Annotated in this window: 56 protein-coding genes and 1 pseudogene (2 of these 57 cut by a window edge); 22 read left to right on the plus strand and 35 right to left on the minus strand. The window is 65.8% G+C overall.

The window, feature by feature from the left end; all coding sequences use genetic code 11:
- The 6 genes in view from BN940_RS10350 to rfbF are tightly spaced (each overlapping or abutting the next) and all read right to left on the minus strand, a layout consistent with a single transcriptional unit that may run on beyond the window.
- A protein-coding gene (locus BN940_RS10350) for an NAD-dependent epimerase/dehydratase family protein (protein WP_043682755.1) crosses the window boundary here: on the minus strand, nucleotides 1-785 show its 5' portion. Its footprint begins 31 nt before the window's first position; only the first 785 of its 816 coding nucleotides appear in the window; it begins with the start codon at nucleotides 783-785; its stop codon lies off the left edge, out of view.
- Nucleotides 782-1270 (minus strand): acyltransferase, encoded by a 489-nt coding sequence (locus BN940_RS10355; RefSeq protein WP_043682756.1) that lies wholly within the window; start codon nucleotides 1268-1270, stop codon nucleotides 782-784. The genes BN940_RS10350 and BN940_RS10355 overlap by 4 nt, the downstream gene beginning before the upstream one ends.
- Nucleotides 1267-2490, minus strand: coding sequence for a class I SAM-dependent methyltransferase (locus BN940_RS10360; protein ID WP_043682757.1), 1224 nt, complete (start codon nucleotides 2488-2490; stop codon nucleotides 1267-1269). The genes BN940_RS10355 and BN940_RS10360 overlap by 4 nt, the downstream gene beginning before the upstream one ends.
- Complete coding sequence (locus tag BN940_RS10365) at nucleotides 2487-3053, minus strand: dTDP-4-dehydrorhamnose 3,5-epimerase family protein (RefSeq protein WP_043682758.1); 567 nt, start codon at nucleotides 3051-3053, stop codon at nucleotides 2487-2489. The genes BN940_RS10360 and BN940_RS10365 overlap by 4 nt, the downstream gene beginning before the upstream one ends.
- Nucleotides 3050-4144 (minus strand): CDP-glucose 4,6-dehydratase, encoded by a 1095-nt coding sequence (rfbG, locus tag BN940_RS10370; RefSeq protein ID WP_242404175.1) that lies wholly within the window; start codon nucleotides 4142-4144, stop codon nucleotides 3050-3052. Before rfbG ends, BN940_RS10365 begins: the two co-directional genes overlap by 4 nt.
- Nucleotides 4141-4914 carry a glucose-1-phosphate cytidylyltransferase gene (rfbF, locus tag BN940_RS10375; RefSeq protein WP_043682760.1) on the minus strand — a complete coding sequence of 258 codons (774 nt, stop codon included), beginning with the start codon at nucleotides 4912-4914 and terminating at the stop codon, nucleotides 4141-4143. The genes rfbG and rfbF overlap by 4 nt, the downstream gene beginning before the upstream one ends.
- Before the next feature lie 226 nt (nucleotides 4915-5140).
- Between rfbF and BN940_RS10380 the strand changes: the two genes are divergently transcribed.
- From BN940_RS10380 to BN940_RS10445, 14 genes are all read left to right on the plus strand, one after another.
- Complete coding sequence (locus BN940_RS10380) at nucleotides 5141-7087, plus strand: hypothetical protein (protein WP_043682762.1); 1947 nt, start codon at nucleotides 5141-5143, stop codon at nucleotides 7085-7087.
- A gap of 52 nt (nucleotides 7088-7139) precedes the next feature.
- A complete protein-coding gene (locus BN940_RS10385; protein ID WP_043682764.1) occupies nucleotides 7140-7673 on the plus strand; it encodes an adenylyl-sulfate kinase in 534 nt (177 codons plus the stop codon).
- Nucleotides 7670-9016, plus strand: a complete 1347-nt coding sequence (locus BN940_RS10390) for a formyltransferase family protein (protein ID WP_043682765.1) — start codon at nucleotides 7670-7672, stop codon at nucleotides 9014-9016. Before BN940_RS10385 ends, BN940_RS10390 begins: the two co-directional genes overlap by 4 nt.
- A complete protein-coding gene (locus BN940_RS10395; RefSeq protein WP_043682769.1) occupies nucleotides 9009-11408 on the plus strand; it encodes a PEP-utilizing enzyme in 2400 nt (799 codons plus the stop codon). Before BN940_RS10390 ends, BN940_RS10395 begins: the two co-directional genes overlap by 8 nt.
- Nucleotides 11409-11430: 22 nt before the next feature.
- Nucleotides 11431-12003: a gamma-glutamyl-gamma-aminobutyrate hydrolase family protein gene (locus BN940_RS10400; protein ID WP_084330637.1), complete on the plus strand. Its 573-nt coding sequence runs from the start codon at nucleotides 11431-11433 to the stop codon at nucleotides 12001-12003.
- Nucleotides 12000-12716 carry a phosphocholine cytidylyltransferase family protein gene (locus tag BN940_RS10405; protein WP_043682772.1) on the plus strand — a complete coding sequence of 239 codons (717 nt, stop codon included), beginning with the start codon at nucleotides 12000-12002 and terminating at the stop codon, nucleotides 12714-12716. Before BN940_RS10400 ends, BN940_RS10405 begins: the two co-directional genes overlap by 4 nt.
- Nucleotides 12717-13026: 310 nt before the next feature.
- The gene (locus tag BN940_RS10410; protein ID WP_043682776.1) at nucleotides 13027-14034 is read left to right on the plus strand and encodes a DUF4351 domain-containing protein; all 1008 of its coding nucleotides are present in this window, start codon (nucleotides 13027-13029) and stop codon (nucleotides 14032-14034) included.
- A gap of 186 nt (nucleotides 14035-14220) precedes the next feature.
- Complete coding sequence (locus BN940_RS10415; RefSeq protein WP_043682779.1) at nucleotides 14221-15765, plus strand: TIGR02677 family protein; 1545 nt, start codon at nucleotides 14221-14223, stop codon at nucleotides 15763-15765.
- On the plus strand, nucleotides 15762-17012 hold the full coding sequence (locus BN940_RS10420) for a TIGR02678 family protein (RefSeq protein ID WP_043682782.1): 1251 nt from the start codon (nucleotides 15762-15764) through the stop codon (nucleotides 17010-17012). Before BN940_RS10415 ends, BN940_RS10420 begins: the two co-directional genes overlap by 4 nt.
- Entirely contained in the window at nucleotides 17009-21136 is a 4128-nt protein-coding gene (locus BN940_RS10425; RefSeq protein WP_043682784.1) for a TIGR02680 family protein, read from the plus strand. The genes BN940_RS10420 and BN940_RS10425 overlap by 4 nt, the downstream gene beginning before the upstream one ends.
- Before the next feature lie 28 nt (nucleotides 21137-21164).
- Nucleotides 21165-22484 carry a TIGR02679 family protein gene (locus BN940_RS10430; RefSeq protein ID WP_084330638.1) on the plus strand — a complete coding sequence of 440 codons (1320 nt, stop codon included), beginning with the start codon at nucleotides 21165-21167 and terminating at the stop codon, nucleotides 22482-22484.
- A 178-nt stretch (nucleotides 22485-22662) separates the two neighbouring features.
- Nucleotides 22663-23616: an LOG family protein gene (locus BN940_RS10435; protein WP_084330639.1), complete on the plus strand. Its 954-nt coding sequence runs from the start codon at nucleotides 22663-22665 to the stop codon at nucleotides 23614-23616.
- Nucleotides 23617-23862: 246 nt separating this feature from the next.
- Complete coding sequence (locus BN940_RS10440) at nucleotides 23863-24177, plus strand: MatE family transporter (RefSeq protein ID WP_242404176.1); 315 nt, start codon at nucleotides 23863-23865, stop codon at nucleotides 24175-24177.
- 198 nt (nucleotides 24178-24375) lie between these two features.
- Complete coding sequence (locus BN940_RS10445) at nucleotides 24376-25647, plus strand: winged helix-turn-helix domain-containing protein (RefSeq protein ID WP_242404177.1); 1272 nt, start codon at nucleotides 24376-24378, stop codon at nucleotides 25645-25647.
- 21 nt (nucleotides 25648-25668) lie between these two features.
- On the opposite strand, the gene BN940_RS10450 is transcribed toward BN940_RS10445, so the two are convergent.
- The 7 genes and pseudogenes from BN940_RS10450 to BN940_RS10480 all read right to left on the minus strand — a co-directional run.
- A complete protein-coding gene (locus BN940_RS10450; protein ID WP_242404178.1) occupies nucleotides 25669-26607 on the minus strand; it encodes an ornithine cyclodeaminase family protein in 939 nt (312 codons plus the stop codon).
- 83 nt (nucleotides 26608-26690) lie between these two features.
- Complete coding sequence (locus BN940_RS10455) at nucleotides 26691-27815, minus strand: cis-3-hydroxy-L-proline dehydratase (RefSeq protein WP_043682794.1); 1125 nt, start codon at nucleotides 27813-27815, stop codon at nucleotides 26691-26693.
- A 193-nt stretch (nucleotides 27816-28008) separates the two neighbouring features.
- A complete protein-coding gene (locus tag BN940_RS10460) occupies nucleotides 28009-28311 on the minus strand; it encodes an amidohydrolase family protein (RefSeq protein ID WP_043682797.1) in 303 nt (100 codons plus the stop codon).
- A 124-nt stretch (nucleotides 28312-28435) separates the two neighbouring features.
- Nucleotides 28436-29551 (minus strand): ABC transporter permease, encoded by a 1116-nt coding sequence (locus BN940_RS10465; RefSeq protein ID WP_043682800.1) that lies wholly within the window; start codon nucleotides 29549-29551, stop codon nucleotides 28436-28438.
- Between the two features lie 5 nt (nucleotides 29552-29556).
- On the minus strand, nucleotides 29557-30687 hold the full coding sequence (locus BN940_RS10470) for an ABC transporter permease (RefSeq protein ID WP_043682801.1): 1131 nt from the start codon (nucleotides 30685-30687) through the stop codon (nucleotides 29557-29559).
- On the minus strand, nucleotides 30684-32477 hold the full coding sequence (locus tag BN940_RS10475) for an ATP-binding cassette domain-containing protein (RefSeq protein ID WP_043682802.1): 1794 nt from the start codon (nucleotides 32475-32477) through the stop codon (nucleotides 30684-30686). The genes BN940_RS10470 and BN940_RS10475 overlap by 4 nt, the downstream gene beginning before the upstream one ends.
- A pseudogene (locus BN940_RS10480) lies at nucleotides 32474-32878 on the minus strand (HlyD family efflux transporter periplasmic adaptor subunit); the annotation flags it as partial. The gene BN940_RS10475 and the pseudogene BN940_RS10480, both read right to left, overlap by 4 nt.
- On the opposite strand from BN940_RS10480, the gene BN940_RS10485 reads away from it, so the two are divergent.
- Nucleotides 32796-33182, plus strand: coding sequence for a hypothetical protein (locus BN940_RS10485; RefSeq protein WP_043682805.1), 387 nt, complete (start codon nucleotides 32796-32798; stop codon nucleotides 33180-33182). The pseudogene BN940_RS10480 and the gene BN940_RS10485 sit on opposite strands and share 83 nt — an antisense overlap.
- A 28-nt stretch (nucleotides 33183-33210) precedes the next feature.
- Complete coding sequence (locus BN940_RS20245; protein ID WP_158386281.1) at nucleotides 33211-33723, plus strand: hypothetical protein; 513 nt, start codon at nucleotides 33211-33213, stop codon at nucleotides 33721-33723.
- 97 nt (nucleotides 33724-33820) lie between these two features.
- Here BN940_RS20245 and BN940_RS10490 read toward each other — a convergent pair whose 3' ends face one another.
- From BN940_RS10490 to BN940_RS19810, 3 genes are all read right to left on the minus strand, one after another.
- Nucleotides 33821-35134, minus strand: a complete 1314-nt coding sequence (locus BN940_RS10490; RefSeq protein WP_043686831.1) for an IS1380 family transposase — start codon at nucleotides 35132-35134, stop codon at nucleotides 33821-33823.
- A 109-nt stretch (nucleotides 35135-35243) separates the two neighbouring features.
- The gene (locus tag BN940_RS19805) at nucleotides 35244-35504 is read right to left on the minus strand and encodes a hypothetical protein (protein ID WP_242404179.1); all 261 of its coding nucleotides are present in this window, start codon (nucleotides 35502-35504) and stop codon (nucleotides 35244-35246) included.
- Nucleotides 35505-35531: 27 nt separating this feature from the next.
- A complete protein-coding gene (locus BN940_RS19810; RefSeq protein ID WP_242404180.1) occupies nucleotides 35532-35735 on the minus strand; it encodes a helix-turn-helix domain-containing protein in 204 nt (67 codons plus the stop codon).
- 206 nt (nucleotides 35736-35941) lie between these two features.
- Between BN940_RS19810 and BN940_RS20390 the strand changes: the two genes are divergently transcribed.
- On the plus strand, nucleotides 35942-36433 hold the full coding sequence (locus tag BN940_RS20390; RefSeq protein WP_198408267.1) for a hypothetical protein: 492 nt from the start codon (nucleotides 35942-35944) through the stop codon (nucleotides 36431-36433).
- Nucleotides 36434-36765: 332 nt separating this feature from the next.
- Nucleotides 36766-37848 (plus strand): IS630 family transposase, encoded by a 1083-nt coding sequence (locus BN940_RS10505; RefSeq protein ID WP_043681547.1) that lies wholly within the window; start codon nucleotides 36766-36768, stop codon nucleotides 37846-37848.
- A 107-nt stretch (nucleotides 37849-37955) separates the two neighbouring features.
- Here BN940_RS10505 and BN940_RS10510 read toward each other — a convergent pair whose 3' ends face one another.
- The 10 genes from BN940_RS10510 to BN940_RS10555 all read right to left on the minus strand — a co-directional run bounded on the left by BN940_RS10510 (nucleotide 37956) and on the right by BN940_RS10555 (nucleotide 44973).
- Nucleotides 37956-38192 carry a type I toxin-antitoxin system ptaRNA1 family toxin gene (locus tag BN940_RS10510; protein WP_043682811.1) on the minus strand — a complete coding sequence of 79 codons (237 nt, stop codon included), beginning with the start codon at nucleotides 38190-38192 and terminating at the stop codon, nucleotides 37956-37958.
- A gap of 62 nt (nucleotides 38193-38254) precedes the next feature.
- Nucleotides 38255-38533: a hypothetical protein gene (locus BN940_RS10515; RefSeq protein ID WP_043682814.1), complete on the minus strand. Its 279-nt coding sequence runs from the start codon at nucleotides 38531-38533 to the stop codon at nucleotides 38255-38257.
- A complete protein-coding gene (gene trbL, locus BN940_RS10520) occupies nucleotides 38530-40113 on the minus strand; it encodes a P-type conjugative transfer protein TrbL (protein ID WP_043682817.1) in 1584 nt (527 codons plus the stop codon). Before trbL ends, BN940_RS10515 begins: the two co-directional genes overlap by 4 nt.
- On the minus strand, nucleotides 40110-40379 hold the full coding sequence (trbK, locus tag BN940_RS10525) for an entry exclusion lipoprotein TrbK (RefSeq protein ID WP_043682820.1): 270 nt from the start codon (nucleotides 40377-40379) through the stop codon (nucleotides 40110-40112). The genes trbL and trbK overlap by 4 nt, the downstream gene beginning before the upstream one ends.
- A gap of 15 nt (nucleotides 40380-40394) precedes the next feature.
- Complete coding sequence (trbJ, locus tag BN940_RS10530; RefSeq protein WP_043686834.1) at nucleotides 40395-41177, minus strand: P-type conjugative transfer protein TrbJ; 783 nt, start codon at nucleotides 41175-41177, stop codon at nucleotides 40395-40397.
- A gap of 168 nt (nucleotides 41178-41345) precedes the next feature.
- Entirely contained in the window at nucleotides 41346-41768 is a 423-nt protein-coding gene (locus BN940_RS10535; protein WP_043682823.1) for a type II toxin-antitoxin system VapC family toxin, read from the minus strand.
- Nucleotides 41765-42019, minus strand: a complete 255-nt coding sequence (locus BN940_RS10540; protein WP_043682826.1) for a FitA-like ribbon-helix-helix domain-containing protein — start codon at nucleotides 42017-42019, stop codon at nucleotides 41765-41767. The genes BN940_RS10535 and BN940_RS10540 overlap by 4 nt, the downstream gene beginning before the upstream one ends.
- 62 nt (nucleotides 42020-42081) lie before the next feature.
- Nucleotides 42082-43908, minus strand: coding sequence for a TraI/MobA(P) family conjugative relaxase (gene traI, locus BN940_RS10545; protein ID WP_043682829.1), 1827 nt, complete (start codon nucleotides 43906-43908; stop codon nucleotides 42082-42084).
- 34 nt (nucleotides 43909-43942) lie between these two features.
- Nucleotides 43943-44314, minus strand: coding sequence for a conjugal transfer transcriptional regulator TraJ (gene traJ, locus BN940_RS10550; protein ID WP_043682837.1), 372 nt, complete (start codon nucleotides 44312-44314; stop codon nucleotides 43943-43945).
- Between the two features lie 407 nt (nucleotides 44315-44721).
- Complete coding sequence (locus BN940_RS10555; protein WP_043682839.1) at nucleotides 44722-44973, minus strand: hypothetical protein; 252 nt, start codon at nucleotides 44971-44973, stop codon at nucleotides 44722-44724.
- 199 nt (nucleotides 44974-45172) lie between these two features.
- Between BN940_RS10555 and istA the strand changes: the two genes are divergently transcribed.
- Nucleotides 45173-46492 carry an IS21 family transposase gene (gene istA / locus BN940_RS10560; protein ID WP_084330434.1) on the plus strand — a complete coding sequence of 440 codons (1320 nt, stop codon included), beginning with the start codon at nucleotides 45173-45175 and terminating at the stop codon, nucleotides 46490-46492.
- Nucleotides 46489-47286: an IS21-like element helper ATPase IstB gene (gene istB, locus BN940_RS10565; RefSeq protein ID WP_173424572.1), complete on the plus strand. Its 798-nt coding sequence runs from the start codon at nucleotides 46489-46491 to the stop codon at nucleotides 47284-47286. The genes istA and istB overlap by 4 nt, the downstream gene beginning before the upstream one ends.
- Before the next feature lie 369 nt (nucleotides 47287-47655).
- Here the strand turns inward: istB and BN940_RS10570 are convergent, their stop codons facing one another.
- The 3 genes from BN940_RS10570 to BN940_RS18570 are packed head-to-tail and all read right to left on the minus strand — an operon-like array spanning nucleotide 47656 to nucleotide 49487.
- A complete protein-coding gene (locus BN940_RS10570) occupies nucleotides 47656-48420 on the minus strand; it encodes a hypothetical protein (RefSeq protein WP_043682843.1) in 765 nt (254 codons plus the stop codon).
- Nucleotides 48407-49258, minus strand: a complete 852-nt coding sequence (locus BN940_RS10575) for a helicase RepA family protein (RefSeq protein ID WP_084330641.1) — start codon at nucleotides 49256-49258, stop codon at nucleotides 48407-48409. Before BN940_RS10575 ends, BN940_RS10570 begins: the two co-directional genes overlap by 14 nt.
- A gap of 1 nt (nucleotide 49259) precedes the next feature.
- Entirely contained in the window at nucleotides 49260-49487 is a 228-nt protein-coding gene (locus tag BN940_RS18570; protein ID WP_084330642.1) for a helix-turn-helix transcriptional regulator, read from the minus strand.
- An 89-nt stretch (nucleotides 49488-49576) separates the two neighbouring features.
- Here BN940_RS18570 and BN940_RS10580 point away from each other — a divergent pair, with 89 nt between their 5' ends.
- Entirely contained in the window at nucleotides 49577-50554 is a 978-nt protein-coding gene (locus BN940_RS10580) for a LuxR family transcriptional regulator (RefSeq protein WP_043682845.1), read from the plus strand.
- 151 nt (nucleotides 50555-50705) lie between these two features.
- On the opposite strand, the gene sugE is transcribed toward BN940_RS10580, so the two are convergent.
- The 4 genes from sugE to BN940_RS10600 form a co-directional block, all read right to left on the minus strand.
- A complete protein-coding gene (gene sugE / locus BN940_RS10585; protein WP_043682847.1) occupies nucleotides 50706-51026 on the minus strand; it encodes a quaternary ammonium compound efflux SMR transporter SugE in 321 nt (106 codons plus the stop codon).
- Nucleotides 51027-51170: 144 nt separating this feature from the next.
- On the minus strand, nucleotides 51171-51788 hold the full coding sequence (locus BN940_RS10590) for a LysE family translocator (RefSeq protein WP_043686840.1): 618 nt from the start codon (nucleotides 51786-51788) through the stop codon (nucleotides 51171-51173).
- Nucleotides 51789-51801: 13 nt separating this feature from the next.
- Complete coding sequence (locus tag BN940_RS10595) at nucleotides 51802-52170, minus strand: antibiotic biosynthesis monooxygenase family protein (protein WP_052356077.1); 369 nt, start codon at nucleotides 52168-52170, stop codon at nucleotides 51802-51804.
- Nucleotides 52171-52187: 17 nt separating this feature from the next.
- Nucleotides 52188-52823: an FMN-binding negative transcriptional regulator gene (locus BN940_RS10600; protein ID WP_043682849.1), complete on the minus strand. Its 636-nt coding sequence runs from the start codon at nucleotides 52821-52823 to the stop codon at nucleotides 52188-52190.
- 123 nt (nucleotides 52824-52946) lie between these two features.
- Between BN940_RS10600 and pdxR the strand changes: the two genes are divergently transcribed.
- On the plus strand, nucleotides 52947-54437 hold the full coding sequence (pdxR, locus tag BN940_RS10605) for a MocR-like pyridoxine biosynthesis transcription factor PdxR (RefSeq protein WP_242404181.1): 1491 nt from the start codon (nucleotides 52947-52949) through the stop codon (nucleotides 54435-54437).
- 186 nt (nucleotides 54438-54623) lie between these two features.
- On the opposite strand, the gene BN940_RS10610 is transcribed toward pdxR, so the two are convergent.
- Nucleotides 54624-55820, minus strand: coding sequence for a tyrosine-type recombinase/integrase (locus BN940_RS10610; RefSeq protein WP_043682855.1), 1197 nt, complete (start codon nucleotides 55818-55820; stop codon nucleotides 54624-54626).
- A 309-nt stretch (nucleotides 55821-56129) separates the two neighbouring features.
- Nucleotides 56130-56346, minus strand: partial view of a glutamine-hydrolyzing GMP synthase gene (gene guaA / locus BN940_RS10615; protein ID WP_043682856.1) — the end only. The gene runs 1379 nt beyond the window's last position; the window shows 217 of its 1596 coding nt (coding positions 1380-1596); its start codon lies off the right edge, out of view; the stop codon is at nucleotides 56130-56132.

Consider the following 56346-nt stretch of genomic DNA (forward strand, 5'->3'; position numbering starts at 1 on the left):
ACCAGACCAGGCACCGTGGCGAGCACCGGAGCCGGCGCAAAACCGAACTCCTCCCGGATCCGGACGATGTCGATCGGCGCGAACCGGTATTCGCGCGCATCCGGCGCGCGCCCTACCTCGCAGCCCGTCACCCGCGCCAGCGTGTCGCACCAGTGCTCATGCGTGAGATTGATGCCGCTGGCGACGTTGTAGACTGGCGCCTCCCCGTGCAAGCCGATCCGCAGGATCAGTCCGACGGCGTCGCGCAACAGGATGTAGTCCTTCTCGGAACTCGGCGCGCTTCTGAGCGTGATGCGCCCCGAGAGCGCCTCTCGGATCAGTTCCGCATGGAAATTATGGCTATGCGGGTCAACACCCACGACGTTCGAAAGGCGCGCGACGCGGCAACGCGGCTTGCCCGAATGCAGACAGATCGCCTCTCCCGCCAGTTTCGACAGGTTGTAAAGATCGGAAGGATCGCCGGGATTGACGGCCAGGGGCGCATCCTCATGCGTACGGCCCGAGCCTGCGTACACGCGCGTCGAGGAAAGATAAAGCATCGACTGGAAGCGCTGGCGCTCCAGCAAATCCGCAAGCAGCGACACATGCGTCCGCACGGTATCGAATGGCCGGCTGCGGAAGTCGGCCGTCATGCCGATGCAGTAGAACACATGCCCCAGGTCCATGGCCGGGTCGGGACGCTCGTCTCTGCCGGGTGCATGAACCTCGTGGCCCGCATCAACCAGCGCCCGCGTCAGCGCCCGACCGATGAACCCGCTCGCACCGAACACCGTGCAGCGGCTCATGACCGGCTACCCAGCTGCCGCAAGGGATTGCCGCCATACACGCCATAGGCCTGCAGCTCCCCGCGCACGACACTGCCCGCAGCGATGACCGCGCCCCGACGCACGCACGCGCCATCGAGCAGCACGCAATTGGCCCCGATCCAGACATCGTCTTCGATCACGATGCCGCCCTTGCCGGGCCGGAATCCCTGGCTGCGGATCAGCCGATCGCGCGACCGGTATTCATGATTCACAGGCGCGAACGTGCAATTGGCCGCGATCGCCACGCTATCGCCGATGACGATCCCGTTGCCGGTGTAGAAGACGCATCCCGAGTTGATCACCACATCGGCGCCGACGACCATGTCGCCTGTGCCCCCCGCGGGCTTGACCTTCACGAAGGCATCGACCACCGAGCGCTCGCCGATGACGATCCGCGAGCCCCTGACGGAGTCCTCAATGTCGGCCAGGGCAGACACGACCGCGGATGGGGCCACATCGATCATGCGACCTCCAGCCGCGGCACCGCGGTCACGAACTTCGTCCCCAGCTCGGCCAGATGCCTGTTCTGCTCCCTGACTTCGGCCGCAATGTTCCACGGCAGGATCAGCACGTAGTCCGTCCGCCGCTCGGCCAGCGCCTGCGGCGCCAGGATCGGAATATGGCTGCCCGGCAGGTACTTGCCCTGCTTGGCGGGCGCCGCATCGCACACGAACGGCAACAGATCGGGTTTCACGCCCGCGTAATTCAGCAAGGTATTGCCCTTGGCCGCAGCGCCATAGGCCGCCACGGTCTTGCCCAGGCGCTTTTGCTCCAGCAGGAAACCCAGCAGTGCATCTTTGACCTGGTCGGCGCGCGCCTGAAAGGCCTGGTAGGTGCTCAGATCCAGCAAGCCGCCTTCGACTTCCAGGCGCAATATACGTTCGACTTCGGGCTGTGCCGCAAACGCCGCAGCCGCATGGCAGCCGTAGACCCGCACGCTGCCGCCGTGCGTGGGCAGTTCCTCGACATCGTAGATTCGCAAGCCGGCCGCCTCGAAGATCCGTTGCGCCGCGTGGATGGACAGGTACGAGAAATGCTCGTGATACACCGTATCGAACTGCGCATGCTCGATCAAACGCAGCAAGTGCGGGAACTCAAGCGTGATCGTGCCCCCGGGCTTGAGCGCCGCCGCCAGACCGCGCGTGAAATCATTGATGTCGGGCACGTGCGCGTAGACGTTGTTGCCCGCGATCAAGTCGGCCTGGCGGTCTTCGCCGGCCAGCCGGTGGCCCAGCGCCTCGCCAAAGAACTCGCGCAGCACCGGTACGCCGATGGCCTCGGCCGCCGCCGCCGTGCCAGCCGTGGGTTCGATGCCCAGGCACGGAATGCCGGCGGCGACGAAATTCCTCAGGAGGTAGCCATCATTGGAGGCGACCTCGATCACGAAGCTCTGATTGTCCAGGCCCAGACGTCGGGTGATCGCCTGCGCGTACCGCTGCGCATGGGCGAGCCATCCTCTGGAAGTGCTGGAAAAATAGGCATAGTCCGGACTGAACAATTCGTCCGCGCGCGCGTAGTCTTCAGTCTGCACCAGCCAGCACTGATCGCAGACGCGGATCTTCAGCGGAAACCAGATTTCGGGCCGGTTCAGATCCTCGGCCTTCAGGTAGGCGTTGGAAGGCGGCGCAAAGCCCAGATCCAGGAAGGTATGGCGCAGGAGCGCGCCGCAATGGCGGCAATTCATGAATTCAAGTCCAATCCGGTGAACTCCGGTGCTATCCCGGGATGATGGCGGTCGCGCTCGGATTGCAGCGCGATCGGCAGAGGCCATTCGATCCCCAGCGCCGGGTCGGTGGCCGACAGTCCGTCCTCGGCCTGAGCGGCGTAGGGCTCGGTGTGCAGGTACAGCAGTTCGCAATCGTCGGTGAGCGCCTGAAAGCCGTGCGCCAGGCCCTCGGGAATCAACAGCGCATTGCCATTGTCGGCGGACAATTCCACGGCGCGCCATTGCAGGAAGGTGGACGATCCGGCTCGCAGATCCAGGCCCACGTCCCACACCGCGCCGCGCAGGCACGTCACGAGCTTCATCTCGGCGTGCGGCGGATGCTGGAAGTGCATGCCTCGCACCGTGCCCCGCGCTTGAGTCCAGGTGTGGTTGATCTGGGCCACGGGCTTGCGCCAGCCGGCGGGCGCCAGTTCTTCGGCGCAAAAGAGCCGCGACAGGAATCCCCGCTCATCGCCCAGGCGCTGGCGCCGCACGACGCGCAGACCCTCGATGCCGGTTTCCGTGATGGTGAAGCGGCTCATGATGCCGTGCCTGCCGCCTCGAAGGCCTGGATATCGGCCTCGCACAGGGCTCTGGCATCCGCGCCCTCGCATTGGCGGCGATACCAGGTCATCGTGCGGCTTACCGATTCCTGCAGGCCCCAACGCGGCCGCACCCCCAGCTCCGTGCGGGCACGGGCGACTTCCAGCGCCAGCCAGCCGGCCTCGTGCGGTCCCTCGGCCCCATCGCCCCATTGGACGTCGCCACCGCCATAGGCCAGCCGCGCCTGGCCGATCACCTGTCGCACCGTGGCAGCCTCGTGGGTATGCGGACCGAAGTTGTAGGCACCGGCCAATGCCGGCTGCCCATGCAGGATCTCGGCCAGCCGCAGGTAGGCTGCCACTGGCTCCAGCACGTGCTGCCAGGGCCGGGTCGCCTGCGGACGGCGGACCGGCAGCGCCTGGCCGGCCCGCCAGCAGCGCACCGCATCGGGAATCAGGCGGTCGGCCGCCCAGTCGCCTCCGCCGATCACATTGCCCGCCCGCGCCGAGGCCACCGCCACGCCCTGGGAGGACAGCCAGGCATCGCGGTAACTGGCGATCACCATCTCGCTGGCCGCCTTGCTGGCGCTGTAGGGATCATGCCCGCCCAGCGCATCGTTCTCGCGGTAGGGATACGGCTGCTCCAGATTGCGGTAGACCTTGTCGGTGGTCACCATCACGGCGGCCCGCACGCTCTCCAGGCCGCGCAGCGCATCGAGCACGTGGACGGTGCCCATGACGTTGGTGGCATAGGTCGCCGGCGGATCCTCGTAGCCGGCGCGCACCAGCGCCTGCGCGGCCAGGTGAAAGACGATTTCGGGTTCGGATCGACGCACCCGATCCTTCACGGCCCGCCCATCGCGGATGTCGATGAAATGGCTGTCGCACAGCTCGCCCACGCGCGCCAACGTGTACAGATTCGGCGCGCCGGCCGGCGGCAGCGCGATACCCGTCACCCGCGCGCCCAGCCGGTGCAGCCACAGCGCCAGCCAACCGCCCTTGAACCCCGTGTGGCCGGTCAGCAGCACCCGCCGGCCCCGCCAGAAGGCAGGATCAGGATTGACCGGGGTGGAGCCGTCCGTGCGCATCATGCCCAGGTCTTCCACGGCGCCTGGCCCGACACCCACAGGTCCTCCAGCAGGTTCTTTTCCCGCAAGGTATCCATGGGTTGCCAGAAGCCGCTGTGCTCGAAGGCCATCAGCTGGCCGTCGCGCGCCAGCGAGGTCAGCGGTTCGCCCTCCCAACTGGTCTGGTCGCCCGCGATCCGATCCAGGCATGCGGGCGAGAGCACGAAAAAGCCGCCATTGATCAGTCCGCCGTCGCCCCGCGGCTTCTCGGTGAAGCCCGCCACCCGGTCGCCATCGCGTTCGAGTGCCCCGTAGCGCCCCGGCGGCTGCACCGCCGTCACCGTCGCCAGGCGGCCATGCTGCCGGTGAAACCGGACCGAAGCACCGATATCCACGTCGCTGACGCCGTCCCCATAGGTGAAGCAGAAGGCATCCTCGTCTTTCAGGTAGTCGCCCACCCGCTTCAGGCGCCCGCCCGTCAGAGTCGTCTCGCCCGTATCGACCAGTGTCACCCGCCAGGGCTCGGCATGCCGCTGGTGCACTTCCATGCGGTTGGTGCTCATGTCGAAAGTCACGTCCGACATGTGCAGGAAGTAGTTGGCGAAGTACTCCTTGATCACGTAGCCCTTGTAGCCGCAGCAGATCACGAAGTCCTGGATGCCATGATGCGAGTACATCTTCAGGATGTGCCACAGGATGGGCTTGCCCCCGATCTCCACCATCGGCTTGGGCTTGAGGTGCGTTTCCTCGGAGATGCGGGTGCCCAGCCCACCGGCCAGGATGACTGCTTTCACGGTAAGATCCTTTGAGTCGGCGCCATCATCACGGACATGGATGCCATCCAGCGAAGGGGAAACAGGGGCGAAACCGGCCCGGCGCCTGCATGCAGAGAGTATAAGGAGCCAAGCCGCGCCGCAATCCCATGAACAGGCACTCGAACCTTCCACTTTCCTGCCCACGCATTCGCTCCGGCGAAGCACGGGCGTTCTTGGAACGACACGGCACGGAACACATCAGACAATGGAAGCGATTTCTCTGGCGCATCAGGCAAACGCATGGCGGGCCGAACCCGGCGGCCGCCCCAGAGCCAGGATAGGCATCCGCCTCCCGCACAACGCCGTCAGCAACCAGTTCACGCTGCTGCTGCGCGGGCTGGCGGACCACCACGAAAAAATCGAGGCATTCGCAATCACGAAACTTCGGGAGTTTGAAGAAAACCGGGCATGGTACGAGCAGGCGCTGGACGGGCAACGGCTGATCCACTATTCCGATCTGGAACATGATCTGCTGAGCTGTCTCGATGCGGTGATCCTCCCGGAGTCCAATCATGACATATACGGCGAATTCCCCGAAGATGTGATCAAGATCGGCCTGCCTCACGGCGTGGACATCCCTCTCCGGAATACCGTGATCGGTTATGGGGGCGGCTACTGCTTCGACTACATCCTCGGGATTAGGCAGGAGACCCGGCCGGACCGGACCCGCTTCGAGGGCCTTTTCCCCCGGGCACTCCGCAACCATGCCCTGGACTCCATCTGCGAAATACCCTTCGGCTTTCCGAAGCTGGACGAGTTCATCCGCGAAGTCACTGCCCAAGAGCAGCGGCAACCGCGTGCCATCGTCTACCATCTTTCCAGCCTGGCCCTTGAAAATCCGGGGTCCTTGAAGCTGATCGAACCGACCCTGAAGAGACTGCTGGACAACTTCCCGGCGCACCGGATCGTCTTCCGGCCCATCATGTCCGACCGCGATCATGCCATCGTGGTGGCCTGCCGCGAACTGGGGTCTTCCTACGGCAACTTCCACTTCAGCGACGCCGATTCCTACATCCCCGATTATGCGGCGGCGACGGCCATGGTCTGCCATCGCGCCTACAGGCTGCATCTGTTCGGCCTGGCCACGGGCCGTCCGACATTCCTGTGTCACCCGGAGGGCGAGCCCGCAGTGTCAGACGACCCGACCGTCGTCGTCTGCCCGGAAAGCCGGCTGATCGATGAGCTCAGGGCCTATGTCGATCGAACTCCGTCCGTCGTGCCCGTGTCCGAACGCATGGACCACTGCCGCAAGGCCGGGATCCACAATCCAGGCGCGTCCATCGCATACCTCGCCAGTGCCATCGACGACATCCTCCGGGGAAAGGCGCGCCCGGACTGGCGGCGCCATCGCCTCGATCCGGAAGTCCATCCGGATCCCGCCCTGAAAACGCACCTGGCCGTGCAGCTGGCTTCCGCCCGGCCTGCGAACATGGCGTTTCTGGCGCTCGCCGCCAAACAGCCGGAAAATCCTGAAGCCCTGCTATTCATCGCGGACAGCTATGCAAGGGCGGATTTCATGCCGTCGTATTACTATCCGATGGCCTTGCACCATTTCCGCACACTCGCGGACCGGAAAGACCTGTCTTCGTTCTTGAAAAACCGGATGGCCCGCTGGTGGGAATATCGAGGCCGGCACATTCTCGACGACATGCTGCAGGCCTCGAAATCCAGCGGTATCGCGCTCCCAGGCGAGATTCTCTCCCTTCAAAAGGACTGGTCGCATACGAATCATCCGGATGATGGCGAAGCCCGGGATGAAACGGCATTCATCAAATTCGAGACCTTGGTCGACCTGCGGACGCCGAAGCTCGTTCATCATGCTGGCCCGCTCGTCCTCTATGGCGCCAGGAACCTGGCACGCGACTTTCTGACGCACAGACATGCGGGCAACAGAAACATCCTCGCAATCGCAGACCCCGACCCCAGGATGCAAGGCCAGAATCTGGCGGGCCATGCCATCCAGGCACCCGATACGCTGCCCGAAAACGACGTCCCCATCCTGATCTGCTCCTATGACTACCTCCCGGACGCTTTCAGGGACATCCGCCAGTCGCTGGGGCCTGATCGCACCATGTACGCCATTTGCAAAGACCGCATGATCGCCGACCTCCTGCCACTGTTGGACACCCTGCAGCTTCCTTTCAACGATTGACGCGCTTCCTGGATATCCATATGATCTGCCGCTGTTCTGGAGGGGTTGGCACATGGTGATCTGGCTGATCGGGCTGTCCGGCTCGGGCAAGACGACGCTGGGCAGCGAAATGGCCCGCCAGCTCCGGGCGCGGCACCCCAATACCGTGCTGCTGGACGGCGACACGCTGCGGCAGGTCTTCGCCTTCGACCGGGGCAGCGACCCCTATACCGTGGAGGGCCGGCGGCTCAATGCCGAGCGCATCGCAGCCTTGTGCGAGATGCTCGACCGCCAGGGCATTCACGTGATCAGCTGCATCCTGTCGATCTTTGCCGACATGCGGAAGGCCAACCGAACCCGGTTCAGCCGCTACTTCGAGATCTTCATGGATGCGCCCCTGGAAGCGCTGCGCCAGCGGGATGTCAAGGGCCTGTATGCAGCCGCCGACTCCGGCAAGATTCCCAACGTGGTCGGCGTGCACATCCCGTTCGAGCGCCCCTCGGGATCGGACCTGGTGATCGACTCGTCCGGAGATGCGCCGGACGTTCCCGCCCTGGCAGCACGGGCACTGAAACAGGCCGGCCTGGACATGGGTGCCCCGGCATGACAGGCGCGCCCTACCTCTACGCCTCGGGCGATCTGCTGGAAAACAGGAATACCTATTTCTATACCCCGTTTGGCGGACAGGACTTCCTGCGCGCCTGGCGCGACCAAAGAATGGCCATCCTGGCGGCATGCGACCCCAGCCCAGGCGGCACTGCCCAGACGCCGGAACGTCCGGCGCCCGTCATCCAGATCCTCCAACGCCTGAAAACGGCACTGGCTGCAGCCTCGCTCCCGGCCGCCGACCGCCTTACGCTGGATCGAATCCTGCAGCGCTTCGAGGTGTCCAAGCGACTGCACGACGACTACACGGCGGCCTGGAAGCCGCAGGATCCGGCCCGCTACCACGGCCCGGAACGCTATCTCCTGCTGGCCGAAGTGCTGGTGCGGGCAGCGGCATCGGCCGCCGACCTGCGTTATCTCAACGGCCTGCTGAAATGCGTCGATACGCTGACGTCGGACGGCATGGCGGCGACAGCCATCCGATCCGGCGCGGCTCGGCTGAGAGCCATCCTCGACCAGGAACGGCAGCTGGTCGATCGCATCGCCACGCGTTCGCAGGCTCCGCATGGACAGGCCGCAGCCGCAATCGAGCCTCTGCGGCCACGCACCGCGTCGATCACGCTGCACGGCATCGGCCTGGCCGCCGCCCCTACCGCCCGATCCCAGGCCTACGTCCAGACCCTGGCGGCTTGCGGCCTGCACCCGGAATTCGTCCTGCTGCTGGGCGATCACTCGCCAAAGCCCGCCATTGCCGCTCCCCGACCCACGCGCCACTGGCATGGCATCCCGCTCGTGGACCTGGACGAACCCGTCATCGCCACCTGCCGACGGGCCGGCATCCCGACCCATGCGATCCAGGCATCCAGCATCAACGAAGCGCCCGCGCTGGATGCCCTACGGCGGCTGCGGCCGCACACGCTGATCTATTCCGGCGCGGGCGGCCAGATCGTGTCACCCGAGGCGCTGGGCATGGAAACCCGGTTTCTTCACATGCACGCGGGCCACATTCCCGAATACCGGGGCAGCACCACGATCTACTACGCCCTGCTGAACGGCGAACGACCCGCCGTGACGGCGATCTTCCTGGACGCCCGCATCGACACCGGCGGCATCCTGGTCCGCCGCAGCTACCCCATGCCGGAGCGGAACATCGACATCGACCGCGTCTACGATGCCTCGGTCCGGGCCGATACGCTGGTCCGGCTGCTGCACGACTACGCCGCCACCGGGTCGTTTCCCGTGCCTCGTCCCCAGGCGCAGGATGAAGGGGCGACCTATTTCGTCATCCACCCCGTCCTCAAACACCTGGCCATCCTGAGCCTGCCGGACCACGAACATGGCTGATGATCCGATGGACTGCGCATTCACGTTCGGCACCAAGGCCGAAACCCTGAGCAACTTGATGGGCCGCATCCGGTCGGGCGCCATCGGCGAATCGGCGCACTTTTCCTGCGAGCAGTGGCTGGCGGACCCCGAGCGGGTACTGGCCGGCCTCCAGGCGAAATTCGGCAGCCGGACCGTTGCCGTGCGCTCGAGCGCCCTGTCGGAAGACGCGGCGAACTCGTCCATGGCTGGCGCGTTCCTCAGCGTCCTGGACGTGCCCGCCTCGGACCTGAACGCCCTGGACGCGGCGATCCGGCAGGTTGTGCGGTCCATGACGGGGAATCCCAAGGACCAGGTGCTCGTCCAGGCGATGGCCCAGGACATCGTGGTCAGCGGCGTGGTCATGACCTACGACATGGTGCACGGCGCACCGTACTTCTGCATCGACTACGACGACGAGACCGGACGCACCGACGCGGTGACCAGCGGGAACGGCGTCCACAAAAGCCTGTACGTGCATCGGGAGTGTCCCGAACACCTGATCCGGTCGGAGCGCATCGCAGCCATCCTGCGGCTCGCGCGCGAACTGGAACGGATCTGCCATTGCGCCGCGCTGGACATCGAGTTCGGCCTGGATGGCCGAGGCGGGATGCATCTGTTCCAGGTCCGCCGCATCGCTCTGGCCCGTAACTGGCATCCCGTCACGGAACGCCGCGTCCACCGCCAGCTGACCCAGGCCGAGCGGTTCATCGAACAAGCCTCCCGGCCCCGGCCGGGAATTCTGGGCGCCCGCACCATCCTGGCCGTCATGCCGGACTGGAATCCGGCCGAGATCATCGGTACCACCCCGCGCCCGCTGGCCGCGTCGCTGTACCGGCATCTGATCACGGAGCGGATCTGGAGTCGGGCACGCGCCCGGATGGGCTACCGGGACACCGGATCCGCCGAATTGATGGTCACGATCAACCATCACCCTTACATCGATGTGCGCCACAGCTTCAATTCGTTCCTGCCCGCCACCCTGCCGGACGAGATCGGAAACCGGCTGGTGGATGCCTGGCTGCAGCGCCTGGAAGAGCATCCCGAATTCCACGACAAGATCGAATTCGAGATCGTGCCGACCTGCCTGGATTTCCGCTTCGACGCGGCATTCCCGGAACGCTATCCCGGCCTGCTGCAGGCCGGCGACCTGGTCCGATACCGCGAATCGTTGCGCCGCCTCACGCTCGACAGCCTTCGGCCCGTTCCGGACAATACCCTGGATCTCGCCCTGCAAAACGCCGGCCGCCTGGACGAGGAGCTCTCGCGCACCCCCCCAGCGGGCCCCGATCTGGACCAGGCGGCGCATCTGCTGGATCGCTGCAAGGCATCCGGCACGCTGCCTTTCGCCGTGGCGGCCCGCCATGCCTTCATCGCGGAAACCCTGCTGCGGTCCGCCGTCCAGCGCCAGGCCCTGACGCAGGACCGGCTGGCCCATTTCAAGCGCGGCATCACCACCGTGACCCGCGACCTGCTGACGGACTACCAGGCCGCCGGCGCGGCCGGTGCAGGCTCCCGGGCCCGCTCGGACTTCTTCCGCCGCTATGGCCACTTGCGGCCGGGGACGTATGAAATCACGTCCTTGCGCTACGACGAGCGCGACGACCTGTTCGCGGACATGGATCCCGGCACGCCGGTGCCCGCGGCGGAGGCCTTCGCCCCCACAGCCCCGGAAATCCGCGCCCTCGACACCCTGCTGTCGGAAGCAGGATTGGGAGAAATCGACGCCCGGACCCTGTTCGCCCATGCCGCCAAGGCCATCGCCGCCCGCGAGCGGATCAAGTTCGTCTTCACCCGATGCCTGTCGGATGCGCTTTCCGCCATCGTCCGATGGGGCGCCTCTCACGGCCTGTCCCGGGACGATCTGTCCTTCCTGGACTGGGACTCGATCCGCGCGTCGCGCCACCAGGCCATCATGGACGACATGGATCGCCACTACCTCGGCCTGGCGGACCAGGCGCGGCGTTCGATGGACGCCGCCCACGCCCTGCGCCTGAGCCATATCCTCTTGAGCGGCCGCGACATCCACGTGGCCACGCTGAACCGCAGCGTGCCCAATTTCATCGGCCTGGGACACGCGACGGGCGCCGTGGTGCGGCTGAGCGCCAACACGTCCTCCACCATTCAGGTCCAGGGCCGGATCGTCTGCATCGAAAACGCGGATCCCGGATTCGACTGGATCTTCACCAAATCTCCCGGCGCCCTGGTCACCCAATATGGCGGCGCGAACTCCCACATGGCCGTGCGCTGCGCGGAACTGGGCCTGCCGGCGGCCATCGGTGTCGGGGAGCAGATCTATCGCCGCGTATCCCATGCCCATCACGTGGAGCTGAACTGTGCGGAAAAAATCCTCCGCCCCATCGAAGCGGCCTGACGGGATCCGCATCGGCCTGACCATGCGCATCACCTCGGCGCCGAACTACGCAGAACCGAGGGATGCCATCGCCCAGGACTGGGCCACGTTTCTTGCCGCAGCGCTGCCCGAGGCAAGCTGGCTGCCGCTGCCCAATCTGGGTCGGGAACGCATCCGCGCCTACTGCGAATCCTGGGGCGTGAACCGCCTCATCCTGACGGGCGGAGACGACATCGGTGCCACACCCCTGCGCGACGAGACCGAACAGGCCCTGCTGGAATGGGCCAGCGAGGCGTGCCTGCCCGTGCTGGGCGTCTGCCGCGGCCTGCAGCTCATGGCCGTGCGGGCGGGATGTCCGCTGATACCCGTGCGGGGCCACGCCGGCACACGGCATCCGGTCACCGGCCTCATCGCCAAGGACGTGAACAGCTTCCACACGTATGCGCCGCAGGCCTGCCCCGCGGGCTTCGAGGTGCTGGCATCGGCACCGGACGGCGCGATCGAAGCCATGCGCTGCACCGGCAAGCCCTGGGAGGCCTGGATGTGGCACCCGGAACGCGAACCCGCCCCCTTTGACCCGACCGACCGACTGAGACTCCGGAAGCTGTTTCTATGAAAGCCATCATCCTGGCCGCCGGGCGCGGCAGCCGCATGCGTCACATGACCGATGACCGCCCCAAATGCCTGGTCGAATTCCAGGGACGCGCGCTGCTGGACCGCCAGATCGGCGCCCTGCACGCCGCCGGCATCCAGGACATCGGCATCGTCACGGGCTACCGCCGCGAGATGCTCGCCGACCGCGCGACTCGCGAATTCCACAACCCGCGCTGGGCGCAGACCAATATGGTCGCATCGCTTGCCTGCGCCCACGAATGGCTGTCCCGGGAACCCTGCGTCATCAGCTACTCGGACATCTTCTACGAGCCCCATGCCGTATCCCTGCTGATGGACTCGCAGGCGGCCCTGGCCATCACCTACGATCCCGACTGGCTGGACATCTGGCAGCGGCGCTTCGCCGATCCGCTATCGGACGCGGAAACGTTCCGGCTGCGCCCGGATGGCACGCTGGCCGAAATCGGCCGCAAGCCCGGCACCGTGCAGGAAGTCCAGGGGCAATACATGGGGCTGCTGCGCATCGGTCCCGCCGGATGGTCAGAAATCCAGCGAATCCGCGAGGGCCTGCCGGATGCCGATCGGGATGGAATGCACATGACGGGGACGTTGCAGGCCGTCGTCCAGGCGGGCCGGGTGCCTGTCGAGGCGATTCCTTATCGCGGAGCCTGGGGGGAGATCGACAGCGAGACGGATCTGGCCGCTTATGTCGGATAGCCTTGGCGAACAGGGCCACGCCTCACAGCTCTTTGAAGCGCGCGTCGCAGATGAGCAGTCCGGCGCCCTGGTCCTCGCGGTCGCGGTAGTCGTCGCCGCGCGCACCCCTGGGATGGCCGACCCTGGATGAACTGATGGCGCAGAACCGGCAGGAACACGAGCGGAGCCATGCCAGGAAACCACAATTCCACCCCTGAAGACCTGCTTCATACCCCCAGGCGGCGGACACTTTTATCCGTCCGTACACCCCAGTCTGGCGGGACGGTGGGGGCATGCTCAGAATGAGGCTTCCCGCATCCGGAAGCTCGCCATGCCAGCCCGCAACACCGCGTCGCCCGCCACCGCTGCCAGCGACGATCACGACAGCCCTTGGAAAGAAGCACTGGAGATATTCTTTCCGCACGCGATCGAATTGCTGGCCCCGGCGCTGCACACGGAAATCGACCCCGCCGCTGCCCCCGACTTCCTGGACAAGGAACTGCAGGCCATCGTCTTGCCGGGCAAGAAAGGCCGCCGCTTCGTCGACAAACTGGTGCAGGTGCGCCTGCGCGGCGGCAGCGATGCCTGGCTGCTGATCCATGTCGAAGTCGAACGGCGCCTGCGCGGCCGCCAGGCCCTGACCCTGTTTTCCTGGCGCATGTACGAATACCGCCACCGCATCCAGACCCGCCTGATGCGCCAGCGCGGCCAAACCCTGCCGCCGCAGGTCTACAGCCTGGGCATTTTGCTGAACAACCCCGGCGTAGGCGACCAGTTGGTCTACACCGACGAACACCGGGGTCAAGGAGTGCGATTCACCTTTCCTGTCGTAGAATTGGAATCATGGCGCCCCCGCTGGGATGAACTGGAATTCCTGGCACCCGGCAACCCGTTTGCGGTGGTGGTCATGGCGCAGCTGCTGGCCAACCGCTACCGGGACAAGCGCACGCGGCTGGGGCCGAAGTTCGATCTGGCGCGCAGCCTGCGGCGATACGGCTATGCGCCAGAAACCGCCAGCCAGATCTACCGGCTGATCGAATGGATGATCACGCTGCCCAAGGACCTGGAACCGGAATACCTGCGGGCGGTCAGTGCCCTGTCGGAGGAAAGCAAGATGACATACGTGACGCTGATTGAACGCGAAGGCATCAAACGAGGCCGTGCCGAGGGCCGCGCCGAAGGCCAGGCCGATCTGCTGCTGCGCCAGATCCAGCGCCGTTTCGGCGCAGTGGACGAGGCCACCGTCCAGCGCATCCGCAGCGCCCAGGCGCAAGGCCTGGAAACCTGGTCGCTGAACATCCTGGACGCGGAAACCCTGGAAGACGTGTTTCGGGGCTAGTTGCGCTCCTCCTGTCGCCTACCCAAGCACAAGGCTCGGCGCGCTTTTGGCGCATGGGCCTGTGAAACGAGGCATTTTCGCAAACAGCCGATCAAACCTGGAGGCTGGCAACGGGGGGGAGGGGCTGACAGACGGTCATGAGTACAATGATGGGGCCCCGCGCCTCCGCCACGCCTCGCTCATGAGATGACTCCACCAGCCGCCGCCCAAGCCGATCTGTTCCGCCACGTCAGTGCGGAAAAAGCCGCGCTGTACCGCTGCATCATGGAGTGCTTTGCCGCCGCCAAGCGGCAGTTCCGGCTGCATCTTCGCCCCGATGAAGTGCTGGAAGACGGCGACTGGTCGGCGCTGGCCGGCCCGGCCGCGCCGCGGCTGGAAGAGATCCAGGCGGCGCTGGCGCAATTGGCCGAATGGGGCAACCTCGAATCCCAGCCGGACACCGCCCGCGTGGCCAGCATCAGCGATTTCTACCGCGCGCGCTTCGTCTACCGGCTCTCGCTGGGCGGCGAGGCGGTGGAAGCGGCGTTGACGGCCTTCAGCCGCACGCTGCGCCGGCGCGCCGAACTGCAGACCATCGCGCTCGAGGACATCGCCCACCGCCTGAAGGCGCTGCTGGCCTTGGCCGACAGCGCCGAGCCCGACACCGTCAAGGTGCACGAGACCCTGCGCGACCTGGTGCGCGTATTCGAGAGCCTGGCCGACAACGCGCAGGCCTTCATGGCCGGCGTCGGCCGCGGCGTCGAACTGCAGCAGGCCGAAGCCGCGGCCGTGCTGGCCTACAAGCGGCGGCTGATCGACTACCTGGAACGCTTCATCGGCGACCTGGTGGCCCGCTCCGGCGGCATCGCCCAGCACATCCTCGCGCTGCAGCCGCGCATCGATGCGCTGCTGTGGCTTGCCGCCCAGCGCCAGGCCCGCGACAGCGCGCCAGGCGACGAGGCCGGGCAGATCGACGCGGTGGCCCGCGGCTGGCAGGCCTGGCGCGAGCGCTGGAAGGGGCTGCGCCGCTGGTTCCTGGCCACCGGGCACGCGCCGGCGCAGTCCGAACTGCTGCGCGCCAAGGCGCGCGCGGCGATCCCGCAACTGCTGTCGGCCGTGGCGACCCTCAACGAGCGCCGCAGCGGACGCAGCGACCGCTCGGCGGACTTCCGCATGCTCGCCGGCTGGTTCGCCGCCTGCGAGGACGACGTCCAGGCCCATCGCCTGGCGCGCGCGGCCTTCGCGCTCAACCCGGCCCGCCACTTCTCGCTGAACCCCACGCTGGCGCCCGGCGCGCGGGATCTGCCCGCCAGCACGCCCTGGGCCGAAGCGCCGCCGCTGCGCATCCACCCGCGCCTGCGCGAATACGGCCAGGCATCGCCGCGCGGCGCGCTGCCGCGCGTGCAGGCGCGCGACGCCGAGCGCCAATTGCTGGCCGCCCGGCTGCATGAGGAGCACGCGCAGATCGAAGCCGCCCGCCAGCGCCTGGCCAGCGGCCGCGGCACGCGCCTGTCCGAACTCGGCACGCTCGACCCGCATGCCTTCGCCCTGTTCCTCGCCTTGCTGGGCGAAGCATTGACCGCGCAATCCTCGCCCGACGCCGAGGTGGACGTCCCCAGCGGCGACGGCCTGCTGCGCATCCGCCTGCGGCCGCTGGCCGCGGACAGCCGGGCCACGATCCACACCGCCGCCGGGTCGTTCAGCGGCCGCGATCATCTGGTCACCATCACCCGCACGGAAGCAGCACCATGATCCGCAGCGACAGCCGCGCCATCGGACGCCAGCAGGCCCGCCACCGCGACGACGAACGCAGCCAGGCGCTGCGCGCCCTGCTGATGACGCCGCTGATGACCCCGGCCCATGACGGATTTGCTGCCGTACGCCGCCATGCCGACGAACTGCGCGCCTGGTTCGCGCGCGAGACCGGCTGGACGCTGCACATCGAACGCGACTGCGCGCGTCTGTACAAGCGGCCGGCCGACCTGGACGACGCCAGCCGCGGGCTGCCCGGCTACGAGCGCAGGCGCTATGTACTGCTGTGCCTGGCCTGCGCGGTGCTCGAACGCGCCGACCCGCAGATCACCCTGCGCGTCCTGGGCGAGCGGCTGCTGGCGCTGGCCGCCGATCCCACGCTGGAATCGCGCGGCTTCCGCTTCACCCTCGGCGCCGCGCACGAGCGCCGCGAACTGGTCGCCGTCTGCCGCAGCCTGCTGGAGCTCGGCGTGCTGCAGCGCGTCGCGGGCGACGAAGAAGGCTACGTGCGCGGCGGCGGCGAAGCGGCCGAGGGCGCGGACGCGCTGTACGACGTGCGCCGCCGGGTCCTGGCCGGGGTGCTCGCCGCGGTGCGCGGCCCGTCCACCTGGCCCGCCGAGCAGGCCCCGGCGGATCTGGCGGCGCGCCTGGCATCGCTGGTCGCCGAGCATCAGCCCGACAGCGAAGAAGGACGGCGCACGGCCCTGCGCCATCATCTCGCGCGCCGTCTGCTGGACGATCCCGTGGTCTACCTGGATACCCTCGACGCCGAATTGCGTGCCTATTTCATCAACCAGCGCGGCGCAATGGCCAACCGCCTGTGCGAAGCCGCCGGACTGGTCGCCGAGCAGCGCGCCGAAGGCCTGGCTCTGGCGGACGAAGACGGCGAACTGACCGACATCGCCATGCCGGCCGAAGGCACCGAGGCCCACGTCACCCTGCTGCTCGCCGAGTTCCTCTCCCGGCCGCGGGAAGCCGCCGATCCGATTAGCCACGACGACGTCATCGCCTTCCTCGCCGAGGCCCGCGAAGCACACGGCAGCTACTGGCGCAAATCGGCGCGCGAGCCCGGCGCCGAGCGCGAGCTCGCCAGCCTGGCGCTGGAGCGCCTGCGGAAACTGCAGCTCGCGACCTGCGACGACACCCACGTCCGGCCCCTGCCCGCACTGGCGCGCTTCGCGCTGGGCGAGGCCGACATCCGCCAGCCGGCCGCGCCCGCGGCCGCCCATCCGACCCTGTTCGAATGACCGACACCGCCTCCCCGTCCCTGCCCGTCCCCGCCCGCGCGCGCTGGCAGCCCCTGCGCCTGGGGCTGGTCGAGCTCTTCCACTACGACAGCGAGGAATTCTGGTTCCACGACGGCCACCTGCTGCTGCGCGGCAACAACGGTACCGGCAAGTCCAAGGTGCTCTCGTTGACCCTGCCGTTCCTGTTCGACGCCCAGCTCAAGCCTTCGCGCATCGAGCCCGACGGCGATGCCAGCAAGAAGATGGCATGGAACCTGCTGCTGGGCCGCCACGACCGCCGCATGGGCTATGCCTGGCTGGAGCTGGGACGCGTCGACGCCGACGGCCGGCCGCACTACCTCACGCTGGGCTGCGGCATGCTGGCGGCGGCCGCGCGCGCCCAGGTCGACAGCTGGTTCTTCGTGCTCGACCGGCAGCGCATCGGCCAGGACCTCTGGCTGATGAGCCCTGCGCGCGTGGTGCTCACGCGCGAACGCCTGCGCGACGCGCTGCAGGATCACGGGCAGGTGTTCGACACCGCCACCGCCTACCGGCGCGCGGTCGACGAGCGCCTCTTTCACCTGGGGCCGCAGCGCTACGCCGCGCTGATGGACACGCTGATCCAGCTGCGCCAGCCCCAGCTTTCCAAGAAGCCGGACGAGGCCAGTCTTTCCAACGCGCTGACCGAGGCGCTGCCGCCGATCTCCGGCGAGCTGCTGACCGACGTCGCCGACGCCCTGAACCAGCTCGAGGAATACCGCCGCGAACTGGAGGAGTACGAAGCCCTGGAGCATGCCGTCGTCCAGTTCAACCAGCGTTACCAGCGCTACGCCGCCACCCAGGCCCGGCGCCGCGCCCGCAGCCTGCGCAGCGCGCAGACGGGCTTCGACAACGCCAGCCGGGAACTCAACGAGGACCGCCTCGCCCTGGACACCGCGCGCACGGACGAAGCCGGTGCCCTGCTGGCGCAGCAGCGGGCGGAGACCGCGCTGGCCGGCCTGCGCACCCGGCTCGACGAACTGCAGAACGACCCGGCGATGGCCGACGCCAAGGCCCTGGACAAGGCCGCCGCCGATGCCGGCCAGCGCCAGCACGAGGCCGATGCCGCCCTCGGCGAACGCCAGCGCCGGCAGGCCCGTTTCGAGCAGGAACAGCAGGCCACCCGCCAACGCGCCCTGCGTGCCGAGGACGGCGGCCGCGCACTGGCCGATGCCCGCGCCCAGGCCCGCGAGGCGGCCGGGGCGGCCGGCCTGGCGTCCATCTACGAAACCAGCCCCCTGGCCTGCGCCGACGCGCAGGCCTTGACTGCCCCGGTGCTGGAATCGGCACAGCGGGAATTGCGCCACACCGCAGCAACCCGGCGCGAGCAGGTCGCACACCTGCAGCGCCGCTGCGACGAAGCCGAGCAGGCTGCGCAGGCCCGGGACCGCGCGCAGGACGCGCGCGACGAACGCGCCGACGAGGCCGAGGCCGCCGCCACGCGCCGCGAAGAGGCCGACGCCGCCGTCGAACGGCAGGGCCGGGACGCACTGGAAGCCTGGCAACACCATCTGGATGAAGCACGGCAGCTGCGGGTGCCCGACAGCGGCGGCGTCCTCGAAGCGCTGGCCGCCTGGACCGCGAGCCTGCAGGGCGACAACCCCGCGCGCACCGCCCTGCACGCGGCCCAGCAGGCCGCCAGCCTGCGGCTGGCCCAGCGCCAGGCCGCGCTGCAAGCCGAGCGGCACGCCCTGGAACAGGAACAGGCCGCGCTGCATGCGGAGCATGCGCGCCTGCAATCCGGCGACGACACCCAGCCCCCGCCGCCGGCATGGCGCGCGCCCGATGCGCGCGCGGGCCGGGCCGGCGCCCCCTTGTGGCAACTGGTCGAATTCGCGCCGGCCGTGCCGGCCGGACTGCAGGCCGGGCTCGAAGCCGCGCTGCAGGCCTCGGGCCTGCTCGATGCCTGGGTGACCCCCGACGGGCGCTTGCAGGATCTCGATGGCGCGCCGCCGCCCCATGACACCCAATGGCTCGGCCGGCCGTCGCGCCCGGATTCCCTGGCTGCCTGGCTGCAGCCGGCGGCGCCGGCCGATGCCACGCCGGCGGTCGCCCCCGCCGTGCTGCGGCGCCTGCTCGAAGGCGTTGCCTGCGGCGAGCGGGACGACCCGGCCGCCGAGGCCTGGATCGGCCCCGGCGGCCGCTTCCGGCTGGGCGCATTGGCCGGTGCCTGGCACAAGCCCCGCGCCGAGTTCATCGGCTACGCGGCGCGCGCCGCCGCCCGCGCGCGGCGTCTGGCCGAAATCGCCCAGCGGCTGGAGATGCTCGACGAGGCGCTTGCGCAGCTGCGGGCCGGCTTCGCGCAACTCGATGCCGATCAGCGCCAGGCGGCCGGCGAATGGCGATCCGCGCCCACCGACGATGCCCTGCGCGCCGCGCATCTGCAAGCCAGCACGTGCGTGCGCGAGTTCGGCGAGGCCAGGCTGCGCCTCGACCAGGCCGAGCAGGCGTTGCGCCAGGCCAGCCAGCAGTGGGAAGCGGCCAGCCAGACCCTGGAACAGGACGCCGCGGATCTCGCGCTGCCGCCGGCGCGCGAAGCCCTGCGCACCATCGATCAGGCGCTGCTCGCCTTCGGCGACCGGCTGCATGCCCTGGCCGGCGCCGCGCGCACCTGCCACGACGCGCTGGCCGAACACCGGCAGCAGGTCGAACGCGAACGGCAGGCCCAGGCCGATGCCGAACAGGCGGCCGAGCAATCGGTCGAACGCGATCTCCTGGCCGAAAACGCCCGCATCCGCCTGCAGACGCTGCGCGAATCCGTCGGCGCCAAAGTCGAGGAACTGCAGCAGCGCATCCGGGACGCCCGGCTGGCCGTCGTCCGCGCAGAGGCGGAACGCAAGTCGAGCGACGAAGCGCTCCGGCATGCGGGCGAGGCGCGCGCCAGGGCCGAACAGAAGGTCGAAGCCGCCGAGGCCGTCCTGGCCGAGCGCATCGACACACGCCAGCACGCCATCGCGCACTGGCAGGGCTTCGCCGCCACCGGGCTGCTCGAAATCGCGCTGCCCGATGCCGAACTGCCGCCGCACACCGCGCCCTGGACCATCGAACCCGCCCTGGCACTGGCACGCCGCGCCGAACAGGCGCTGCTGCAGATCAAGGACGATGACGACGCCTGGAACCGCGTGCAGAACCAGATTTCGCAGGACTACACCGAACTCGGCCGCGCGCTGGCCGCGCTCAGCCACCGCGCCCAGGCCGAAACCAGCGATTTCGGCCTGATCGTCAGCATCGTCTACCAGAACCGGCCCGAGCGCCCCGACCAGCTGGGCGCGCGCCTGGCCGGCGAGATCGCGCAGCGCCGGGAGCTGCTGACCGCCGGCGAACGCCAGGTGCTGGAGAACCACCTGCAGGCCGAGATCGCCAGCGCCATCCACAAGCTGCTGCACGATGCCGAGCGGCAGGTGCTGGCGATCAACGAAGAACTGGCCAAGCGCCCGACCTCCACCGGCGTGCGTTTCCGCCTGCAATGGGAGACCCTGCCGGAAGGCGGCGAGGACGGCGCCCCGGTCGGCCTCAAAGCCGCCCGGCAGCGCCTGCTCAACACCAGTACCGACCTGTGGAGCGCCGAAGACCGCCGCGTGGTCGGCGAAATGCTGCAGCAGCGCATCGCCGCCGAGCGCAGCCGCGCCGATGCCGACCAGGGCGGCAGCCTGCACGAGCAGCTGGCGCGCGCGCTCGACTATCGCCGCTGGCACCGCTTCCGCGTCCAGCGCTGGGACGGCCAATGGCGCCCGCTGTCCGGTCCGGCCTCCAGCGGCGAGCGCGCCCTGGGCCTGACCGTGCCGCTGTTCGCCGCCGTCTCCAGCTACTACTCCCAGGCCGATTCCACGCATGCGCCGCGGCTGGTGCTGCTCGACGAGGTCTTCGCCGGCATCGACGACGCCGCCCGCCATCATTGCTGGGCGCTGATCCGCGAATTCGACCTCGACTTCGTGGTCACCAGCGAACGGGAATGGGCCTGCTCCGCCGAACTGCCGGGGGTGGCGATCGCCCAATTGCAGCGCCACGAAGGCATCGACGCGGTCCACGTCTCGCGCTGGACCTGGGACGGCCAGGCCAGGCGCCAGGCATCCGACCCCGACCGCCGCTTCCCGCCGGCCGCCTGAGCGGCCCAGGCCGCGCGCTCCCGACCGCATGTCCGACGACGCCATGCTCCCGCCCGATCCACACGATGAACCGCCCGATTCGCGCCTGCAACGCCTGCTGGGGAGCGACGCCCTCGCCCCGTTGCGCCAGCGGTTGCGCCAGTACTTCGAGCGCATCGGCCCCGATGCCGCCGCATCGACGCTGCGGCTGGCCGGGCTCGACCCCGCCGCGCACACGGCCCTCTGCCAGCTGACCGGCAGGCCCGTGCGGCTAGCACGCTCGATGACCCTGGACATCCCCCGGCTGGACGCGGCGCTGCGCGCGGCCGGCCTGGCGGATTCCCTGCGCAGCGCGCTGGAACGCCTGGACGGCCCCATCGTCTACAAGACGCGGCAGCGCCTGGAACTGCAGGCACGCTGGGCGGCCGCGATCACCTCGGCCCGTGTGTGCCCGCTGTTGCGGGCGTGGCTGGACACCCCCTCGGCCCGGCCGTTGCTCAAGCGCCTGAGCCGCGTCCCGGAACGCGCCGCGCCCCTGCTGGATGCCGCCGACCGCGTGCTGCGCGCCCTTCCGGCGCAAGGACAGCCCCGCTCGCAACTGGCGGCCAGCCTGCTCGGCGATGCCCACGCCCTCGATGCCGGGCGGCCGGCGGCCACCCTCGTCCTGGCCGCCTGGCGCCATCATGAACAGCGCCACCCGACGAACCGCACAGCCGCCGACGACGCCGAAACCCGCCGGAAAGAAGAAGGCGCGGAAGAACGCCGCCGCGATGTCTGGGCGCGCGCCGGCGTCCTGGTCAACGAACTGGCCCGGCCCGCGCTCTTCCTCAACCTGCCGGTCGCCGATCCCGCTCCCGCGCCGGGACGGCCGGGCGAGCCGTCCTACCTGTCGCTGCGGCAGCTGCTTCGGACTCCTCCGGCCTGGGCGGTCGCCGACTGGGCCGTCCACATCTGCGAGAACCCCAACTTCCTCGCCATCGCGGCCGACCGGCTGGGCGCCCGATGCGCCCCCCTGGTCTGCACGGACGGCATGCCGTCCGCCGCGCAGCGCATCCTGCTCGACCAATTGCACACCGCCGGCGCACGGCTGCTCTATCACGGAGACTTCGATTGGCCCGGCATCGGCATCGCGAATTTCGTGATCCGCACCTGGAACGCAGCTCCTTGGCGCATGGGCACCCGGGACTACGAGGCCGCCGCAGGCACCGCCACGCACCTGCGGCATGAGCTCGGCACCGCGCCCATCGACGCCGACTGGGATCCCATGCTCGCATCCGCGATGCGCAAGCACGGGACCGCCATCGCAGAGGAAGCCGTGGCAACCGCGCTGCTGGAAGACCTATGCATCCCCGGCACGGAAGAAAACTGACCGGATTTCCCGGGAAGGTCCGCCCTCCATCGCTCCACCCTGCCCGCTCCGGCACGAGGCCATCCGCAACGTCGGGTGTATTCTCCCTCTATCGCCGCGATACCGTCGCACGACGCCATCCCGAGCGTCGGCGAGCCGCCCGCAGCCGCACTCCCCACCCACATCCCGGATGGACGAAATGAACGACTCGTTCTTCACCCGGCGCCCGCCGCCACCCCCCGAGAGTATCCCCGAAGCGCAAGCCGGCTGCCCCGGCGGGCCTGCCACGAACCCGCCCTTGCCCGAGGCCGAGCGCCTGCGGGCCATCGTCGAATCGCCCACGTACCGTCTCGCGTACGAGGATCTGGACCTGCTCACCCAGAAGGACCTGCGCCCGCTGCGCCTGCAGCTCGAACTGCTCAAGCCCGAGCGCGTGCTCTACGAGCAGGGCGTCCATTCCACCGTGGTGGTGTTCGGCAGCGCGCGCGTGCGCGATGCCGCCACCGCGCGCGACCGGCTCGCCGCGCTGGAACGGCAGGCGGATTCCGCGGCGGCGGATCCCGTGCTCGAACGGCAGCTGGCCCAGGCCCGCCGCCGTGTCGAGCAGGCGCGATACTACGAGGAGGCGCAGCGTTTCGCGCGGCTGATCTCGGCGCGCTTCCAGCAGGAAAGGCGATGCGATTTCGTCGTCGTCACCGGCGGCGGACCGGGCATCATGGAAGCCGCCAACCGCGGCGCGTTCGAGGCCGGCGCGCGCTCGATCGGGCTCAACATCACCCTGCCGCACGAGCAGGCCCCCAACCCCTACATCACGCCGGCACTGGCATTCCGTTTCCACTACTTCGCGATGCGCAAGATGCATTTCCTGATGCATGCGCTCGCCCTGGTGTCCTTTCCGGGCGGCTACGGCACCCTGGACGAACTGTTCGAGGTGCTGACCCTGATCCAGACCGGCAAGATGCCCCGCATTCCGGTGGTGCTCGTCGGGCGCACGTTCTGGCGCCGCGTCGTCGATTTCGACTACCTGATCGACGAGGGCTACATCGCGGCCGAGGACATCGACCTGTTCCAGTACGCGGACGACGCCGAGGAGATCATGGCGGCCCTGGAAGGCTTCTACGCAGGCACCCCGCGCAAAGGCGCCGGGGAATGAACGCGGCACCCCGCCTGCGAGACTGATCGCTGCGAGCGTGATCACGTCCGTACGCCCAGGAACTGCCACGAGCCGCCTCGGCTGGCCTTCGATCCCGGCTGGCCTTCGATCATCCTCCGTCTGAAGCGGCAGTCCCCAGGCATGCGATTTGCTGCCCCGATGCCCCATGCACATCGCAACGAACCGCCGAATGGCCTCCTGCTTCCCAGGCCTGGACCATTCCGAACGGTTCCGACGGAGGCCAAGATGGTGACGGACAAGGACCTGGCGCGCGCCCGGCAGGACAAGGATTTCGACGAAACGGCCAGCCTCGTGAAAACAGGCGCGACGCAACCGGCGCTGGGGCCCAGCGACTCCAGCGACTCGGGCAACGACCTGCCCGCCGACATGCCGGACACGGACAGCGACCGGCACAACACGGGCGAGCGCCCGCAGGTCGAAAACACCGGCGAAGAGCCGCTGGAAGACGACATCGAACCCGACAGGATCGTGCCGGACGAGGAGGCCGGGCTGGCCCGTACGCCGCCGGATCCGGTGCGCAACGGCGGGAGGACGGGTTAACGGCGGACGCCGGGGGGCGGCGCCGCGCTGCCCCTCCCCGCCGTCCCGAGCCCAGGCGGTCAGCCCGGCAGGACGGAGAATCACGGCTGACGGAGAATCACAGGTGGCCGCGGGCGGCCACATGAGCGATCGCGGGCGACCCGGGGCCGCGGGAACCTGCCGGACCGGAGCGAAAACACGCCTATCATGGCATACGGCATGGAACACACTCTCCCGCCCCGTATGCACAACCAACCTCTGACCCTCGACCAGGCCCGCAGGCTGCAGCTCGCCGCCCAGGGCCTGCTGACGACGCCGCGCCGCAAAGCCACTCCCGCGGACCTGCGCCAGTGCATCGAGCGCATGCAGCTGCTGCAGATCGATACCATCCACGTGGTGGCGCGCAGCCCGTACCTGGTCCTGTTTTCCCGCCTGGGCCACTATCCGCCGGCATGGCTGGACACAGCCTTGGCGCAGGGCCACGTGTTTGAAACCTGGGCGCACGAGGCCTGTTTCGCCCCCAGGGCCGACGTGGGCCTGCATCGCAGCTACAACCAACAGGCGCGCGTTCACTGGGGCCTGAAGCGCGCACGGGAAAACGTCGCCAGCCACCGGGCCCAGCTGGACGCGCTGCTGGCCCACATCGACGCCCACGGCCCGGTCAAATCGGCCCACTTCAAGCGCACGGACGGGCAAGGCGGAGGCTGGTGGGGCTGGAAGGACGAAAAACGCTGGCTCGAAACCCTGTTCGCCACGGGCGCCCTCATGGTGGCCCGGCGGGACAAGTTCCAGCGCGTCTACGACCTCGCCCATCGCGTCTGCCCCGCACTGGCGGACGCGCCCCTGCCCGACGCCGCCGAAGTGCATGCGCAATTCGTCGAGAAGGCCGTCCTTGCCCTGGGCATCACCCAGGCCCGCTGGATCCACGACTATTTCCGCCAGAAACCCCGGTTGAAGGATCCCGATCTGGACGCGCTGGTCGCCCGGGGCGTGCTGCGGCGCGTGCCGGTGCAGGGCTGGCCCGGCCCCGGATATGTCCACCGGCGGCACGCCGACCTGCTGCAAAAGGCCCTGGAGGGCCGGCTGCGCGCCACCCACACGACGCTGCTGTCCCCTTTCGACCCGCTGGTGTGGGACCGCGAACGCGCCTCGGCGCTGTGGGGATTCGACTACCGCATCGAGTGCTATACGCCCGCAGAGAAGCGCACCTACGGCTACTTCGTCCTGCCCATCCTGCACCGGGGCGCGCTGGTGGGGCGGCTGGATGCCAAGGCGCACCGGACGCAGGGCGTGTTCGAGATCAAGGCGCTGTTCACGGAACGGGACGCCACGCTGAACGACGCCGCGCTGCGGGCCGTGGCCGGGGCGATCCGGCGATGCGCGGACTGGCACGGCACGCCCGAGGTGCGCGTGAGGCGCACGGAGCCCGCCGCCTTGCTGGCGCGGCTGCAAGAGGCCTTGCGCGATGCGGCACGCTCCCCCATGTCATAAGCGCTTTCGCAGATGGACGCCCTACGCCGGCCGCTGCCGTATCGCCTTCGCCGCCGCCAGAGCCACCAGCAGGTCCAGATGCGCCCCGCCGGCATTCTTGAACACGGTCGCCCTCTCTCTGCGTCCCGGCGCGGCTCGCAGGAGGTCGAACAGATCGCCTTTGATATCGCTGCGGGCCAGCACGCCGTTGGCGATGGCTTGCACGATATCCCCCGCGGCGACCGCCGTGTCGGCGTAGTCGACGAAGACGTCGGCCTGGGCAATCACGTCGTCGTCGGCCTCGCGCATGTCGGACAGATAGCCGCCGACCAGATCGACATGCGCTCCGGGTTTCAGGAAACGGCCTTTGACGATTGGACTCGCCGTACCCGTGGCCGCGGAAATGATGTCGGCCTGCGATACCGCGTCATCGACATTCGCGGCAATGTCGATCTCCCGGTCCAGTTGCGTCAATGATCGCGCGACGTGATCGAGCTTCTGCACGGTGCGGTTCCAGAGCATGATCCGCTCGATCGACGGCCTGGCATGCACGTGGGCCTGCGCCAGCGCCACCGCGATCGGCCCCGCGCCGATCACGAGCAGCGTCTTGCTGTCATCGGCCGACAGGATCGACGACGCGAGCGCCGAATCCGCCGCGGTCTTCCAGCGCGTGATTTCCGGGCCGTCGAGTATGTACGAGATGCGCTTCGTGAGCTCGTCGATCACGACGAAAATGGCGTCTTCGGTCGGCAGCGGCGTGTCCTTTTGCGCGTTGGGCGGGAAGATGGAGCAGACCTTGATGCCCGCTCCGTGGCCCGGCAGCACGACGCCGCGTGAAAACAGGCTGAACGGATCATCCCGGACCAGCAAGTCTCCGGTGTTCGGCCGCGCCCCGAGATGGCCTTCGCGCAGCGCCGCGATCGCGCGTTCCCTCGTCATGACGGAACGAATGTCCTGCGCGGACAGCATCACGGTGCTCATCTGCTTACTTCTCCAATTTTGCAGGCATCCACTTTCTGCTCTGGCGGACGCACGCGCTCAATCGCACGGCGCGATCGGGTGCTTCAACGCGGTCCGGATCCATTCGATCGGCTGACAACGGCGACGGGATCGCCGAGAACGTCCATTTTCGGCGAGACGCCCAGGCCCGGCTGATCCGATACCGACATATGGCCGTCCTTCAGTTCCGGGCCGCCCGACGCGATGGCGAGGCTGTGGTACTCGTGGAACGCCGACGACTGGAAGTGAAAACCCGCCGGTGTCGAGTGCGCGAGATGGCAAAGCGCGGCAGTCGCGATCTCTCCACCCCACGAGTCTTCGATGGTGAGCGAAATTCCGAACGTCACGGCCAGATCGCGGAATTGCCTTGCCTTCGTCAGCCCGCCGACCCGGCCCACCTTCAGATTGACGACATCCATCGCATGATCCTGGCAGCCGCGGACCAGCGTGCGGATGTCCTCCATGCACTCGTCGAGAATCATCGGATGACCGGTATGCTGCCTGACGGCAAGGCACTCCTCGTAGCTGGGGCACGGCTGCTCGATGTAGATATCGACGTCGCGGATCGCCTTGACGACGCGCAGCGCTTCGTGCTGCCGCCAACCGGTATTCGCATCGGCCGCCAGGACATTGCCGGAGCGCAGTTCGGCGGACACCTGCAGGATCCGCTCGATATCCGAATCCGCCCCCGCGCCGACCTTCATCTGGAACTGCTTGAAGCCCTGGTCCTGGTATTCGCGGATCTTCCGCGCCATCGCATCCGGATCCTGCCGGGTGACCACCTTGAAGAGCTTGACGCGGTCCTGCAGGCGCCCGCCGAGCAGATTGCAGACCGGCTGGCCGGTCGCCTTGCCCAGAATATCCCAGCACGCCACGTCCAACGCGGATTTCACATACGGATGGCCCTTGAGCAGTTCGTCCATGCGGACATTGATCCGGCCGATCTGGCACGGATCTTCACCGATCAGCCCCTCCGCGATCTTGAGAAGGCCGGTGCGCGCGCCTTCGGCATAAGCGGGGAGATACGATGGTCCGAGCGGACAAATTTCACCGACACCGGCAAGCCCCGAGTCCGTCTCCACGATGACGATGGTCGAGTCGAAGGAAGCAAACGAGAACGTCGACCAACTGTAGGCGCCCTCTTTCAGGGGCAGATCGACCTGGTACAAGGAAATTTTCGAGATTTTCAAGATGACGCTCCGTTCCGTCCGGAAGGTGGGTTCGAGTGTGGATACGGAGCACTATAATTGCCTGGAATATAAAAGAATTGTACGTTTCGGACAATTCATGGTGGGGCTTGCGGGGACATCGGATGCGAGGTGACTATTCTTTCCTGCGGCCGGGATCCATCGGGAGTCCGCGAGCGCCAAATCCCGGCAAGCCTCACCCCGGCATGTCGATGAAGGCCTGGGCGCTCAGCCAGACGCCCCGCTCGGCCATGAGCCGGGCGGCCGGCTCGTCCATCAATTGGCCATGTTCGATGAGCTTGACGCCGGCGCGGACGGCCGCCTGGACGGCGCGCGGCGTGTAGGCGTGAACCGCGACGTAGGTGCCCCAGTTCTCGGCGGCCTCGACGGCGGCGCGGAGTTCGCCCTCGGAATACTGGGCGACATCGATCGGATCGTAGTGCGAGGACACGCCGCCGCCCGCCGCCATTCCGGTCGAGCTCACGCCCGACAGGTTCATGCCCGGCATTCATGAGGCCGGGCCGAGCCCATGATACATGTAACCGCCCGGTGGAAGCGCGGGGGCGGCCCCCGTTGCGCGGCCGCCATGTTGCGCTGTACCGATGCGCATGTGCGCCTCTTGATCAGGACAGGCGGTTGCGGAACAGCCAGGCGGCAAGCGGCAGGGTGATGGCGGTCATCGCCAGCAAGGGGACGAATTGCGGTCCGATGTCGGCCATCCCGGCGCCTTCGAGGTAGACGCGGCGCACGATGTCCATGCCGAAGCGCAGCGGATTGGCGATCGTGGCGATCTGCAGCGCCTGCGGCATGTTCTTCACCGGCGTCAGCAGGCCGGACAGCAGCATCAGGGGCATGATCAGGAGAAAGGTGTAGAGCATCGCCTGCTGCATGGTCAGCGACAGCGCCGAGATCGAAAGCCCCACGCCTACGGCGGCGATGGTGAAGGTCAGCAGCCCCAGATAGAGCAGCCAGACCGAGCCGTTCATCGGTATCTGGAACCAGAACCGGATGATGAGGAAAATGATCGTGGACTGCAGCAGGCCAATGAGAATCGCGGGCACCGCCTTGCCGACGAGGATCTGCATCGGCGTGAGCGGCGTGACGAGCAGTTGGTCGAAGGTGCCTTGCTCGCGCTCCCGGGCGACCGACAATGCGGCGATCAACAGGGTCTGCAGCATGCTCAAGGCGGCGATCAGTCCCGGCATCATGTTCCAGCGCGACTCCAGGTTGGGGTTGAACCAGGCGCGCCGTTCGATGGTGATGCCCGGGGAGGCGCCGCCGAGCGAGGCGTTGTAGCCGGCGACGATCGCGCCGACGTAGGCGGCGGCGGAACCGGCTGTGGAGGAGTTGCGTCCATCCAGGATCACCTGCAGCGGCGCGGGCTGGCCAGCGTTCAGCCGTTCCTGGAAATCCGACGGGATGCTCAGCACGAGCAGTGCTTCGTTGCCATCGATCATCTCGGCGATCTGCGCCGGGCTGGCCAAGGTGGCGGCGCGATGGAACACGCGGGTGCCGTCCAGCCGCGCCAGCAGCTCAGTTGACGCCGCGCTGCGGCTCTGGTCGAGTACCGCATAGGGCGCATCGGCGAGGTCGTAGGTGGCGCCGTAGCCGAACAGCAGCGCCTGCAGCAGCGCGGGCAGGAACAGGATCATGCGGCTGGCGGGATCGCCCAGCATCGCCAGGAATTCCTTGCGCACCAGAGCCGCGATCTGCGCGAGCGGGAGGATGAGGGAAGCCATGGGCATCAATCCAGTGTCTTGCGCAGGGTGCGCCGCGTGGCCCAGGCCAGCACGATGGCGTAAAGGGAAAGGACACCAAGACTGCGCAGGATGCCGGGCCAGTGGTCGCCGGCCAGGAGCAGGGTCTTGATGAGCCCCATGAAATGGGTGGCTGGCAGCAAATGGCCAATCACCTGGACCACCCCCGGCACGTTGCGCAAGTCGAAGACGAAGCCGGAGAGCATCATCGCCGGCAGGAAACTGACCAGCAGCGCCACCTGGCTGGCCTGGAACTGATTGCGCGTCCTGCCCGAGATGAAAAGCCCCAGGAGCAGCGACACCACGAGATACAGCATGGAGGCCACGACGATGACCCACAGCGAGCCCCGGATGGGCACCTCGAACAGGAACCGGGCGGCCGACAGGCACATGGCGATATCGATGGCGCCCACGCAGAGATAGGGTGCCAGCTTGGCCAATACCAGCTCCATCGGCCGGACCGGCGTGACGAACAGCGATTCCAGGGTGCCGCGCTCCCATTCGCGCGCGATCAGCAACGAGGTCAGAAAGGCACCGATCAAGGTCAGTACCAGCACGATCAGGCCCGGCACCAGGAACCAGGTACTGATGCCCGCCTCGTTGAACCACATGCGCTGCACCACCTCGACGTGGCCTGCGGCCGGAGGCTCTTTGCCCGCGCGATCGACCTGCCGCAGCGCCTGGATGCCGACGGCACCGCCGACATACCCCTCGATGGTGGACGCGGTGGAGGAATCCACGCCATCGAGCAGCAGCTGGATGCGCGCATCGCCGTCGGCCAACCGGCGCGAGAAGTCCATCGGTACGCGCAGGATGCCGTCCACTTCGCGTGCGCGCATCAGCCGTTCGGCTTCCGCCATGTCGTCGACCCATACCGGAGACAGGTACGGCGACCCCTGCAGGCCGCCGACCGCTTCGCGCGCGGCCGGCGAGCGATCCTCCAGCACCACCGCGACCGGCGCGTTCCGCACGTCGAAGGACAGGCCGTAGCCGAACAGCAGGATCAGCATGGGCGGCAGCAGCACGCCCACCGCCAGGTTGCTCCTGTCGCGCAGCATCTGCCGCATTTCCTTGCGCACCAAGGCGATGAGCCGCGGGATGAACCCGGAGGTTCTCATGCGCCGGCTCCTGCGCCGTTGCGCCTGCTTTCGGCACGGCCCTGCTCGACGATGGCGATGAAGGCGCTGTTCATGTCCGTGCCCGCGCCACGGCCGGCCTGTCCACGAACCTCCTGCGGCGTGCCCAGTGCCAGCACCTTGCCGGCGTCCTGGATCGCGATGCGGTCGCAGTACTCGGCTTCCTCCATGAAATGGGTGGTGATGACGACCGTGACGCCGCCCTGCGCCAGGGCGGTGATCGTGCGCCAGAAGGCGCGGCGCGCCAGCGGATCGATGCCGCTGGTGGGCTCGTCCAGGAACAGGATCTCCGGCTCGTGCAACAGCCCGGCCGCCATCGCCAGGCGCTGTCGGTAGCCGCCCGGCAGCACGCCGCTGACGGCCGCGGGTTCCAGGTTGAACTGCTCCATCACGGCGGCCACGCGCGCGCGCAATGCCTGGCCGCGCAGGCCGTAGGCGCCACCGAAGAATTCCAGGTTCTGGCGCACCGTCAGGTTGCCGTACAACGCGAACTTCTGCGACACATAGCCGATTCGCGCGCGCGCCTGCGCACGCGCCGTGCGCAGATCCAGGCCGGCCACTTCGAGGCGCCCGCCGGTGGCCGGCAGCAGCCCGCACAGCATGCGGAACGTCGTGGTCTTGCCCGCGCCGTTGGGGCCGAGCAGCCCGAAGATCTCGCCGCGCGCCACGTCGAAGGTCGTACTTGCAACCGCGGTGAAGCCGCCGAATTTGCGCACCAGGTCGCGCACCACGATCACCGGCTTGCCGCCCTTGCCGCCCTTGCCATCCGCGGCAGTCGGCGGCGACGGCCTGGGCGCAGCGGCGGGCACCTCCAGGTCCGCATCCCGGGCGTGCTGCCGGCGCAGCATCATCATGAATGCGTCTTCGAGTTCCTCCCGGCGCGGCTGGTCGTCCATGCCGCCGAGCAGCTCGCGGACTGCACGCTCATCCGCGCCAGGCTGGCGGACGAACCACACCGCGCCTGCCTTCGGCACCGCATCGACGATCAGCGCATCGGCGTCGATCAGCCGAGCCTGCAGATCGCGCGCCGGCATTGCCGGCGGCGGCGAGACGACGAAGGTCAGGCCGCGGGCGCGCTCGCGCAATGCGTCCGGCGCCCCCTCGGCGAGCAGCTTGCCTTCGTGCATCACGAACACCTGCGCGCAGCGCCCGGCCTCGTCCATGTAGGCGGTGCTGACGATCACGCTGAGATCCTCCTCATCCACCAGCTGCCGCACGATCTTCCACAGGTCGCGCCGCGACAGCGGATCGACGCCGGCGCTCGGCTCGTCCAGCAGCAACAGGTCCGGCGAGCGCACCAGGGTGCAGGCCAGGCCCAGCTTCTGCTTCATGCCGCCCGACAGCTTGCCGGCCGGGCGGCCGGTGAAGCGCGCCATGTCGGTCATCTCCAGCATGCGCGCAAAGCGTTCGCGGCGAACCCCCCGCGGCACGCCATGCAGGTCGGCGTACAGGTCCAGGTTCTCCTGCACGCTGAGGTCCTCGTACAGGCCGAAGCGCTGCGGCATGTAGCTGATCCGGTCCTGCACTGCCTGCGGGTCTTTGGCGACGTCGATGCCGAGCACGCGCAGCGTCCCCGCGTCCGGCGTGAGCAACCCGGCCATCATGCGCATCAGGGTGGTCTTGCCGGCGCCGTCCGGGCCGACCAGCGCCGTCAGCTCGCCCGGGCGCACGCGCAGCGACACTTCGTCGACGGCGTGCAGCGGTCCGCCGCCCGGCGCCTCGAAGGTCTTGCGCAGGCCCGCGGCGAGAACGGTTGCGCCGCTGTCGCTCATTGCGCGGCGCCAGCCATCAGGCGAACCGTCGCCGGCTGCCCCAGACGCAGCACGTCGTGCGGATCCTCGACGAGCACCCGCACCTCGTAGACGAGGCTGGTGCGCAGTTCCTCGGTCTGCACCGACTTGGGCGTGAACTCGGCCACCGACGAGATGTAGCCGACCTTGCCCTCGATGGACCGGTCGGGGGCGCCATCCGTGGTCACGCGCGCGTTCTGACCGGGCTTGACCCTGCCCAGGTCGGGTTCGCCGACATAGACCCGCACCCACTTCGGCTGCGTCACCGCCAAGGCGAAGACCGGCCGCTGGGGCGTGGCCATGTCGCCCGGCTCCAGCAGGCGGGAGCGTACGGTCGCATCCACGGGCGCCTTGAGTTCGCCTTGCGCGATCCGGTACTGCAGCCCCGGCTACCGGCAGCGCACCAACGGACACTGGGACGATCGCGAAGCGTTCGCGCAGCACGCGCGCAAGCTGCGCGAGGTAGTGGCATCGGCCCGCATCGAAGTGTTGGACGAACTGCGTGACGGCCAGCGCTACGCCGACCACCATCGCGTCCACGTCAGCAAGCGCGACGGCACACAAGTCGTACAGGAGGTGTATCTGTTCGCGGAACTGGATGCCGAGGGGCGCTTCGCGCGCATCGAGGAAATCACGCTGATGCTCGAAGGCGCGGAGTCCGACCGCGATATAGGCCACATGAAATGATGCACGCCGCGTCGCCGCCCGATGTGACGTGATTCAACTGTTTGCTTGGAGATGGGTCACGGCTGCTGCCGCGCCTGGTTTTGCTTTTCACCGCGCCCAGAGCGGAACGGCCTGGGCGCGGTGTTGGGCGGCCCCCGGCATCCGTCCGAACCAGCGAGGCGCCCGGCAGAACCTGCGCCATTTGGGCGGCGACCAGTGCCACTGCCGTATCGCGGTCCGGCGCCTTCCGGCCGAAGGCCAGCGCGACGTGCCCTTTCACTGCGCAACCGCCGATATCCCGGATGTCCCAAGCGTCGTCCAGAAGATTGGAGGCGGCGACGAAATCTTGGCTCAGCCGGTGGTGGTGACGAAACATCAGCACCGTTCCACCACCCAACGCCCAGAACGGGGCCGTGATGCCGCCATGCCGGCTGATCTCGTCGATCAGTGCCAGCGCTCGCGGGAACAGTTTCTCCCAGGGACCACTAGCCCGAAGATTTCTTCAGCAAACCTGCTGAAGCGATTTTTGGGTGCGCAGGCTGCCCCGGCGATGAAGCAGTAGGGATCAGCGGTGTGTGGAGCAATTTTTCAGTGCCGCAGACGCAATTCCCCCTACCCCCGTTGCGTTATAACGTGCCGGGGACAGCACTTTTTCAGCGTTACGGAGCCATGGCGCGGGCGGCGTGCGCGTAGACATGGCGCAGCGGATGATGCGAGGCCAGCAGGATGCGAACGCGCCGGGTATTGCGCACGATGGCCGCACCGATTTTCAGTAGACGTACCCGGATCGTCGCGGCGCTGGCACGCTCCAGTTCAGTGCCTCGTAGCGCCGTCTCGCGCAGGCGCTGCATGAGCGTATAGGCCAGGGCAGCCAGCAGCAGTCGGAACTGGTTGGCGGCGAAGCGATGGCAGCTGGCTCGTGTGCCGAACAGATCGAGCTGCGCCTCCTTGATGCGGTTCTCGGCTTCGCCCCGAGCGCAGTACAGCTGCTCGTACAGCTGCATGGCATCGCCGTCCCGGATATTGGTGACCACGAAGCGCGGGTTCACGCCCTGGGCGCCGTATTCCAGGCGGGTCAGCACCCGCCGGGGGCGGTTCCACGAGCCGGCCGCGTAGGAGAACTCACTGACCAGGCGCTGCTTGCGCCCGGTGCGCTCGTAGTCGCGCCTGAGGACTTCCTCAGCCTGCGCAACGCGCGCCTGAAGGCGCTTGTTGCGAGCCAAGCCGATGATGTATTGCACATCACTGCGTTCACACCAGCGTATCAATCGCTGACGGCAGAATCCCGAGTCCCCGCGAATGATGATCCTGACTTTTGGCCATGCCTGGCGCAGCCGGTTCACCAGCAGGCGCAGCACCGCCACCGCATGCCTGGCCCCGTCAATACGACTGGGCCGCAGCAGGCAGGCCAGCATCGACTGGCCGCAGAACACGTACAGCGGTAGATAACAGTGGTGGTCGTAGTAAGCGTGGAACTGCTTGTGCTCCTGCTCGCCGTGCAGCGGGATATCCGAGGCATCCGCGTCCAGAATCAGTTCCTTGGGGGCCGTGGCGAAGCTGGCGATGAAGTGTTCAACCAGCACCCCATGCAGTGCCCACGCATCGGCGCGGGTCGCACCCGTTTCCAGACGACTGAGCGTGGGCGAGCTGGCCAGGGGACGATCCCGCCCGATCGCCGTTTGCATCAGAGAATCGGCGCGCAGGGTATCGTGATCGTTCAGGTCTTCGTAGCCGCAACACAGGCCGTACAGGCGCTGGGCCAGCAAATCGCGCAGGCGGTGGTGGATGCGACCAGCGGCTCGGCGCTCGGTCAGCGCCTTGGCCGCCATGCACGACAGGCCGGTACGCGCATCAATTCTTCGCAGCAGCATCAGCCCGCCGTCGGAACTGAGATCGCCACCCTGGAAATTCGCTTGCAAATGGCGCCGTCCAAGCCGCCCAAAGTCCAGTTGTTCGGTGGTACGATCTGGTATCGGCACATCTTTCCCCAAAATCTTGTTCGCACCTTGATTTTATGCGGGTTTCAGGGATGTGCCGATTCCTTTTGGTGAAAAATCCAGGCTAGGGGCAAGGCTCCGGACTTCATACCCACAGCGTGCGACGGTGCACGGACAGCGATCCGGCCAGCTTCGCCACGTTGCGCCAGACCTGCTTTGGTGGCAGATGCGTATGCGAGGCTGCCTCCTCCACGGCCATCACGACGACAGGCACAGGGGCGTCGTCGAGCAAATGGGTCAGGTGTGGAGCAAATGAAGCAAGCACTTCACCACTCGCCAGCGCTTGCTCGAGCGCCTCGGGCATCAGTTCATGCGCATAGCTGACACTGGCCGTCTTAACCACCATCCACAATCCACACTTCTTGCGCCACGCCTACGTATCCAGCTTTGGACTGTCCAGGCCCAGCACCGCCATGACCTGCCCTACCCGGTTGACACCCAGATCGCTCAGGGTGCCGTTCTCCAGACAGACGAGGGTCTGACGAGACAGGCCCCTCAGGTGCACCAACTGCGCTTGGGGCAGGCCAAGCTCTGAGCGCCGGGACCGCACGGCATGGCCGATATCGACGAGGTTCATGTAAACAGCAACCAGGTAAAATGTCTGAAATTTTTGACATCGTGCTCCTGCCTGCCATGGCCTGCAAGAGGCGGATTCAACAGTCTGTCCTAACTACTCCGCTGCCATCGCTCTTACTTGCCGAAATTTCTAGCAACTAGACTAATATCGTGTCATGGCGTAACAAGGCGTAATGTGTGTTACGGCGAGGCACTACAGGGGATTCCATGGACGAGACACAACCGCAAAGTTCGGCCGCCGCTGCCGAACTGAAGATCGACGTAACCCTGATCGCCAAATTGAACTTGGCGGACTTCCAGAATGCGGTTCCGCTGATCCGGGACCTCTGGCTGATCAACGAAACCGACCAGACACATGAGCAGGTCGAATTGGTCCTGACGTCCGACCCGCCTTTTCTTAAGCCGCGCCGTTGGCGGATTGATGCCCTGGCAGCGGGCTCCCGCTATCCAATCCGCGATCTGGATGTGAACCTGGACGGCGGATTGCTGGCTCGGCTGACCGAAGCCGAGACGGCCATAGTTTCTCTGGCACTGCGTTCCGTGGGCGCGGATGCGTTCAACCCTGCTCTCGCCCACCGCGATACCCAATACCGTCACGTACATCCCCTCCCGGTCAGAAGCCTTATAAGTCAGGGACTTAGGCTTCAGGTTGCGCAGTGCTGTGTCGGTAAGCATCGAGGTTTTCCTCCTGACCCCTGACGGCTTTTACCGTCAGGGGTCAGGAGACCCGTCGATGCCCGGAAAGCCGCATGAAACAAGCTTTCCAGGGGAGTGTTTTACCGTCAAAGACCGGTTTGGTCTCAATAGTAAACGGGAGGGTCTTAATCAGACCTCCGGTTCTTACCGTCAGATCTACCGTCAACCCGTTCTGCTGGCCGGCGATAGTCACCGATAGCTGCCGCGACGTATTTATTTCTAAATCAACACGTTACGTCAGTTTTTCGATAGCTAGTGTTGTGTTTCATTAATTTGTTTATTTATTCAATAGTTTGAAATAAAATGGTGGACGCTTCTTTCGATGAGTGTCCACCATGAGCAAGCCGGCGGCAGAATTTCACTTGTCTGACTCGGATCGCACCGAGCTGCGAGCATGGTTGCGTAAGACCACGCTTGACCAACGGCTGGCCCAGCGCGCCAGAATTCTGCTGGAGCTGGACGCCGCGATGCCGCCTGCCAAGGTGAGTGAACGCCTGGGATTGTCGGCACCTGTGGTGTTCAAGTGGCGCAATCGGTACGAGGAACAGGGGCTTGAGGGGTTGAGGGATCTCCCGCGTCCCGGGCAGCCCCGCAAGCTCAGTGAACAGAAGGTGCACGAGATCCTCACGCTCACCACACAGCGCGTCCCGGCCGAGGCCACGCATTGGAGCTTGCGGCTGATGGCTAAGCACACCGGGGCCTCCGTCTACCAGGTACGTCAGGTCTGGCAGGCGGCGGATCTGAAGCCGCATCGGCTGCAGACCTTCAAGATCAGCAATGACCCGCACTTCGCCGAGAAGGTCGTCGACGTGGTGGGCCTGTACATGGCCCCGCCCGAGAACGCCGTCGTGCTCTCGGTCGATGAGAAGACGCAGATTCAGGCGCTCGATCGCACGCAGCCCATGCTGCCGTTGCGCCCGGGGCAGGTCGAGCGGCGCACGCATGACTACAAGCGCCACGGCACAGCGAGTCTCTATGCGGCGTTCGACATTCTCACGGGCAACGTCATGGGGCGTATCACGGCACGCCACCGCGCAAAGGAGTTCCTCGACTTCATGCGCCAGATCGACAAGGCGACAGACCCCGCCCTGGACTTGCACGTCATCCTCGACAATAGTTCCACGCATAAAACGGCGGAAGTCAAAGCCTGGCTGGCCAAGCACCCCCGCGTGAAGTTGCACTTCACGCCCACGAGTGCCTCGTGGCTGAACGCCGTCGAGCGATGGTTCGCAAGCCTTGAGCGCCGAGCCTTGTATCGAGGCGCCTTTGGCAGCGTGCAGGAGTTGCGCGAGGCCATCCGCCAGTTTATCGATACCCATAATGCCTATAGCGCCAAGCCATTTCGTTGGACCAAGAGCGCCGAGGCCATCCTCGCGAAAGTCGCGCGTGCAAGAGCGGCCACAGCTGGGTATAAATAATCGTATTAATAAAACACCACACTAGCAACCGCCCTTGTCGCATCCGATGAGTCAGCCGATTGGTAATAAGAAGAATAATCTTCTTATTCTTCTTACCCGCCGTGAGGCTACGCGATGCGCAGGGACTGCCGTACCGCGTCCAGGGCTTCGCGGAAGTCGTCTCGCGAGGCCAGGCCCGTCTCGGCTTGGTAGTACAGCACCATGAACATATTTGCGACGGCCTCGGCCATCGGTGAGAGCTGCCGCGCCGCCTCCTGGTCGATCCAGTCCAGGGCCGCGAGCTGCGCGGCCGCATGATGAACTGCCTGGGTTGCGGTTGCATTGGTAGGATTCAAAGTTGCCATGATTCACCTCTCTATCAGGTGGGTTGTGGAAGTGTCGGCCGGCCCCACGCCGGCCGGCGCGCTTATCGGCTGCCGGTGCCGTAGAAGCCGGCGGCCTCGGCCAGTGGCGTGCTTCTTGCCCCGCCGCTGTAGTTGCTGGCATTGCCGCTCACCTTGGCTGCCGACCTGGCGGTCTCGATGGCGGCTTGGGCAGGGCGATTCACGAAGGCGGCGACTTCCGCGTCGCGCCCGGCATCGATCGATTGATCGCCGACTGGCTCAAACTCCACAGCATGAGCCTGGCGCTGCTCGGCAACAGTAACGTCCAGGCAGTCGAAAAATCCTCTCGGCGTCATCGTCATACCTCCTTGTCGCGGTTGGCGAACGCGGCGACTTCATCCTCGGGTTCGGCAGCGGTCGAATCGGCCCCTGCCAGGCTGTTGCCGCCGAAGCTGGGCACATCCTCGGCCGCCCGGTCTGTCTGGCTGCTCGCCCGGATCGCGGCGGCAATCTTCCCGCCGGTGGTGTCGGCGATGCGTTCGGTTGCGGCGTCGCGGATGCTGGCCGCCTTGGCCTTCGCAACGTCGCCAATGCCCTGCGCCAAGTTCGCAGCCGTCGCCGCGAAAAGGCTTCCCGCACCTTGACCACCAGCGTCGCCGCCTTCGCTGGCCTTCGGGATCGAACCGCTGCCCGAGCTGCCGGCGTGACTGGCCTGCTGTGCCGCCTTGCTCTGGCCGCTGCTGCCCGAACTGCTTGAGCTTCCCGAGTTGTAGAAGCCGGCCGCCTGGCCGAGTGGCGTATCTGTTCCAGCACTGGAACCGCCGCCACCAACGCCCGCCGCCTCCGCGAACGATCCAGCATCAGAATCACCGCCAGCAGCACCACCAAGCATGGGCATTCCGCCCGACTCGCCCCCGGCGCTAGACCCCGCTTTCTCGAACGCTGCCTTGATCGCCGACATGCCGCCGGCGGCCGAGGCTGCACCGCCCATCGCCGCCGCGCCAGCCACGCTTGCGGCTCCGGCGGCCATGCTCACCGCGCCCATAGCCGCGCCGATGGCAGCACCTGCACCGAAGTTGCCAATGCCGCCAGCGCCACCGATACCCGAGCCGGTGATGATGCCGGCGACAAGCGGGGGCACGCGATTGACCAGCATGAGCAACGCCACGCAGAAAACCAGCATCACGCCCAGCTCTTCAAAGTTCAGGGTGCCGGTGTTCATCCTGGCGTAGAAGCTGGAAAGCAGGTCGTTCCCGATGCCGACCAGGAGCACCATCGTCATGATCTGCACGGCCACGCCCAGCACGGTCTTGTAGTAGTTGATCGCCATGTCTGAAGTCCAGCGTGAGCCGCCAAAGCCGAGAAAGAAGATACCGGCGTACATCAGCAGCCAGCTCGACACGAGCAACAACAACATGTTTATGGCGACGACAGCCAGCAGGATCAGGATGCCGAGGCTCAATGCCACACCGATGAAACTATCCACGGGCGACCAGATCGACGAGTTGCTGAATGCCTGCTTCAAGATCATGAAGCCGATATCCACGATGCCCGAGGGTGTCACCGAAGACACGCCGGAAGCCTGCTCGCCGATCCGGGCCAGTGACTGGATGATCGAGTTGGCGAAGGCCGGGCCGTTGCGCAATAGCCAGAGGAAGAAGCCGAAGAACAGGATGAACCTGATGAACTCGGCAAAGAACTCGCCAATGTCGGCCTTGCGCAGCGCCATGAAGCCGAAGGTGAAAACCAGCGAGATCGTGCCCAGCGTCCAGAACAGGAACATCGCGGCATTCATCACCGCCGCCTGCCAGGACGTGGCCCGCGTGGCGAACTCCGTCACCACCTGGTCAAGCATCCCCTGGTTGGTGAGCTGGGCCGATGCGGCGGTGGAGTAAAGCGCGAGGGCGACGCCGATCAGCGCCGCCTTGTGCAATGCTTTCATGGCTTCACCTTCTTCTGGCCCTTCGGGTCGGCCAGTTCGAGCCAGTTCATGGGCTTCTCGGTCGGCGCGATGCCGCCGCTGGCCGGCGACCGGCGCGAGCACAGCCCGGCGAATTTTTCTCGCGTGGCCCTGTCCTCAATCTTCTTGATCGCCTTAATCTGGCAATTGGTGTCATTGACCTCGGGCATGGGCGGGATGGCCGGCTTGTTGTCGCAGCCAGCCACCAGCACCACCACGAGGCCGGCAAGCAGCATCGTTTTCTTCATGGTGCAGGGCCTCCGTCAGCGGGTCAGTTCGAGCCAGTTTTTCGGGCTGGCCGTGCGCTCGATCCTGGATTCCCTGGAAGTCGCACCGGCGGCCTGCTGTTGCGCCTCTAGGTCGGCCTGCGCCTGCATCCTGGCCGTCGCGGCGTTCTGCTGCGCGATCAGCAAGCCACGGATTTGCAGAAGCTGGTTTGCCTGGTTGGCGGCAAGCTGGTTGGCGAAGCCGATGGCTTGCATCTGGCCAGTCGCACCCTGCGCGGCCGACTGGAGCCGTTCGAGCTGGCGAGCGTCGGCGGTAAGGTTGCGCTGCTGCTGCTCCAGGCCCTTGAAAAGCGCGTCGTTCGCCTTCTTCTGGCTCTCGCTCGCCAGGTTGCGGTTCTGCTCCATCGCGGCGCGCTCGGCATCCGAGCATCCGGCGGCCGAGAAGCACGGCGAGCTGCGGTAGTAGCTCACGTCCTGGAACTTGCCCAGGTAGGCGTCGAGACTGCCGAGCTGGTTCCTGTAGTAGTCCAGCGTGTTGACGGCATTCATCAACCCGTTGATCGTGGACTGCGCCTGATCCCAGATATAGGCGGCCGGGGCCATCGTGTTTTGCAGCATGTTCTCGTACTGCTGCAATTGAGTCTGGTACTGCTCGATCTGCTTGAGCGTCTGCGCCACCGACTCGATGGCCGTCATGACGTTCTGCACCAGGTTCCCGCCGTCGATGACGGGAATGCCAGCGTGCGCCGGGGTGATGATGCTGCCGGCCAGAGCGGCGGCGAGCGCGGTTTTAGCCGCTAACAAACGGACGTGCTTCATGGTCGCAATCTCCATTCGATGAAAGAAAGGCAATGCCTTGACCAAGCTGGCGCTTGTCCACGGCAAGGTTTCATCGAAGAGCTGCGCCACCAGCTGATCGGTATCGCCCTGGGCACTGAGGCCCGGACTTCGGTTTCTGCTCTTGGCCCTTATGGGGTGCCCCCGGCCCTATGCGTCCTCCCAGGGGTTGATAACGGTCAGACCAGCGGCCCGGAAAGGGCTTGTGTCTCGCGTGGCAACGATAAATCCGTTGGCGAAGGCAACGGCAGCAATGCAGGCATCGGCCGTTTCAATGCCGCTACCGGCCTTACGAGCCGCCGCCAGCACCTGGGCATAGGCGCTCGTGCAAGCCAGGTCGAACGGCAGCACACGGCCGACGAACGAGGGCAGCACGCGCTTTTCCAGGTACTCATGCAGGCTGTTTCGGCGCTTGCCAGCCGGCAGCATCGCCACGCCGGCGCGCAACTCTGCCACGGTCATTGCAGACAGGAAAAGCGTCTCCAGCGGCTGTGCGTCGATCCACTCGATGACGCGGACCTCGGGCGCTGGTCGCAGCGGCTCCGAAACCACGTTGGTATCAAGCAGGATCATTCAAAGCTCGCAGCACGGGCTGGGGTTTTGTCACGCACGCCCTCGAAGACGGCGAACTCTTCTTCGGTCAGCCTCACCTTGCGGCCGATCTCGGCCAGCATCGAGCCGAGCTTGACCCGGCCCTGCGGCTTCACGGCGGATTCCAGAATGTCGCGCATCTCGGCCTCGATGCTGCGGCCGTGTTGAGCAGCCCGCACACGGATGGCGCGATGCACTTCATCAGGAACATTTCGGACGGTAACGGATGGCATCTTTCAACACCTCACTATGCTTGATACGCTTGCATTTTATCAAACTGCAAGCAACCGCGCAATTATCGGCCCAGCCGCTTGCCTTTTCCATGGTGTTTCGCCTTCTTGGCTTCCATCTGTGTCCGTAGCCGCGCCTCGCGCTGTTCCAGTTCGGACGGCGCGGGCCGGGCCGGCTGCTGCGCCTTGGCCGCCGGCGGTGCCGGTGTGGCCTGGATCGGCGCTTGCACCGGCTGCTGGGCCTTGCCCTCGATGTGCAGGCCGTCGAGTTGGCTCAGCGTGCGCAAGCTATGTCGGCGATGCGGTGGCGGCTCCTGGCCGACTGCCGGCACGCCTGGCCGACGCTGGGCCTGGACTTTGATGGCTTCAGCCTGCCGCCGGCTTTCCAGTGCAGAATCGGCGAAGGTGATGGGGAGCTGGGCATCGACGGCGGCACGGATCACGGCCGCCTTGAACGCCACGCTGCCGCTGACAGTGATGCGCTCGCCGTAGCGTTCCATCGCCAGGCGCAGCGCCGCCGCCACGCCGGCGCGGTCGGACTGGCTGGACACGGCCAGACGCTCGCCGTCATCGCGCACGGCCGAGCTGCCGGCACGGTAGATGATCGTGCCCTTCTTCGTGATGTTGTCGATCACCGGGGCATGGCCGGGTTTGGTCTGGCCGTCGCCCTGAATGGTGTCGCCCTTGAGGCCCTGGGCCGCCTCGCGGGCACGCAGCACATCGAGCGCCTGGCCGTCGCCAGCCATTGCCTGTTGCTTGAGCCAGTCGGCCCACGGCCGCCGGCGGTGCTCCTGGTAGATCGCCGCCCGCTCCTGGGCGTGGCGCTTGTGGATCGCATCCAGGTCGGCCCGCAGCGCGGCGCTGGCCTGGGCATACAGCAACTTCTTGGTCAGCCGGCCATCGGTCAGGTGCTTGATCGCCGCCCGCCTGGCGGCCGCCCCCTTCTTGGCGTTCTCGATGGCCCGATCCTTCCGGCGCTTGGCCTCGGCCAGCACGTCGGCCCTGGCAACCGTCAGGGTCTGCTGTGCGTCCTTGTACCGGGCGTACAGCTCGACGGTGTTCACGCGCAAGCGGATCGGGTCTTTCTGGTACTGCCGCTTCGCTTTGGTTCGCGTCTGCTGTTCGGGCGAAGCCTCGAACGGGCCAAGCCGCGCCTCCAGCTTCGGCTTGGAAAGGTCGCGGGCCAGGGTGCTCGCCTTGACCATCGTTCCGTCGCCGGCCTCGATCACCAGGCCGTTCGCATGCTCGCGCAGTTCCAAGCCGTTATCGCGCATGACCTGGTGCAGCTCCTGCCAGGATTGCGCGCCCTTGATCTCGTCCAGACACTCGCGCTTGATCCAGCCGACCAGGCTTTCCACACCCGCGTGCCGCTCCATGTCGGCCGCCCTGCCCTCGGCCCCGCGCTGGCGTGGCTCGTGGTTGTCTTTCTCCAGGCCGTAGTCGCGCTCCAGGGCCGTGCAAAGCTCGGCCAGCGCCCGATGCGAGTAATACGGCTCGTGCATCGTGTGCCGCGTCGGATGAATCTTGTTGATGGCGATGTGGATGTGCAGGTTGTCGGTGTCGTTGTGAACGGCACTGATGCGCTGGTGTTTGCCGTAGCCCAGCCCGGCGCAGATACGTTCCTCAATCGCCCGCAGGGTGTCGGCGCTGGGCTGCTCACCGACCCGGAAGCTGACGATCAGGTGATAGGTCTTGTCACCCTTGGCCCGCGTGTTCGTGTGCTGGGTCGCCAGAACCTCGGTGATGGCGTCCTGCACCGACACGGCATCGCAGTTCGTGATCTGCACCTGGCCCAGCCGGTGATCCTTGCTCTGCGCGTCGGTGACGTAGTTCACCAGGCCGGCGAAGTCGGACTTGCCCAGCGAGCGCATGGGCACGTGCTTGGCGATCATCGGCCGGCCTCCGGCTTTTTAGCCGCTAAAAAGCTCAAGGCTCGGCCCTCGGCTGCACCACGGACTTCATGAGCCGGCTCATTTCGTCCTGAGTGGCTTCGATCCGGCCCAGCAGGGCAAGGATCGTGGCGTCACCGAAGCGGGCCGTGCGTGGGTCGTCGGTCAGCCATAGTTTGAGCAAGCCACCCAGCCGGCCAAGGTCGCCGTTCACGCGCACCAGCTCGCGCACGTATTCGTAATCCATGACGCCCTTGATCTGGTAGCCCTGGCCCACGTCGCGCAGGTAGCGCGCAACACTGATCCCCGCCCTCCTTGCGTTCGCTTCGATCTCGGCCCGCTCTTCGGGCAGGCAGTACACCTTGATGGGCGGGCTGTTCTTGCGCGTGACTTTCTTTTCGCCGTCCATTCACCCTCCGGTCCACGACTGAGAACAGCCTCGCAGAGCAGGATTCCCGTTGAGCACCGCCAGGTGCGAATAAGGGCAAGTGAAGAAGGACGACCCGCTTGCGGGTGGGCCTACTTCACACATCCTGCCCGCATCACCACCGCGTTTTCTGCACGTATGCAGATTGGAATCTGTCGCTATTGCTCTGCTATTGGCATGCGATTGCGCTGCGATCACCACGGAATCGGCAGAGTCGCGCTGCAATCGTGAAAAGACGCTATGGAATCGCGATAAAACCGGACTTCCCAATCGGTTTCCTTTCGCTTTCCACCGCATAAAACCAACACTTTCCTTGCGCTTTCCACACACCCGAAAAAACAAGTTGAACGCCAAGGGGAGAAAGACGCTGTTACGTGTCTGTCGGCGACTCATTTCTCCACCTCGTTCCCGTACTGAGCACGGTAGGTGTAATGCTCGTCGCAATCGGCAATCAGCCCCATCTGCTCAAGCATTCCACGCTCCCACGAGCCGGGCCGGCGGCTACCATCCGCAACACTGGCCAACACGAAGCCAATCAATACGGCTACGCTGTCCATCGGATTTGGGGCGCTGTGAGTGCGGTGCAATTCGACGATGTATTCCAGCTCCTTGAGGACGCTGCTGTTGACGGTGATCTGCATTTTTCTCTCCTGCGTAGCTCACTACTTGAAACACAAAGTTGAACGCCAAGGAAATGAACTACTTTCATCCGCCCCTCATATGTCAATGAACCCGGCATAAGCCTGCATGGGCCTGCGGTCTGTCAGGCGACATGACAAACTGACCCCCTGGCGACATGGAGAACTGACCCCTTCATGATCACATCAGGAGGGATCATCCATGCAAGAAGCCGAGTACAACCAACCCCTTGTTCAGTCACGGGGGGAACCGATGCAAAGCCCAGAGGATGTCGTCGCCATCGGTCGGCTCAAGGCCTGCGGCTGGGGAACCAAGCGTATCGCCGCCGAATTGGGGATCAGTAGGAACACCGTCAAGCGCTATCTGCGCCAGGGCGGTTGGGCACCGTACGCAAGCCCGCAGCGCATGCGGGCACTCGACGGCGTGGCGCCGTGGCTGCGCGAGCGCTTCATGGCCCATGCAGGCAACGCCGCTGTCGTGCAGCAGGAGCTGCGCAGCGAGCATGGCATCACGGTGAGCTTACGCACGGTGGAGCGGGCCTGTGCCCCGTGGCGCCGGGAGCTGGCCGCCTGCGCTCAGGCCACCGTGCGCTTCGAGACGCCGCCGGGCCAGCAGATGCAGATCGACTTTGGCAGCCGTAAGGCCCAGATCGCTGGTGCGGAAGTCGGCGTGCAGCTATTTGTTGCGACGCTGGGCCACAGCCGTCGCATCTTTGTGCAGGCCTTCCCGCACCAGCACCAGTCGGCCTGGTTTGCTGGGATCGAGGCGGCGCTGCAGCACTTTGGGGGTGTTCCCCGCCAGGTCCTGGTCGATAACGCGCGGGCGCTAGTCGAGCACCACGACGCGGCCAGCCGCGAGGTGGTCTTCAATGACCGGTTCCGCGCGCTGGCGCATCACTGGGGGTTCCGGCCCGTGGCCTGCGCCCCCTATCGGCCGCGCACTAAGGGCAAGGACGAGAGGAGCGTGGGCTACGTCAAGCGCAACGCCATGGCGGGCCACACCTTCGAGTCCTGGGCGCACCTGCAAGCCCACTTGGACTGGTGGATGCGCGAGGTGGCCGATCAGCGGGTGCACGGCACCACGGGCGAGATCCCCGCAGAGCGCTTCCGTCTCGAGCGCCTGCACCTGATGCCGCTGGCGGATCGGCCGCCCTTCGAGCAGACGCGCAGTCTGTCGCGACGCGTCGCGCGCGACGCCACCGTCGAGGTCGACACCAATCGCTACAGCGTGCCGTGGCGCCTGGCGGGGCGCCTGGTACAGGTTCATATCGCGGGCTGCGAGCTGCGCGTGCTCGATGACGGGCGCGAGGTCGCTTGCCACCCCGAGCTTGCCGGGCGGCGCCAGACGCGCTGCCTGCCCGAGCACCTGCAGGGCATCGTTGGCTACCGAGCCCCGGGGCAGCCCTCAAGGTCCACGGCACCCGGCGATCAGGTGCAGGGACCCATTCCCGTCGTGCCACAGGCACTGCTGCAGCGCGACCTCTCGGTCTACGAGGCGATCACCGGCGGAGGCTGGCAATGATCATCCAGGATCCAGACCGGCTCGACGCCATGCTTGGGCGCCTGAAGCTCACGGCGATCCGCGAACGGCTCGATACCCTGCTCGATGAGGCGGCGCGCCAGGAGCTGAGCCTGCGCGAGGCGCTTGCCTACCTGTGCGCGCAGGAGGTGGCCCGCAAGGAGGACCGCCGCATCCAGATGGGGCTGTCGATTGCCCGCTTCCCGTTCGTGCGCACCCTGGACGGGTTCGACTTCAGTGCCCAGCCCGCTGTAGACCCCGCGCAGATCAGGGAGCTTGCCTGCGGGCGGTGGATTGCCAACGGCGATGCGCTGCTGCTGCTTGGGCCGCCCGGGGTGGGCAAGAGCCACCTGGCCGTCGCCCTGGGGCGTGAAGCCGTTCGGGCGGGCTACTCGACGCTGTTCACCACGGCCACGGCGCTGATCACGCAACTGGTGAGTGCACATGCCGCGGGCAGCCTGGAGGAACGCCTGCGTCACTTCGCCAAGCCCAAGCTGCTGATCATCGATGAGCTGGGCTACCTGCCCCTGGAGCCGGGGGCGGCAAACCTGTTCTTCCAGCTTGTCTCGCGGCGCTATGAACGGGGCAGCCTGCTGGTGACCAGCAACCGCGCCGTGAGCGAATGGGGCGAGGTCTTCGGCGACGCCGTGGTGGCTACCGCCATCCTCGATCGGTTGCTGCATCACAGCCATGTCCTCACCATCCGGGGCGACAGCTACCGGCTGCGTACAAAGCGTAAGGCAGGGCTCATCAAACCCAGTTCTGCTGCCATCGGGCAGCCGTTCGTTCAACCGTAGGGGGGGTCAGTTTTAGGTGTCGCCAGGGGGTCAATTCCTGGTGTCGCTTGACACGGTCTTCATAGAGGCCACTATTGACACTTGAGGGGCGGGCTGCGGTGTTATTGACACTTGAGGGGCCTGACCAAGGCGGAGCGCTGCCAACGATCCGGTGACCCTCTCTTCTTGGCGTTCAACCATCGGCCCCTGGCCGATTGAGAAAGTCCGTCAAGACTTGATCGACAAGGTGCAAGCGCCCGCCTCAAGCGGGCGGTTACACCGCCTGGATATCCTGAAATATCCTGAATATCCTGCCAAAACCGCAAAATATCGGGCCGCTGTGGCACGCTTCCGGGCCGCTGTGACACGCCCTCGGGCCGGTGTGGCACGCTATCGGGCCGCTGTGACACGCTTTACCCTGTCTGTGGCATCTATTTCGATGCCGATTTCGATCAACCCGACGGCATCGTCCTTCAGCCGTCGCCGGTAATTTCGCAGCGTCATGCCGTTGACTGCCTCACCTCCTACGGCACGAATCAAGGTGTCCAGGTGCCAGCCTCCAGCCGGGTCGTGTCTGTGGGTGAGCACATGCCGCGCAAGAGCCTGACTGATCCCGTGTTGCAGCCGGGCAATGGGGGCCGGCGGGTAGTACAAAGACAAATCCCTTTCCAGCAACATCACCAGGGCAACGCCCAGCCGAACGCGCCACAAATGACGCTCGCCGCCGCTTAGCGGATCGTGGCGGGTCATCGGTGACGGGATAACGTGGTCAATCAGGCCGCCGATGATGCTGTCACCACTGCGCTCCATTTCGGGCGTCACGATTTCGACCGTGGCAGCCCGCAAGTCGGTCAGCAGCTTCTTGATGCGGTCGTGGCTGTACTGGCAATCGGATAGCACCCGGCGCAGCCTCGCCGGATCGATCAGCAGCTCGATGCCGCCGTCCGATATTTCGCGGCGGCGTTCTGCCACGTACAACATGGATTCCACAATATCAGCATGACGCTGCCCCAGCCTGCCGGTTACGCGGCATCGACCGAAACCGGTGTCTATCCACTGCCCCGCACGTTCCCGTGGGCGCTGACTGGGCTGATAGATCATCACGCGGGCCTGCAATGCCGTGCTGGTCGGAACGACCTGATTACCAGTCGTCATTGCCGCCTCTCGCTACGGATTTCAGCTTCGTAGGCGACTGGCGTTTCTGCCGTTCAAGTACAGCCGGCTTGAGCACGCCACCCTCGTGCCGCCTGAACCAACACTCCTGAAAGGGAGCACCGTAGTTCGCTTTGCTGACGCCATAGCGGACGAAGAACCCCCGCCGCCCCTCATCAATACCCCATTCCTCGGCCTCGGCCTGCGTCATGCCGGACAGATACGACTGCCAGCGGATGTTATCGACCAGCACCGATGATCCACGGCTGGCCTGCTGTTGATCGCCAGCACCTCCCATCGCCGCGCCCTTGTTGGCGTGGTGCAGAAACACGATGGAGCAGCCGGTATCGGCGGCTATGGCCTCCATGCGACCAATGACCTGCGCCATAGGTCCACTGGCGTTCTCCTCCTCGATATGAAAGCGGCGCAGGGTATCCAGAACCATCAGGCGATGACCTTCCGCGGCCCGTTTGAGGCCATCGAACCAATCTCGGGCCATGATGTTGGGGCATTTGCCAATCAGCGGCTCAATCAGCAAGCCATCCGCCACGGCTTGCCGCTGCGCAGCGGTAAGGTGTGTGCCAAGGGCGTGCAAGCGATGATGGATCGCAACCGGTGGGTCTTCGGCTGGCAAGTACACCACCGAGCCGGTGGGCAGCTCGCCCACCTCCAGCAGATCAGGGCCGCCGGCAATCTGCGCAGCCAATTGCAGGATCAGCATGGACTTGCCTGCACCGCCAGGTGACACCAGTGCGCCAACCGTTCCGGCAACCATATTTGGTAAAACGTAATCAATTGGCGGCGGAGGCTCGGTGAACGCCGCCATCAGATCAAGGGCCATATCAACCCCTCGCGTCGCCGGGTCGGTCGGCCTGAATGCCCGACAACTTACGCGCGTTGATCCACTCTTCGACTTCCGATAAATCCCACGCGACATTCCTGCAAGTGAGGGCGATACGTCTAGGAAAAGCGCCTCTCTGCTCCAGGTTGTAGATGGTTCGCGTCGAGAGCGGAATGATCTCCAACAGCCTTTTTCTGTTGATGAGGACTTTGCTGGTTGCTGCCTTCATGGCCCGGCCTCCAATTGCTAACGAGTGCCTTATGGTGCCTAGCAATTCATACTGAGACAGCCTTATACTTACCCAAAGAGGTTGACTCCATGAAAAAAGAGCAGACCATCACAATCTGGGAAGGATGCGACCCCGGCATCTCGAAAGCCATCGAACACTTTCAGGATCGCTGGCACCCTTACTCCATTGCTTCGCGGCGCTACCCCATCGTGCGATTGATCCAGGAAATCATTGATCCCGCGATAGCCAGCTACATGGAAGCCCTCCCCGCACGCTATTCGGGCTTCGTCTCCGGTGTCGGGGCGGGAATGGACTTCAGCGAGACCATTCGACTGGTCGGATTTGATGCGATGGTTCGCCTACAACGACAGTTACTGCGCCACTTCGTCAAGACAGTGGACAAGCAGGGCTCAAGGGATCAACGCTTTGTGGCGACTATCGAATCTCTGACCGGCCTGGTTTGGGACTGCGCATGCAAACGCCCCAAAAAATCGACCGCCACCACTGGTGTCAATCTCAACGCGCAACGCAAACACGGCTTTTGCGAACTATGCGGAGAGCTGACCGAGTTCGCCGACTTCATGGCAACGGTCTCTGACGAGCAAGTCAATGACGTAGAGCTGCAAGACCGCAAGAGACTCGAACTCAGCCACCAGTACTGCGTCAGGCATAGGCCCATCTTGGCGAATGGCAGCCGGAACCCCGCGTATAGACAAGCAAAGCGATCCCTCGCGCAATTCGACCTTGAACTTGAGCGGCTCAACCGTCAGTGCGCGAAACGTGCCACGCCGCAAGCCGCCTCTGGCGACCCGCTGGTGGATCGCTATTTCTACCACTACATGCTGGGCCAGACCGTACAGCCAGCCGACAGAGGAGAACTGCGCAACCAAGCGCGCTTGATGGTGGACTCGAAGCTATCAGACCGAAAAAAGCAAATACTGATACTTCAGTGGAGCGGGCTCAATCAGTCGGAGATCGCGCAAAAACTGGGCATCGAACGCCAGGCAGTATCGAAAGCGCTGAAGTCCTTGGCCTCGACACCCCGAATGCTTCTACTGAAGGAGTAGAACGCCAAGGGAAATTTTAGCGGCTAAAACTCACCGACTAAGATTTGGCCCAGATCCTTGTCAGACAGAAAACGACCCGTTGCCGACGCTCGCCCCAGACTCAGGGATCGCAGCAGTGAGGACCGAGAGCGGACGCTGACAGCAATCCCGATCACGCCAGGGATGACATCTTCAGCCCGATGATGCCGGCAATGACCAAGCCAAGGCTGATCACCCGAGGGAGGGACACGGGCTCGCCCAACAGCGCCATGCCCACGACGGCGGTGCCCACCGCGCCAATGCCGACCCACACCGCATAGGCCGTGCCTACCGGGAGGTCGCGCATGGCCCAGCCGAGCAGCCCGATGCTTGACAGGAAGGCCAAGGCCGTGCCGACAGAGGGCCAGAGGCGCGTGAAGCCTGCGGTGTACTTGAGCCCGATGGCCCACACGACTTCAAGCAGTCCGGCGACGAATAGAGCGATCCAGTTCATCAGGTTTCCCAATGGTTGTGGGGCCGTCCCCGATGAAGTACGAGAAGCAAAGTCGTCCCTGCTTCCGCCCACCGCCTGCATGACAGAGGGAAATGAAGATTGCGGCTCTGACACTCGCCGCTGCATGGTGTGCCGTGTGCGTTGTCATGACTCGCGGCGAGCCAGCGCCAGGAAAACGCCGAGCGTCATCATCGTGCAGCCGGATAGGCGCGTCAGCAGCCGCGCCCGGGTCACCCGCGCGGCGTTCGACTGCAACAGGCGATCGGCACCGAATACCGCCAGGACGTCAACGAAGGTGTTCATTGCAACGCAGATGCATCCCAGCAGGGCAAGCTGCGGAGCCAGCGAAGCCTCCGGCGTAGTGAACTGGGGGAGGAAAGCGAGAAAGAAGAGCGCGGTCTTGACGTTCATGGCCTCGACCATGATGCCCTCCATGAAGGCGCGGCGAGCGCCTTGGGCGCGGACCTGTTTTGCCTCGACGGACGGCTCCTTGCGCGTCAGCATTCGAATGCCCAGATAGACCAGGTACGCTGCCCCAAGGTACTTGACCAGGTTGAACGCCAACGCCGACTGGGCGATGAGCAGCGAGAGGCCCAGGGCGGCCGCTGCCACATGAACGAGTCCACCGAGGCCGGTTCCCAGGCAGGAGGCCAAGCCTTCGGCGCGACCGCCGGCAACGGTTCGGGCCACGACATACGCGATGCCAGGACCAGGGGTGATCGCCAGGACCAATGCAGCGACGATGAAGGCGAGAAGAGACATGGAGCGGATCTGCTCAGGGTTGCGGATCACCGCTGGTGCCGACGGACTCGCCGGCAATGCGCGGCTCGGGTGAGAGCGGATGCGGGATGCGGCCATCGCCGTACGACCTGATGACCCGGCCGATAACGATGTGGCATCCGTTTATCCACTTCGCTTGCTTCTGCTTCGCTGCAAGGTGCTTCGGGTGATCGATGAGCTGCTGGAGCGCTTCCAGCGAGCGCCAGTAGTAGACGGTCGAGATCAGCCCGGACGCGGGGTTCTCCCACGCCTCTTCGCCCAGGTAGCCAGGTATCGCCTTCGCGACCTCGGCGATGGCTTGATCCAGCCGGTGAAACTCGTCGTCGTACTCGCCCTTGGCGAACGTGAACGTGGCGGTATACAAGTCGGTTTGTTCCATCGTCATGCGGATTGCGTCGTTGTTTCTTTCATCGCCTGTGCGAGGCCGAGATTTCCCTGCTCTTCCAGGCCGCGAATGGCACCTTCGCGATCGCGGGCCTGATGATGCTGGCTGAGCTTGCGCTTGCCGTCCAGCCGACTGAGGCGGACCTCGATTCCGACGATCTGGCTCAGCTGCTCCGCCATGAAGTCCGGCGGGGCGTCGCTCATCTTCCACGGTTCAGGCTGGTTCGCTTCGTGCTGGCGCGTCAGTCGACCAACGACAGCGCGAACGAACTTCGCCTGGTCCCGGACATGGATCGTCCCGTGAGCATGCACGACCTCGTAGTTCCAGGTCGGCACGCGGCGGTGTGTCTCATGCTTGCCCGGGTACCAGTTGGGCGAGATGTATCCCTGAACGCCCCGGAAGACCACGAGGACGGAGGCGCCGTCGCTCACCTCGCTCCAGACCGGATTTGCCCGCGCGACATGTGCCTGAAGCACGCCGCAGGGGCCTTGTTGTGCGTCGAGCAAGAACGGCAGGTGGTGCGCTTCCAGGCCTGCTGCAGTGTGCGTCACCAGCATGCCCAGGGAATGCTCTCGAACGATGCGGTGAAGTTCCTCAACCCGCGGCTCGGCGAATTGCTTGGGAAGATACATGTGGCGCTCCTGTCCGGATCAAGTGCCGGCACGCCCGGCACGTGCGCTCACTATGCATGACAACCTGCCTGTATAAAATAGCCAGTTATTGACTATCTGACTGGACCAGTTGCCGCGATGGGTATGGATGAGAATGGACAACGGGGTTCCAGCCGTGCGCTCTACGACGAAATCAGAGCCCGGATCGCAGATGGCACGTACAGGCCAGGCGCAGCCCTGCCGTCGACGCGCGCGCTGGCGGCCGAGCGTGGGTTTTCACGCACCACCGTATCACTCGTATACGAGCAACTGGCGTCGGATGGGTTCATCGAAACGCGGGCTGGTGCCCCCAGCCGAGTCGCGGCCGGGGCGGTTCCCGACGCCCGGACGGACCGCGATGCGCAAATCAGCGCCGAGGACGGGGGTGCACATCGCCACGCCGGGCGGCTGTCCGTAATCGGAACGCGCGTGGCCGCCTTGGCGCTGCATGAACCGGTCCCGACCGCCGCAGATGAAATCGACTTCGTCTACGGGCCTTTGGCCGGACGCGACTTCCCGATCTTGCCCTGGCTGAAGGCCCTGCGTGCGGTCGAACGCCAGCGAAGTGCACGCCTGGCTTATGAGGACCCGCGTGGCAACCTCGATCTTCGCAAGGCGCTGCAGACGCACCTCAGTCAGTCGCGCGGCTTGTCCTGCTCCGTTGACCAGTTGCTGATCGTAAACGGCTCGCAGCAGGCACTCGACCTCTGCGCACGGCTGCTCATCAGCCCCGGCGACCCGGTCGTCGCCGAGAACCTCGGCTATCAGATGGCGCATCACGTCTTCGAAACCTATGGCGCCAAGCTTCTCCCGATCGACGTCGACAGCCACGGACTGCGGACCGACCTGCTCGCTCAAGTCCCTCGGGCACAGATGGCCTACGTGACACCGACGCATCAGTTCCCGCTCGGATCATTCCTGCCGATCGGACGACGACGTGCGCTCCTGGCCTGGGCTGCCGAACGGGATGCCTGGATCATCGAGGACGACTACGACAGCGAATATCGCTATTCGGTTCGACCCGAACCCACGCTGCGGTCGCTGGATAGCAGTGGCTGCGTGATCCACGTCGGGACGTTCTCGAAGACACTGTCGCCACAGCTCCGTCTGGGCTACATGGTGCTGCCGCCGCGCCTGGTGGACGTCTTTAGCGCGGCGAAGCGGCTGACCGACCGGCACGTGACGACCGGTAGTCAACGTGCGTTGGCGGTGCTCTTGGAGGACGGCAGCTATGACCGTCACGTCCGGCGAATCCGTCGTCTGCAACATGCACGACAGGCAGCACTCGTTCAGGCGATCACCTCACACTTGGGCGAGCGCGTCGAGATCCAGGGAGCGGCCAGTGGGCTGCACCTGGTGGTGTGGTTTCGCGAGTTTGCCGCCGAGAAGGAGCCGATTCTGATCGAATCGGCCCGCCAGAAAGGCGTTCGCCTGTATCCGGTCAGCCAGTTCTTTCATCCCGCAGGCCGGGCGGATGCTTCAATTCGTCCGGCTGGTCTGGTCATGGGTTACGCGCTGCTGGAGCGAGATCAGATCGAAGAGGGTGTTCGGCGCCTGGCAGCTGCGCTGCGGGAGCTCGGAAGCGATCGCTTCTGACATCAACTGGCGCCGCTGGCGGGGCGCGCCCACCCTCAGTGTCCGTTTCCATGTCCGATTCCACAATGAAGCGGCCTTAGATCGTGCAAGACTCAGGGGCCGCTCCTGGCCGAAAGCTGTAGTTGAAAACTCGCCTCAATCGCGTCTAACAACATGCACCGATTACCTTTGAATTCAGCAAAAAAATCAGCGACTCCGACCAGTCCACTCATCGATCATGTTCGCCCAATCCTGCAACATCGCAGTTCGCTGCTCGCGGTACTCGGCCTTGTTGTAGACGGCCCTTACGCCCTTCTGCTCGTGCGCCAGACACTTCTCGATCCAGTCCGTGTTGTAGCCTGCCTCGTGCAGCAGCGTGCTCGCCGTGCGCCGCAGGTCATGCGGCCCGAACTTGGTGAGCGACTTACCCTCCTTCTGCGCCAGGCGGTACGTCAGCGTCAGCACCTGGTTGAGCGTGGCGCTGCTCATGGGTAGGTCCGAGTCATACCGTGACGGCAGCACATAGTCCGATCCGCCGGCAAAGGTTTTCAAGGCAATGAAGATATCCAGCGCCTGGCGGGACAAAAACACCAGGTGAGGATTTCGCCGCTTCATCCGCTCCTTCGGGATCGTCCAAAGCGCCTCGCTGAAATTGATCTCGCTCCAGGTCGCGTTAGTCAACTCGCTCTTGCGCACCATCGTCAGCAGCAACAGCTTGGCCGCTGCCCGGATGGATGGCGTCGTGCCGATGCGCTCCATGTACTGATACATCAGGCCGATCTCGTCGGGCGTCAGCGCACGGTCGCGCGGCTCGAACTTGGCAATGGTTGTCGGGCGCACCAACTCTGCCGGGTTCTCAACCTTCTGGCCGCGCTCGATGGCCCAGCGAAAAACCTGCAACACCACTTCGCGGGCATGCACTGCGGTGGCCGGTGCGCCGCGCTCAACGATGGCATCGGTCAGCGCACGCAAATCCTCATGGGTGATCTCCGCCAACTTCTGATTGCCGAATTTCGGCTTCAACTCGCGTTCGTAGACCGAGCGGCGCATGTCACGGGTGGAGTCGGCCATCTGGTAGCCGCGCAGCCACTTTTCCGCCCAGGCATCGAAGGTCTCGGCATCCTTGATGCGGGCCTTGTCCCGCGCCTTCTCCTTGGCTGGAGACTTCCCGGCCGCGAGCATCTTCTTGGCCTCGCCCAGCCGCTCGCGGGCTTCCGCCAGGGTGATACCGCCAACACCGTAGCGACCGAAAGTGATGGTCTCCTGTCGGCCGTGGATCGAGTAGTTGTAGCGGAACGAGATCGAACCAGCAGGCGTGACGGCCACATAGAGGCCGTCACGGTCGTTCTCCTTGTAGAGCTTGTCCCTCGGCTTGAGGTTTCGCAGCTTGGTATCGGTCAGCATGGTCTTGGCAAGGCTCCTTTGTCCTATACCATGCTGGGAACACCCTTTTTCTTGGCGTGAAAATCAATCTAAATCAACAAGTTAGATGATTTCAGTACCATGAACCATCTTCCGATGGCTTCATGGTATCGCGCCCTCAACATGGCATCATGTCGCTCATCGTACCATCTGCCATGCCATACAAAAACGGTGCTTCGCGATGCCATCAGTTGCCAGAACTTGCCAGACGCCAAGGAATAAAATTCATATCTGACAATGAGTTAGGTTTGCCTTGATGCCTCGTCTTGCCAACCCTTGCCAGACGCGGGATCATTCCCACTCAATCGTAGCCGGCGGCTTGCTCGACACATCGTACGTCACCCGATTGATCCCCCGCACCTCGTTGATGATGCGCGAGGACACCTTCTTCAGCAACGCATAAGGCAGTTCCGCCCAGTCCGCCGTCATGAAATCAGTGGTCTGCACGGCGCGCAGGGCCACGACGTAGTCGTAGGTGCGGCCGTCGCCCATCACGCCCACGGACTTC

This window comes from Castellaniella defragrans 65Phen (genome assembly GCF_000612685.1).
Lineage (GTDB): Bacteria > Pseudomonadota > Gammaproteobacteria > Burkholderiales > Burkholderiaceae_B > Castellaniella > Castellaniella defragrans.

Bases quoted from the DNA above. Each gene is read 5' to 3' on its own strand.
- istB (WP_173424572.1), top strand. From the start codon at position 46,489: ATGATCATCCAGGATCCAGACCGGCTCGACGCCATGCTTGGGCGCCTG.
- BN940_RS10535 (WP_043682823.1), bottom strand. From the start codon at position 41,768: ATGATCCTGCTTGATACCAACGTGGTTTCGGAGCCGCTGCGACCAGCG.
- istA (WP_084330434.1), top strand. From the start codon at position 45,173: ATGCAAGAAGCCGAGTACAACCAACCCCTTGTTCAGTCACGGGGGGAA.
- BN940_RS19805 (WP_242404179.1), bottom strand. From the start codon at position 35,504: ATGGTGGTTAAGACGGCCAGTGTCAGCTATGCGCATGAACTGATGCCC.
- BN940_RS10380 (WP_043682762.1), top strand. From the start codon at position 5,141: ATGGAAGCGATTTCTCTGGCGCATCAGGCAAACGCATGGCGGGCCGAA.
- trbL (WP_043682817.1), bottom strand. From the start codon at position 40,113: ATGAAAGCATTGCACAAGGCGGCGCTGATCGGCGTCGCCCTCGCGCTT.
- BN940_RS10470 (WP_043682801.1), bottom strand. From the start codon at position 30,687: ATGAGAACCTCCGGGTTCATCCCGCGGCTCATCGCCTTGGTGCGCAAG.
- BN940_RS10430 (WP_084330638.1), top strand. From the start codon at position 21,165: ATGTCCGACGACGCCATGCTCCCGCCCGATCCACACGATGAACCGCCC.
- BN940_RS10390 (WP_043682765.1), top strand. From the start codon at position 7,670: ATGACAGGCGCGCCCTACCTCTACGCCTCGGGCGATCTGCTGGAAAAC.
- pdxR (WP_242404181.1), top strand. From the start codon at position 52,947: ATGGATGAGAATGGACAACGGGGTTCCAGCCGTGCGCTCTACGACGAA.
- BN940_RS10580 (WP_043682845.1), top strand. From the start codon at position 49,577: ATGAAAAAAGAGCAGACCATCACAATCTGGGAAGGATGCGACCCCGGC.
- BN940_RS10435 (WP_084330639.1), top strand. From the start codon at position 22,663: ATGAACGACTCGTTCTTCACCCGGCGCCCGCCGCCACCCCCCGAGAGT.
- BN940_RS10425 (WP_043682784.1), top strand. From the start codon at position 17,009: ATGACCGACACCGCCTCCCCGTCCCTGCCCGTCCCCGCCCGCGCGCGC.
- BN940_RS20390 (WP_198408267.1), top strand. From the start codon at position 35,942: ATGGACGAGACACAACCGCAAAGTTCGGCCGCCGCTGCCGAACTGAAG.
- BN940_RS10515 (WP_043682814.1), bottom strand. From the start codon at position 38,533: ATGACGATGACGCCGAGAGGATTTTTCGACTGCCTGGACGTTACTGTT.
- trbJ (WP_043686834.1), bottom strand. From the start codon at position 41,177: ATGAAGCACGTCCGTTTGTTAGCGGCTAAAACCGCGCTCGCCGCCGCT.
- BN940_RS10465 (WP_043682800.1), bottom strand. From the start codon at position 29,551: ATGGCTTCCCTCATCCTCCCGCTCGCGCAGATCGCGGCTCTGGTGCGC.
- BN940_RS10365 (WP_043682758.1), bottom strand. From the start codon at position 3,053: ATGAGCCGCTTCACCATCACGGAAACCGGCATCGAGGGTCTGCGCGTC.
- BN940_RS19810 (WP_242404180.1), bottom strand. From the start codon at position 35,735: ATGAACCTCGTCGATATCGGCCATGCCGTGCGGTCCCGGCGCTCAGAG.
- BN940_RS10575 (WP_084330641.1), bottom strand. From the start codon at position 49,258: ATGGCCCTTGATCTGATGGCGGCGTTCACCGAGCCTCCGCCGCCAATT.
- BN940_RS10505 (WP_043681547.1), top strand. From the start codon at position 36,766: ATGAGCAAGCCGGCGGCAGAATTTCACTTGTCTGACTCGGATCGCACC.
- BN940_RS10555 (WP_043682839.1), bottom strand. From the start codon at position 44,973: ATGCAGATCACCGTCAACAGCAGCGTCCTCAAGGAGCTGGAATACATC.
- rfbG (WP_242404175.1), bottom strand. From the start codon at position 4,144: ATGATGCGCACGGACGGCTCCACCCCGGTCAATCCTGATCCTGCCTTC.
- BN940_RS10570 (WP_043682843.1), bottom strand. From the start codon at position 48,420: ATGACGACTGGTAATCAGGTCGTTCCGACCAGCACGGCATTGCAGGCC.
- BN940_RS10415 (WP_043682779.1), top strand. From the start codon at position 14,221: ATGACTCCACCAGCCGCCGCCCAAGCCGATCTGTTCCGCCACGTCAGT.
- BN940_RS10510 (WP_043682811.1), bottom strand. From the start codon at position 38,192: ATGGCAACTTTGAATCCTACCAATGCAACCGCAACCCAGGCAGTTCAT.
- BN940_RS18570 (WP_084330642.1), bottom strand. From the start codon at position 49,487: ATGAAGGCAGCAACCAGCAAAGTCCTCATCAACAGAAAAAGGCTGTTG.
- BN940_RS10460 (WP_043682797.1), bottom strand. From the start codon at position 28,311: ATGAACCTGTCGGGCGTGAGCTCGACCGGAATGGCGGCGGGCGGCGGC.
- BN940_RS10395 (WP_043682769.1), top strand. From the start codon at position 9,009: ATGGCTGATGATCCGATGGACTGCGCATTCACGTTCGGCACCAAGGCC.
- traI (WP_043682829.1), bottom strand. From the start codon at position 43,908: ATGATCGCCAAGCACGTGCCCATGCGCTCGCTGGGCAAGTCCGACTTC.
- BN940_RS10485 (WP_043682805.1), top strand. From the start codon at position 32,796: ATGTCGCCCGGCTCCAGCAGGCGGGAGCGTACGGTCGCATCCACGGGC.
- BN940_RS10610 (WP_043682855.1), bottom strand. From the start codon at position 55,820: ATGCTGACCGATACCAAGCTGCGAAACCTCAAGCCGAGGGACAAGCTC.
- BN940_RS10410 (WP_043682776.1), top strand. From the start codon at position 13,027: ATGCCAGCCCGCAACACCGCGTCGCCCGCCACCGCTGCCAGCGACGAT.
- BN940_RS10540 (WP_043682826.1), bottom strand. From the start codon at position 42,019: ATGCCATCCGTTACCGTCCGAAATGTTCCTGATGAAGTGCATCGCGCC.
- sugE (WP_043682847.1), bottom strand. From the start codon at position 51,026: ATGAACTGGATCGCTCTATTCGTCGCCGGACTGCTTGAAGTCGTGTGG.
- BN940_RS10405 (WP_043682772.1), top strand. From the start codon at position 12,000: ATGAAAGCCATCATCCTGGCCGCCGGGCGCGGCAGCCGCATGCGTCAC.
- BN940_RS10445 (WP_242404177.1), top strand. From the start codon at position 24,376: ATGGAACACACTCTCCCGCCCCGTATGCACAACCAACCTCTGACCCTC.
- BN940_RS10450 (WP_242404178.1), bottom strand. From the start codon at position 26,607: ATGAGCACCGTGATGCTGTCCGCGCAGGACATTCGTTCCGTCATGACG.
- BN940_RS10600 (WP_043682849.1), bottom strand. From the start codon at position 52,823: ATGTATCTTCCCAAGCAATTCGCCGAGCCGCGGGTTGAGGAACTTCAC.
- BN940_RS10355 (WP_043682756.1), bottom strand. From the start codon at position 1,270: ATGATCGATGTGGCCCCATCCGCGGTCGTGTCTGCCCTGGCCGACATT.
- BN940_RS10360 (WP_043682757.1), bottom strand. From the start codon at position 2,490: ATGAATTGCCGCCATTGCGGCGCGCTCCTGCGCCATACCTTCCTGGAT.
- traJ (WP_043682837.1), bottom strand. From the start codon at position 44,314: ATGGACGGCGAAAAGAAAGTCACGCGCAAGAACAGCCCGCCCATCAAG.
- BN940_RS10475 (WP_043682802.1), bottom strand. From the start codon at position 32,477: ATGAGCGACAGCGGCGCAACCGTTCTCGCCGCGGGCCTGCGCAAGACC.
- BN940_RS10420 (WP_043682782.1), top strand. From the start codon at position 15,762: ATGATCCGCAGCGACAGCCGCGCCATCGGACGCCAGCAGGCCCGCCAC.
- BN940_RS10385 (WP_043682764.1), top strand. From the start codon at position 7,140: ATGGTGATCTGGCTGATCGGGCTGTCCGGCTCGGGCAAGACGACGCTG.
- BN940_RS10440 (WP_242404176.1), top strand. From the start codon at position 23,863: ATGGTGACGGACAAGGACCTGGCGCGCGCCCGGCAGGACAAGGATTTC.
- trbK (WP_043682820.1), bottom strand. From the start codon at position 40,379: ATGAAGAAAACGATGCTGCTTGCCGGCCTCGTGGTGGTGCTGGTGGCT.
- BN940_RS10400 (WP_084330637.1), top strand. From the start codon at position 11,431: ATGCGCATCACCTCGGCGCCGAACTACGCAGAACCGAGGGATGCCATC.
- BN940_RS10590 (WP_043686840.1), bottom strand. From the start codon at position 51,788: ATGTCTCTTCTCGCCTTCATCGTCGCTGCATTGGTCCTGGCGATCACC.